Origin of the sequence: Paraburkholderia sp. A1RI-2L (assembly GCF_048957375.1) — a bacterium.
Taxonomy (GTDB): domain Bacteria; phylum Pseudomonadota; class Gammaproteobacteria; order Burkholderiales; family Burkholderiaceae; genus Paraburkholderia.
The window spans coordinates 856175-911423 of sequence record NZ_JARBTA010000004.1 but is presented as its reverse complement, the minus strand read 5'-3'; the positions used below and the strand labels follow the sequence as shown (position 1 = coordinate 911423).

54 protein-coding genes and 1 pseudogene (2 of these 55 cut by a window edge) are annotated in these 55249 nt (G+C 64.1%); 21 read left to right on the top strand and 34 right to left on the bottom strand.

Annotated features, from left to right (window positions below; translation table 11 throughout):
* The 3 genes from PWP93_RS32630 to PWP93_RS32620 all read right to left on the bottom strand — a co-directional run.
* Positions 1 to 1628, bottom strand: the 5' portion of a protein-coding gene (locus PWP93_RS32630) for a chloride channel protein (protein WP_421047677.1). The gene continues 175 nt to the left of window position 1, outside the view; 1628 of the gene's 1803 nt are visible here — the first part of the coding sequence; it begins with the start codon at positions 1626 to 1628; its stop codon lies beyond the left edge, outside the window.
* 5 nt (positions 1629 to 1633) lie between these two features.
* Positions 1634 to 2047: a MarR family winged helix-turn-helix transcriptional regulator gene (locus PWP93_RS32625; protein ID WP_421028245.1), complete on the bottom strand. Its 414-nt coding sequence runs from the start codon at positions 2045 to 2047 to the stop codon at positions 1634 to 1636.
* A gap of 122 nt (positions 2048 to 2169) precedes the next feature.
* Positions 2170 to 3327, bottom strand: a complete 1158-nt coding sequence (locus tag PWP93_RS32620) for an HPP family protein (RefSeq protein ID WP_421047676.1) — start codon at positions 3325 to 3327, stop codon at positions 2170 to 2172.
* 345 nt (positions 3328 to 3672) lie between these two features.
* Here PWP93_RS32620 and PWP93_RS32615 point away from each other — a divergent pair, with 345 nt between their 5' ends.
* The 4 genes from PWP93_RS32615 (at position 3673) to PWP93_RS32600 (ending at position 8080) form a co-directional block, all read left to right on the top strand.
* Positions 3673 to 4314, top strand: coding sequence for an MlaC/ttg2D family ABC transporter substrate-binding protein (locus PWP93_RS32615; protein WP_421047675.1), 642 nt, complete (start codon positions 3673 to 3675; stop codon positions 4312 to 4314).
* Between the two features lie 197 nt (positions 4315 to 4511).
* Positions 4512 to 6512, top strand: coding sequence for an AI-2E family transporter (locus tag PWP93_RS32610; protein ID WP_421047674.1), 2001 nt, complete (start codon positions 4512 to 4514; stop codon positions 6510 to 6512).
* A gap of 80 nt (positions 6513 to 6592) precedes the next feature.
* Entirely contained in the window at positions 6593 to 6835 is a 243-nt protein-coding gene (locus PWP93_RS32605) for a hypothetical protein (RefSeq protein WP_421047673.1), read from the top strand.
* 339 nt (positions 6836 to 7174) lie between these two features.
* On the top strand, positions 7175 to 8080 hold the full coding sequence (locus PWP93_RS32600; protein ID WP_421047672.1) for a lipid A biosynthesis lauroyl acyltransferase: 906 nt from the start codon (positions 7175 to 7177) through the stop codon (positions 8078 to 8080).
* A 66-nt stretch (positions 8081 to 8146) separates the two neighbouring features.
* Here the strand turns inward: PWP93_RS32600 and PWP93_RS32595 are convergent, their stop codons facing one another.
* On the bottom strand, positions 8147 to 8545 hold the full coding sequence (locus PWP93_RS32595) for an FKBP-type peptidyl-prolyl cis-trans isomerase (RefSeq protein ID WP_421028240.1): 399 nt from the start codon (positions 8543 to 8545) through the stop codon (positions 8147 to 8149).
* A 122-nt stretch (positions 8546 to 8667) separates the two neighbouring features.
* Positions 8668 to 9816 carry a branched-chain amino acid ABC transporter substrate-binding protein gene (locus PWP93_RS32590; protein WP_421047671.1) on the bottom strand — a complete coding sequence of 383 codons (1149 nt, stop codon included), beginning with the start codon at positions 9814 to 9816 and terminating at the stop codon, positions 8668 to 8670.
* Positions 9817 to 10132: 316 nt separating this feature from the next.
* On the opposite strand from PWP93_RS32590, the gene gdhA reads away from it, so the two are divergent.
* The gene (gene gdhA / locus PWP93_RS32585; protein WP_421047670.1) at positions 10133 to 11476 is read left to right on the top strand and encodes an NADP-specific glutamate dehydrogenase; all 1344 of its coding nucleotides are present in this window, start codon (positions 10133 to 10135) and stop codon (positions 11474 to 11476) included.
* Positions 11477 to 12348: 872 nt separating this feature from the next.
* Here gdhA and PWP93_RS32580 read toward each other — a convergent pair.
* The 7 genes from PWP93_RS32580 to PWP93_RS32550 all read right to left on the bottom strand — a co-directional run bounded on the left by PWP93_RS32580 (position 12349) and on the right by PWP93_RS32550 (position 16704).
* Positions 12349 to 12801, bottom strand: a complete 453-nt coding sequence (locus PWP93_RS32580) for a hypothetical protein (protein WP_421047669.1) — start codon at positions 12799 to 12801, stop codon at positions 12349 to 12351.
* Entirely contained in the window at positions 12785 to 13351 is a 567-nt protein-coding gene (locus PWP93_RS32575) for a lysozyme (protein WP_421047668.1), read from the bottom strand. Before PWP93_RS32575 ends, PWP93_RS32580 begins: the two co-directional genes overlap by 17 nt.
* The gene (locus PWP93_RS32570; RefSeq protein WP_421047667.1) at positions 13352 to 13891 is read right to left on the bottom strand and encodes a PAAR domain-containing protein; all 540 of its coding nucleotides are present in this window, start codon (positions 13889 to 13891) and stop codon (positions 13352 to 13354) included.
* Positions 13888 to 14244 (bottom strand): hypothetical protein, encoded by a 357-nt coding sequence (locus tag PWP93_RS32565; RefSeq protein WP_421047666.1) that lies wholly within the window; start codon positions 14242 to 14244, stop codon positions 13888 to 13890. Before PWP93_RS32565 ends, PWP93_RS32570 begins: the two co-directional genes overlap by 4 nt.
* A gap of 181 nt (positions 14245 to 14425) precedes the next feature.
* The gene (locus PWP93_RS32560; protein WP_421047665.1) at positions 14426 to 14566 is read right to left on the bottom strand and encodes a hypothetical protein; all 141 of its coding nucleotides are present in this window, start codon (positions 14564 to 14566) and stop codon (positions 14426 to 14428) included.
* A 221-nt stretch (positions 14567 to 14787) separates the two neighbouring features.
* Positions 14788 to 15645, bottom strand: coding sequence for a class I SAM-dependent methyltransferase (locus PWP93_RS32555; RefSeq protein ID WP_421047664.1), 858 nt, complete (start codon positions 15643 to 15645; stop codon positions 14788 to 14790).
* A 42-nt stretch (positions 15646 to 15687) separates the two neighbouring features.
* Positions 15688 to 16704, bottom strand: a complete 1017-nt coding sequence (locus tag PWP93_RS32550; RefSeq protein ID WP_421047663.1) for a LysR substrate-binding domain-containing protein — start codon at positions 16702 to 16704, stop codon at positions 15688 to 15690.
* Positions 16705 to 16842: 138 nt separating this feature from the next.
* Between PWP93_RS32550 and PWP93_RS32545 the strand changes: the two genes are divergently transcribed.
* The 8 genes from PWP93_RS32545 (at position 16843) to araH (ending at position 27307) form a co-directional block, all read left to right on the top strand.
* Positions 16843 to 18594, top strand: coding sequence for an IlvD/Edd family dehydratase (locus PWP93_RS32545; protein ID WP_421047662.1), 1752 nt, complete (start codon positions 16843 to 16845; stop codon positions 18592 to 18594).
* Between the two features lie 28 nt (positions 18595 to 18622).
* Positions 18623 to 20197, top strand: a complete 1575-nt coding sequence (locus PWP93_RS32540; RefSeq protein WP_421047731.1) for an aldehyde dehydrogenase (NADP(+)) — start codon at positions 18623 to 18625, stop codon at positions 20195 to 20197.
* 64 nt (positions 20198 to 20261) lie between these two features.
* Positions 20262 to 21617 (top strand): MFS transporter, encoded by a 1356-nt coding sequence (locus PWP93_RS32535; protein ID WP_421047661.1) that lies wholly within the window; start codon positions 20262 to 20264, stop codon positions 21615 to 21617.
* 54 nt (positions 21618 to 21671) lie between these two features.
* On the top strand, positions 21672 to 22613 hold the full coding sequence (locus tag PWP93_RS32530) for a dihydrodipicolinate synthase family protein (protein ID WP_421047660.1): 942 nt from the start codon (positions 21672 to 21674) through the stop codon (positions 22611 to 22613).
* A gap of 52 nt (positions 22614 to 22665) precedes the next feature.
* On the top strand, positions 22666 to 23595 hold the full coding sequence (locus PWP93_RS32525) for a Gfo/Idh/MocA family protein (protein ID WP_421047730.1): 930 nt from the start codon (positions 22666 to 22668) through the stop codon (positions 23593 to 23595).
* Between the two features lie 65 nt (positions 23596 to 23660).
* Entirely contained in the window at positions 23661 to 24665 is a 1005-nt protein-coding gene (locus tag PWP93_RS32520; RefSeq protein WP_421028233.1) for an arabinose ABC transporter substrate-binding protein, read from the top strand.
* A 48-nt stretch (positions 24666 to 24713) separates the two neighbouring features.
* Positions 24714 to 26273: an L-arabinose ABC transporter ATP-binding protein AraG gene (gene araG / locus PWP93_RS32515; RefSeq protein ID WP_421047659.1), complete on the top strand. Its 1560-nt coding sequence runs from the start codon at positions 24714 to 24716 to the stop codon at positions 26271 to 26273.
* 23 nt (positions 26274 to 26296) lie between these two features.
* Positions 26297 to 27307, top strand: coding sequence for an L-arabinose ABC transporter permease AraH (gene araH / locus PWP93_RS32510; RefSeq protein WP_421047658.1), 1011 nt, complete (start codon positions 26297 to 26299; stop codon positions 27305 to 27307).
* A 53-nt stretch (positions 27308 to 27360) separates the two neighbouring features.
* Here araH and PWP93_RS32505 read toward each other — a convergent pair whose 3' ends face one another.
* From PWP93_RS32505 to PWP93_RS32470, 8 genes are all read right to left on the bottom strand, one after another.
* Positions 27361 to 28086, bottom strand: coding sequence for a FadR/GntR family transcriptional regulator (locus PWP93_RS32505; RefSeq protein ID WP_421028230.1), 726 nt, complete (start codon positions 28084 to 28086; stop codon positions 27361 to 27363).
* Positions 28087 to 28192: 106 nt separating this feature from the next.
* The gene (locus tag PWP93_RS32500; protein ID WP_421047657.1) at positions 28193 to 29005 is read right to left on the bottom strand and encodes an ATP-binding cassette domain-containing protein; all 813 of its coding nucleotides are present in this window, start codon (positions 29003 to 29005) and stop codon (positions 28193 to 28195) included.
* A complete protein-coding gene (locus PWP93_RS32495; RefSeq protein ID WP_421028228.1) occupies positions 29005 to 30015 on the bottom strand; it encodes an ABC transporter permease in 1011 nt (336 codons plus the stop codon). Before PWP93_RS32495 ends, PWP93_RS32500 begins: the two co-directional genes overlap by 1 nt.
* Complete coding sequence (locus tag PWP93_RS32490) at positions 30015 to 31139, bottom strand: sugar ABC transporter substrate-binding protein (protein WP_421047656.1); 1125 nt, start codon at positions 31137 to 31139, stop codon at positions 30015 to 30017. Before PWP93_RS32490 ends, PWP93_RS32495 begins: the two co-directional genes overlap by 1 nt.
* Positions 31140 to 31277: 138 nt before the next feature.
* Positions 31278 to 32420, bottom strand: coding sequence for a galactofuranose ABC transporter, permease protein YjfF (gene yjfF / locus PWP93_RS32485; protein WP_421047655.1), 1143 nt, complete (start codon positions 32418 to 32420; stop codon positions 31278 to 31280).
* Between the two features lie 26 nt (positions 32421 to 32446).
* Positions 32447 to 33505, bottom strand: a complete 1059-nt coding sequence (locus PWP93_RS32480) for an ABC transporter permease (protein ID WP_421047654.1) — start codon at positions 33503 to 33505, stop codon at positions 32447 to 32449.
* Positions 33502 to 35046: a sugar ABC transporter ATP-binding protein gene (locus tag PWP93_RS32475; RefSeq protein WP_421047653.1), complete on the bottom strand. Its 1545-nt coding sequence runs from the start codon at positions 35044 to 35046 to the stop codon at positions 33502 to 33504. The genes PWP93_RS32480 and PWP93_RS32475 overlap by 4 nt, the downstream gene beginning before the upstream one ends.
* Before the next feature lie 21 nt (positions 35047 to 35067).
* Positions 35068 to 36018 (bottom strand): ABC transporter substrate-binding protein, encoded by a 951-nt coding sequence (locus PWP93_RS32470; protein WP_421047729.1) that lies wholly within the window; start codon positions 36016 to 36018, stop codon positions 35068 to 35070.
* 282 nt (positions 36019 to 36300) lie between these two features.
* Here PWP93_RS32470 and PWP93_RS32465 point away from each other — a divergent pair, with 282 nt between their 5' ends.
* Positions 36301 to 38043, top strand: a complete 1743-nt coding sequence (locus PWP93_RS32465; protein WP_421047652.1) for an IlvD/Edd family dehydratase — start codon at positions 36301 to 36303, stop codon at positions 38041 to 38043.
* 43 nt (positions 38044 to 38086) lie between these two features.
* Positions 38087 to 38851, top strand: coding sequence for a class I SAM-dependent methyltransferase (locus PWP93_RS32460; protein WP_421047651.1), 765 nt, complete (start codon positions 38087 to 38089; stop codon positions 38849 to 38851).
* Positions 38852 to 38879: 28 nt separating this feature from the next.
* Here PWP93_RS32460 and fabV read toward each other — a convergent pair whose 3' ends face one another.
* From fabV to PWP93_RS32435, 5 genes are all read right to left on the bottom strand, one after another.
* Positions 38880 to 40076 (bottom strand): enoyl-ACP reductase FabV, encoded by a 1197-nt coding sequence (fabV, locus tag PWP93_RS32455; RefSeq protein WP_421047650.1) that lies wholly within the window; start codon positions 40074 to 40076, stop codon positions 38880 to 38882.
* Positions 40076 to 40660, bottom strand: a complete 585-nt coding sequence (locus PWP93_RS32450; RefSeq protein ID WP_421047649.1) for a hypothetical protein — start codon at positions 40658 to 40660, stop codon at positions 40076 to 40078. Before PWP93_RS32450 ends, fabV begins: the two co-directional genes overlap by 1 nt.
* A gap of 261 nt (positions 40661 to 40921) precedes the next feature.
* Positions 40922 to 41626, bottom strand: coding sequence for a hypothetical protein (locus tag PWP93_RS32445; RefSeq protein ID WP_421047648.1), 705 nt, complete (start codon positions 41624 to 41626; stop codon positions 40922 to 40924).
* A gap of 294 nt (positions 41627 to 41920) precedes the next feature.
* A complete protein-coding gene (locus tag PWP93_RS32440; protein ID WP_421047647.1) occupies positions 41921 to 42691 on the bottom strand; it encodes a contractile injection system protein, VgrG/Pvc8 family in 771 nt (256 codons plus the stop codon).
* A gap of 136 nt (positions 42692 to 42827) precedes the next feature.
* The gene (locus tag PWP93_RS32435; protein WP_421047646.1) at positions 42828 to 43085 is read right to left on the bottom strand and encodes a PAAR domain-containing protein; all 258 of its coding nucleotides are present in this window, start codon (positions 43083 to 43085) and stop codon (positions 42828 to 42830) included.
* A gap of 295 nt (positions 43086 to 43380) precedes the next feature.
* Between PWP93_RS32435 and PWP93_RS32430 the strand changes: the two are divergent.
* Positions 43381 to 43510, top strand: a pseudogene (locus tag PWP93_RS32430) (IS5/IS1182 family transposase); the annotation flags it as partial.
* 91 nt (positions 43511 to 43601) lie between these two features.
* Here PWP93_RS32430 and PWP93_RS32425 read toward each other — a convergent pair.
* Positions 43602 to 44618: an NAD-dependent epimerase/dehydratase family protein gene (locus PWP93_RS32425; protein WP_421047645.1), complete on the bottom strand. Its 1017-nt coding sequence runs from the start codon at positions 44616 to 44618 to the stop codon at positions 43602 to 43604.
* 98 nt (positions 44619 to 44716) lie between these two features.
* On the opposite strand from PWP93_RS32425, the gene PWP93_RS32420 reads away from it, so the two are divergent.
* Positions 44717 to 45616, top strand: coding sequence for a LysR family transcriptional regulator (locus PWP93_RS32420; RefSeq protein WP_421047644.1), 900 nt, complete (start codon positions 44717 to 44719; stop codon positions 45614 to 45616).
* Between the two features lie 13 nt (positions 45617 to 45629).
* Here the strand turns inward: PWP93_RS32420 and PWP93_RS32415 are convergent, their stop codons facing one another.
* The 3 genes from PWP93_RS32415 to PWP93_RS32405 are packed head-to-tail and all read right to left on the bottom strand — an operon-like array spanning position 45630 to position 47521.
* Positions 45630 to 46109 (bottom strand): OsmC family protein, encoded by a 480-nt coding sequence (locus PWP93_RS32415; RefSeq protein ID WP_421028218.1) that lies wholly within the window; start codon positions 46107 to 46109, stop codon positions 45630 to 45632.
* 58 nt (positions 46110 to 46167) lie between these two features.
* Positions 46168 to 47061: a diguanylate cyclase gene (locus PWP93_RS32410; RefSeq protein WP_421047643.1), complete on the bottom strand. Its 894-nt coding sequence runs from the start codon at positions 47059 to 47061 to the stop codon at positions 46168 to 46170.
* Entirely contained in the window at positions 47012 to 47521 is a 510-nt protein-coding gene (locus tag PWP93_RS32405; RefSeq protein ID WP_421047642.1) for a hypothetical protein, read from the bottom strand. Before PWP93_RS32405 ends, PWP93_RS32410 begins: the two co-directional genes overlap by 50 nt.
* A gap of 479 nt (positions 47522 to 48000) precedes the next feature.
* On the opposite strand from PWP93_RS32405, the gene PWP93_RS32400 reads away from it, so the two are divergent.
* Positions 48001 to 49458: an ATP-binding protein gene (locus tag PWP93_RS32400; protein ID WP_421047641.1), complete on the top strand. Its 1458-nt coding sequence runs from the start codon at positions 48001 to 48003 to the stop codon at positions 49456 to 49458.
* Between the two features lie 13 nt (positions 49459 to 49471).
* On the opposite strand, the gene PWP93_RS32395 is transcribed toward PWP93_RS32400, so the two are convergent.
* Positions 49472 to 49969, bottom strand: coding sequence for an acyl-CoA thioesterase (locus PWP93_RS32395; protein ID WP_421028758.1), 498 nt, complete (start codon positions 49967 to 49969; stop codon positions 49472 to 49474).
* A gap of 359 nt (positions 49970 to 50328) precedes the next feature.
* On the opposite strand from PWP93_RS32395, the gene PWP93_RS32390 reads away from it, so the two are divergent.
* Positions 50329 to 51303 carry a response regulator gene (locus PWP93_RS32390; RefSeq protein ID WP_421047640.1) on the top strand — a complete coding sequence of 325 codons (975 nt, stop codon included), beginning with the start codon at positions 50329 to 50331 and terminating at the stop codon, positions 51301 to 51303.
* A gap of 85 nt (positions 51304 to 51388) precedes the next feature.
* Entirely contained in the window at positions 51389 to 52180 is a 792-nt protein-coding gene (locus tag PWP93_RS32385) for an FRG domain-containing protein (RefSeq protein ID WP_421047639.1), read from the top strand.
* A gap of 6 nt (positions 52181 to 52186) precedes the next feature.
* On the opposite strand, the gene PWP93_RS32380 is transcribed toward PWP93_RS32385, so the two are convergent.
* Both PWP93_RS32380 and PWP93_RS32375 read right to left on the bottom strand, forming a co-directional pair.
* Positions 52187 to 52783, bottom strand: a complete 597-nt coding sequence (locus tag PWP93_RS32380) for an AAA family ATPase (protein WP_421047638.1) — start codon at positions 52781 to 52783, stop codon at positions 52187 to 52189.
* Positions 52780 to 53076: a YciI family protein gene (locus tag PWP93_RS32375; RefSeq protein ID WP_421047637.1), complete on the bottom strand. Its 297-nt coding sequence runs from the start codon at positions 53074 to 53076 to the stop codon at positions 52780 to 52782. Before PWP93_RS32375 ends, PWP93_RS32380 begins: the two co-directional genes overlap by 4 nt.
* A 341-nt stretch (positions 53077 to 53417) precedes the next feature.
* Between PWP93_RS32375 and PWP93_RS32370 the strand changes: the two genes are divergently transcribed.
* Positions 53418 to 53843, top strand: coding sequence for a VOC family protein (locus PWP93_RS32370; RefSeq protein ID WP_421047636.1), 426 nt, complete (start codon positions 53418 to 53420; stop codon positions 53841 to 53843).
* Positions 53844 to 54210: 367 nt separating this feature from the next.
* Here PWP93_RS32370 and motB read toward each other — a convergent pair whose 3' ends face one another.
* Positions 54211 to 55173, bottom strand: a complete 963-nt coding sequence (gene motB, locus PWP93_RS32365) for a flagellar motor protein MotB (protein ID WP_421047635.1) — start codon at positions 55171 to 55173, stop codon at positions 54211 to 54213.
* A gap of 19 nt (positions 55174 to 55192) precedes the next feature.
* Positions 55193 to 55249, bottom strand: partial view of a flagellar motor stator protein MotA gene (gene motA / locus PWP93_RS32360; protein ID WP_421028210.1) — the end only. Its footprint extends 810 nt past the window's final position; 57 of the gene's 867 nt are visible here — the last part of the coding sequence; its start codon lies beyond the right edge, outside the window; it ends in the stop codon at positions 55193 to 55195.

Sequence of the window (55249 nt, the reverse complement as noted above, 5' to 3'; positions counted from 1 at the left end):
CGCTCGAGCCCATGCACGGCAAGACGCGCGGCGATCCGGCGGCAAGTCTCCTCGGGCACCGCCACATCGGGCGCGCGCAGCGCAAGCAGCGCGCCGAGCGGCTGATCGAGCGCCTCGCTGGCGCCGCTCGCGCGCACCGTCTCCAGAATCGCGCGGTCCACCATGCCAAGCACGGCGCCGTCACGCACCACAGGCCAGGCGCGGCGCTTCTGGTCGGGGCCGAAGTATTGCGACAGCGCATCGCGCACGCTCACGCCGGCGTCGATGGTTTCGACGTTGCGCGTCATCACTTCGTCCACGTGATGGCGCTCGAGCGGATCGACGCCGTACTCGCGATAGATGTGATAGCCGCGCCGCGCGATCTTCTCGGTCATGATCGAGCGCTTCATGACGACCGCGGCGAAGCCGTGCGCGACCAGCGTGGCCGTGAGCAGCGGCAGCAGCGCGTTGGTGTCGTGGGTGAGGCCGAAGGCGAACACGATGGCCGTGAGCGGCGCGCCGAGCGTGGCGCCAAGCGTGGCCGCCATGCACACGAGCGGCCAGAGCGCGGGGTCGCTGCCGGGCAGCACGTGGCTCAGCACGCAGCCAAGGCCCGCGCCCAGCATGAGCAGCGGGGCGAGCACGCCGCCCGAGGTGCCCGAGCCGAGCGCCACGACCCAGATCACGGCCTTCACCACGAGGATGGCGACGGCCACCTGCAAGATGATGTGCTGATGGAGCAGGTCGCCGATCACGTCGTAGCCCACGCCCAGCGCGCGCGGCTCGATGAAGCCGCCGATGCCCACCACGAGGCCGCCGATCGCGGGCCACCAGGACCAATGCAACGGCAGGTGCGCGAACAGGTCCTCGACCTTGTAGAGCGCCGCCGAAAGCCCGGAAGCGAGCGCACCCGAGAGCAGGCCCGCGATCACGCACGAAAACAGCGCGAGCGCGTGCGGCGTGGGGGTTTGCATCGCGAAAAGCGGCTCGGTGCCGAAGAATGCAGCGCGCGCAAATCCCGCCACGGCGCAGGCGAGCGCGACCGGCAGGAAGCTGCGCGGGCGCCATTCGAACAGCAGCAGCTCGACCGCCAGCAGCACGGCGGCCACCGGCGTGCCGAACACGGCCGTCATGCCCGCGGCGGCGCCGGCGACGAGCAGCGTCTTGCGCTCGGCGGAGGTGAGCCGCACGCACTGCGCGAGCAGCGAGCCGATCGCGCCGCCTGTCATGATGATCGGGCCTTCCGCGCCAAACGGCCCGCCGCTGCCGATCACGATGCCCGAGGAGAGCGGCTTGAGGATGGCCACCTTCGGCGACATCTTGCTCTTGCCGAACAAAATCGCCTCGATGGCTTCCGGAATGCCGTGGCCGCGGATCTTGTCGGAGCCGAAGCGCGCCATCATCCCGACGATCAGCCCCCCGGCCGCCGGCACGAGAATGACCCACGCACCGAGCGTGTTCAGCGCGGGCGAGTGATCCTCGAACGAGAAGCGGCCATAGAAGAACAGGTTCGTGAACCAGTGGATGAGGCTCAGAAGCACGAACGCGGCGAGCGTAGCCAGCGCGCCAATGACGGCGGCCAGCGCGCTGATGCCGGGCAGGCGCGCGTTGGCCGAGAAGTCGCGCTTGTGGGAGTCGTCGAGATGCATGGTCGTCAGAGATCGATTTGCGGAATGGTGAAGGTGCCGTCGAGCGATTGCAGTTCCGCACGATGGAGTTCGGCGAGGCGCGCGAGCAGCTTTTCGCCGCCGTCGAGCAGATGCACTTCCACCTGGCGGCGATCGCGCTCGCTCACGCGCCGCTCGACCAGGTTGAGCGCCTCGCAGCGCGAGACGAGCGCCACCACGCCGTGATGCTGCGCCTGCAGACGCTCGGCAATCTCGCCGATGGTCGCCCACTCGCGGCCCGGATAGCCCTTCACGTGCAGCAGCAGCAAATATTGCAGCGGCGTGATGCCCTCGCCCTGGGCCGCCTGTTCCGAGAAGCGCTCGAAGCGGCGCATCTGGTAGCGGAACTCGGACAATTGCTCGAAATCGGTCTTCGTCAGACCGCGCGTATGGTTTTTCATTGGGAATTCAAATGGGTGCGATTCGAAATGCGAATATATCACAACATGATATGTTTGGCCGAGGCCTTCCCGACGCGGTTGCGCCACGCGCGGCTCGCGATATGTTCAGGAATGCATGAGGTTCAGGCGCTCTGGCCTTGTAGCGGCTGAGCCTGCCGGTACAGGCCCGAAATCAGGTCCGCCTGCGTGACGATGCCTACGAGGCGGCGCTCGCCGTCCACCACGGGCACGTGGTGGTGGCCGCGCCCCGCGAAAATGCCGAGCAGCTGCACGATGGGGGTTTCGCTCGCAATAGTGCGAACGTGCGTGCTCATGATCGTGCTCACGCGCACGCCGTCGGCGGGATGCGCGGCGATGCCGCTTCGGAGCGAATGCAGCAGCGCGCGCAGCGGGTGGCGGCCGAGGCCCTCTTCGGCGAGGTCGGCGCGCGTGACGATGCCCTTTACGTGGCGCTTTTCATCCACTACCGGCAGCGCCTTGATGTCGTGACGCTTGAGCAGCGTGCGCGCTTCGCCTACGGTTGTCGCCGGCGTGATGCTGACGACGTCGCGCGTCATGACATCGGCGCAATTGAGCTCGCCGAAGCTGCGCGCATAGGCGCGAATCTCCGTTTCGCGCAGCAGCGACTCGAGGTCGTCGGTGTCGATGTCGAGCAGCTCGTCGCGGTCGCGCAGTACGGCTTCGAGGTCGGCGCGCGAGAAGCCACCCGGCGCGGTCGCGGGCTGGGCGGTCCTGGCCGGGCGCACCGCGTGGGGATAGCGGTGGCCGGTGGCCGTGTGATAGACGAGCGCGGAAATGAGCAGCGTGAATGATTGCAGCGCCACCGGCTCGAACACGAACTCATAGCCGAGCGCATGCACGGCAGGGCCGCCGAGCACGGCGGTGAGCGCCACGGCGCCCGAAGGCGGGTGCACGCAGCGCAGCGTGAACATCGCGCAGACCGCCGCGGCGATGGCGACTGCGGCGGCCTCCACGGGATCGTGGATGAACATCGCGCAGGTCACGCCCACGGTGGCCGAAACCAGATTGCCCCCGATGATCGACCACGGCTGCGCGAGCGGACTCGCGGGCACGCCGAACAGCAGCACCGCCGAGGCGCCCATCGGAGCGATCAGATACGGAATGGTCGAGGCGTTGCCGAGCAGGTAGTGCGAAACGGCGCCCGTGACGGCAATGCCCACCAGCGCGCCGCCGCTCGAACGCAGGCGCTCGCGCCAGCGCAGGGTAACGGGGGACGGGGCGAAGCGCGTGAGCCAGCGAAGAATTCTGAAGCGTGACACGGTCGAGATAGCGGTAAAGGGGACGAAGCGAAAGGGATAAAGCGGCGTCCCCGCCGGGCCGCCCGCGATTTTTTGAGATCGCGATTGTATCGCAACGTGATATATCCCGCGACGCATTGACGCTGATAGTTGTCATTTGGGGTTTGATCGCCCGTGGGCTGATGGCGGCGCGCATCCGGGAACTCCGGTGTAACAAAACCACTGCATTTGTAACGCTGCGTCGCCGTGGCGGCGCGCTGCGCCGCGTTCGGTTACGCTGGCGGGCCAACCCTTTGCAGGGGCGGTCAAGCCGGCGGCCCGGCACGGCGGCACCGCATTCCACCGATCGACACGGACAACAAACGCATGAAGAAGCTCTCTTTCCTGAGCGCGGGGCTCGCGTGGTTCATGGCGTCGCTGGTAATTGGCGCGAGCGCGTTCGCGCAGGGCGTCGTCGATCAGTCGGACCCGCAGGCGCTCATCAAGACGGCCACGCAGCAGGTGCTGGACGAAGTGCGAACGAAGGCCATCGCGCCGGACGACATTGCGCGCATTCGCGACATCGTCGACCGGGACATCCTTCCCTATGTCGACTTCCATCGCACCACGCAACTCGCGATGGGCCGGCACTGGCGCGCCGCCACGCCCGCGCAGCAGCAACAGGTCGCCCAGCAGTTCCAGCTGCTGCTGATCCATCTTTACGCTGGCGCGCTCGCGCAGCTCAAGCCCGATCAGCAGATCGAATACCCGCCGATGCGCAATGCGCCCGGCGACACGGACGTGGTCGTGCGCACGCTCGCGCAGACAAGCAGCAATCCCGTGGAGATCGACTACCGTTTGTACAAGACGCCCGAGGGCTGGCGACTCTACGACCTGAACGTGCTGGGCGCCTGGCTGATCCAGACCTACCGCGTGCAGTTCAACGAGAAGATCCAGCAATCGGGCGTGGATGGGCTGATCCAGTTTCTCACCTCGCGTAATCAGGAGCTGGAGGCGGCCGGGCACTGAACGCGGCGCGCGCGCTTTCGAACCCTTTTATCCAGGGCGCGCCTGGGTTACGCTTCTCGCCCGTTTGCCGTTTTCAGGCTTATTTCTCGCCTGCGCGCCGCCTGCGCGCCGCCTGACGCACGCTGCACGCACTACCCTGAACTCAGGCGCGCCTGTTGCGCGTCTCACCCGACTCCCCGACCAGCCAACGCTTCGCCATGAATTTCCAGAGCCCGCCCGAGAGGCCTTATTCCGAACCGCTGAATGGACCATCGGGGCCATCGGGACAGCCGCACGGCCACCGCAACCGCGTCTTCGCGTCGAGCACGCCCACGCTGCACACGCTCGCCGCGCTCGTCACGGGCGTGGTGGTGGTGTGCGGTCTCTACTTCGGGCGCGCGATGCTCGTGCCTATCACGCTTTCGGTGCTGCTGAGCTTTCTGCTCGCACCGCTCGTGACCGCGCTGCGCCGGCTGCACATCCCGCAGTTCATCGCGATCCTGATCGCGGTGCTCGCCACGGTGCTGGCGCTGGCGGGCGTGGGCGCGCTGATCGCCACGCAGGTCGTGCAGCTCGCGGCCTCCTTGCCGCAGTACCAGGAAGCCATCATGGAGAAGGCGGAAACGGTGCAGGAAAAGACCATTGGCCGCGCCGACTCGCTGATGACGCGCGCCGCCGCCGAGCTCCAGCGCATCACGCCCACGCCGCCGCCCGCGCCGCCGCAGCCGCGCGGGCGCGCCGCGCGCAACCAGCCGCAGCCGCCGATGCAGGTCGAGGTCCACACGCCCGCGCCCACGCCGATGCAGTTGGTGCGCAAAGCCTTCGCGCCGGCCATCGCGCCGCTCGAGACCGCCTTCATCGTGCTGGTGGTGACGATCTTCATCCTGCTGCAGCGCGAGGACCTGCGCGATCGCTTCATCAGCGTGTTCGGCTCCAACGATCTGCATCGCACCACCACGGCTATCAACGACGCCTCCGAGCGGCTCTCGCGCTACTTCGTCACGCAACTGGGCGTGAACGTGTCGGTGGGCGGCGTGATCGCCATCGGGCTCGCGGGCATCGGCGTGCCGGGCGCGCTGATGTTCGGGGCGCTCTCGGCGCTGCTGCGCTTCGTGCCTTACATCGGCATCTGGATCGCCGCGATCCTTGCGACGCTGCTGGGCGCGGCCATCCAGCCGCAGTGGACCATGGCAGTCTCGACGCTGATCTTCTTCATCGTCGTCGACGTGGTGGCGGGGCAGTTCGCCGAGCCGATGCTCTACGGCCGCCGCGCGGGCCTGTCGCCGCTCGCGGTGGTGGTGGCGGCGATCTTCTGGGCGTGGCTCTGGGGCCCGGTCGGGCTCGTGCTCTCCACGCCGCTCACGCTGTGCATCGTCACGCTGGGCCGCTACGTGGATCGCCTGAACTTCCTGACCATCCTGCTCGGCGACCAGCCCGCGCTCACGCCCGCGCAGACCTGCTACCAGCGCCTGCTCGCCGACGACCCGCACGAGGCGCTGCTGCAGGCCGACCGCCTGCTCACGGAGATGCCGCTCATCGACTATTACGAGCGGGTGGTGTTCGAGGGCCTGCGCTTCGCGCGCAACGACGTGCTGCGCGGTGTGCTGCCCGCCGAGCAGCTTGCGCGCATCAATCAGGCGCTGCTCGACATTGTGGAAGTGCTGGAGTCGGTGAACGATTCGCGCCACGCTTCGGGCAACGAAGACGACGCGCCGCCGGAGATTCCCGCGGACGGCCGCGCGGTGCTGTGCGTGCCGGGGCGCGGCGCCTTCGACGAAGTGGTGGTGGCGATCGTGTGCCAATTGCTCGCGCGCGCGGGGATTCCGTGCCTCGCGACGACATACGACGAAGTGCGCGCCACGCGCACGGGGATGATGGACCTGCAAACCTTGCAGTCGATGCACGCGATGCCATCGACGCAATCCGCGCAAGCGGCGCACTTGATGCAATCGACGCGGGTGGTCTGCGTGGCGTCGCTCGACGCCGCCGAGTCGCCGCCGTACTTGCGCAACCTCGTGCGTCGCGTGCGCGAGCGCGCTCCCGCCTTGCCGATCGTCGTGGGCGTGCGGGCGGTGCGCCGCGAAGAGGGGCCGAGCATCGCCGACGATGCCGCTACGCACCTCACTGCCACGCTGCGCGATCTCGTGGAGGAATGCGGCGCGGCGCTCGCTGCCCAGCCGAAGGAGCTCGCGCACAAGCAGGCGAATGCGGGGGCGTGACAGTCATGGGGGCGTCACATTGGGATGCCAGGATATGCGGCCCTACCCCCTCTGGTTGCGGCATTGCCCGGAGACACCACGTGCTGAGCCCTCACGAGTTTGCAACGCTGATGCTGATCCGCCACGCGCCGGAGCAGATCGACATGAACCGCCACGAACTCGACATCCTGCTCGAACGCCAGCTCGTCGCGCTCGAACAGCGCGCCGAAGGCCACCGGCTGCCTTCGCTCACGATGGCGGGGCACTCGCTGCTCGATGCGCTCGGCCGTGTCGAGCCGACGCATTTCGAATACGAAGACATGGGCGGCTTCGACGCGCATTGAGGGCGCTTGCACCGCTCCCGCTGACTATCATTGATAGCAATCTTTGTTCATCGCGCAGCTAGCCGATCGGCCCGGAAATATGCTGAGTTCTTGCGAACTGAGTTAGCGCTTGTTTGCAGTGATTCCCGCAATGGGACTCACTTGGTAAAAACCCTATACCGTCCATAACACTCGCCTGTCGCAAAGTGGCGCATGCGATACTTGTCGCAAATGGTCGCGACACAAGCGCGATCAACGCGACGGTAGCGCGATTCAGAACGTTCTGCTCCTTGCCTCCCCACGGCATCTCATTCAGAAAACATCGCTTGTCTGGAAATTTCGTTGCCTTTTCGAAAGGTAATGGATGGCTTTCGCAAGCAGGAGACTCACTTGGAGCGACTAGGTTTTTTTGCCATGGTGGCGCTATTGCGCCTCTTTTCAATGCTTCCTTATGGCGTGGTCGCGCGACTTGGCAGCGCGCTCGGCACGCTTTTATACGCACTGCCAAGCTCCCGGAAGCATATTGTTCATGTCAACCTGCGTTTATGCTTTCCGGGCAAGTCCGACGCCGAGTACGACCAACTTGGGAGAAAGCATTTTCGCCACGTGATCCGAAGCTATGTCGAACGAGGCGTTCAATGGTTCGGCAGCGAGGAGGCGATACGGAAGCTGGTTCAAATCGAAAGCCAAATCGATCTGGAGGATAAGGATGCGCCGCCCACGATCTTTTTGGGCTTTCACTTCGTCAGCATTGAAGTCGGCTGCATTCTCTATTCCACGCGATCGCCGGCCGCTTCACTCTATACGCGCATGTCGAATGAGCGTCTGGGGGAACTGGCCAGGCGGCAACGCGGCAGATTCGGCGCCGAGATGGTCGAGCGTTCGACCAGCGCCAAGAAGATCATCGGACTGCTGCGTTCAGGCATTCCGGTCATGCTGGCCGCGGACATGGACCACGGCATCCACAACTCGGTTTTTGTGCCGTTTTTTGGCGTGCCCGCGTGCACGCTCACTTCGGTTTCGCGTCTTGCCCGGATTGCCCGTGCCCGCGTCGTGCCGTTCGTGACCGAAGTGCTGCCCGATTACCGCGGATACAAGCTCACCGTGTTCGAGCCGTTCGCCGATTTTCCTTCGGAGAGCGATACGCTCGATGCGTGTCGAACCAACGAATTTCTTGAAACGCAGATCCGCAAGTTTCCCGAGCAGTATTACTGGGTGCACCGCCGCTTCAAGAATCGTCCGCCGGGCATGCCGGGTGTTTATTGAGTTCGGCGTTTAGCAAAAGCGCGTCATCACGTAAATCGCTCGTGGTGACGCGCTTTCTACATTCCATTACTTGCCGATGCCGATCAGTTCGACTTCGAACGTGAGGTCGCTGTTCGGCGGAATCGGGCCGACGCCGCGATCGCCATAAGCCGTTGCCGCCGGGCAGGTCAGCTTGGCTTTGCCGCCCACCTTCATTTTCTGCAAGCCCTGCGTCCAGCACGGAATCACCCGGCCAAGCGGGAACTCGGCTGGGCCGCCGTGCTTGTCGGAGCTGTCGAATTCGGTGCCGTTGGCGAGCGTGCCGCGGTAGCTCACGCGCACGACGTCGCTGGCGGTCGGCTGCGCGCCGGTGCCTTGCTTGATGTGTTCGACCACGACGCCCGAAGGCAGCTTGTCGATGGCGTTGGCGGCGAACGCCGTCGACGCGATGGTGGCGGTGGCTAGTACGGCAATCAGTGATTTCATGCGATGTCCTCGTTGAATGGCTTGCCAATTATATCGGCAGCCACAGTCGAACCCGGAGCATCGCGGGCAATCGTCCAGGCCCCGCCGGAAAACGGACATTCCCGGCGGGTTCGCGTGAACGATCAGAGGCCGCTAACCGTCTTGACCGTCACCCACTGGCCGTTCTTCACCTGATAGACGGTGGAGGAGCCGGTCTTGAGCGAGCCGTTCGCGTTGAACTCGATCTGGCCGGTGATGCCGTCGAAGTTGATGCTTTGCAGCTTCGCGCGGTAGTCGGCAGGCTTCGTCGAGTTGGCTGCCTGCATCGCCTTGATGGCGGCCCACGCCGCGTCATAGCCGAACGGCGCGTACGAGAGCACTTCCACGCCGAACTTCTGCTTGAAGCGCTCGGCGAATTTCGATCCCACCGGCGTGCTGTCGAGCGGACGGCCGTATTCCCAAGCCATCGCGCCTTCGGACACGTCGCCCGCGAGCTTGATGAAGTCGACGTCCTTCACGCCGCCGCCGCCCACGTACTGCGCCTTGATGCCGAGCTGCGCCATCTGCTTCATGATGCCGGCCGCTTGCGGATTGAGCGCCCCCACAAAAATCAGATCGGGGTTCTTGCTCTTGATGGTCGTGAGCTGGGTCTTGAAGTCGGTTGCCTGATTGGTCGTGTACTCGCGGTCGATGATGTCGCCGCCGTGCGCCTTGACCGCTTTCACGAATTCATCGGCTTCGCCCTGGCCGAATGCCGTGCGGTCGTCGATCACGGCAATGCGCTTGGCTTTCGTCGTCGTGACCGCATAGGCGCCCGCGGTGCCGGCGTTTTGCGCGTCGCTCGAGATCACCATGAAGACGTTCTTGTAGCCACGGCCGCTGATCACCGGGTTGGTGGCGGCCGGATCGATAACGGGCAGGTTCGCCTTTTCGTAGAGATCGGACGCAGGGATGGTCGTGCCCGAGTTGAAGTGGCCGACGACCACGGAAACGCCTTCGTCCACGAGCTTTTGCGCGACTTGCACGCCGACGCGCGGGTCGGCCTGGTCGTCCTCGGCTACCAACTGGAACGAGACGGGCTGGCCATTGATCTTCACGCCTTGTGCCTTGGCGTCGTCGAGCGCCATCTTGACGCCGTTCTCCAGGTCCTTGCCGTAACTGGCGTTAGGTCCGGTGAGCGGCGCCGCAAAGCCGATTTTGACGACGGTATCCGCATGAGAGGCGAGCGGTGCAACAGCGAGAAGTGCTCCAACTGCAACGGCGACAGGGGTGAGAGTCTTCGCAAAACGCATGTTGTTTCCTTTGTAGTATCGATCGAACCGCTGCGAATGGGGAACGCGTGGCGAAATGCCGAAAGCGACTATAGGAAGCCAATATCGCCCCGTCTTGAACTTTCGCGACGCATCCTATGCGCATTTCGGCATAGCCGGGCAAATCCGGGCAATTAGGGCAAATACGCCCGCTCGCGCGCATTTCTAGCAGCCGGACCGATTTCGCGCGATCTGTCGATTGCATTACTGCGTATTTCATTTATATTACATTCCTCCGTGCCAACCGGTGCAAAATGCTTGTCTCGCACAGAATCCGCATCCTCGATGGGCGTTTGAAATGAAATATCAATCACTTGAAGACTTTTTGGGCGCCTCCGCCGAGCGCAATCCGGGTCAACCGGAGTTCCTGCAAGCGGTCACGGAGGTGATGGAAAGTCTGTGGCCATATATCTCGGAGCACCGCCAATATGCCGAGCACGGCTTGCTCGACCGTCTGGTCGAGCCGGAGCGCACGGTGATGTTCCGCGTGTCGTGGGTCGACGATCATGGCGGCGTCCAGGTCAATCGCGGCTATCGCATTCAGCACAGCTCGGCCATTGGTCCTTATAAGGGCGGTCTGCGTTTTCATAACTCGGTCAATCTTTCGATTCTCAAGTTCCTCGCGTTCGAGCAGACCTTCAAGAATGCGCTGACGACCCTGCCCATGGGTGGCGGCAAGGGCGGCTCCGATTTCGATCCGAAGGGCAAGAGCCCCGGCGAAGTCATGCGCTTCTGCCAGGCGTTCGTGAGCGAACTGTTCCGCCATGTCGGCAGCGACACCGACGTGCCGGCTGGCGACATCGGCGTGGGCGGCCGCGAGGTCGGCTTCATGGCGGGCATGATGAAGAAACTGTCCAACCGCGCCGATTGCGTGTTCACGGGCAAGGGACTCTCATTCGGCGGCTCGCTGATTCGCCCCGAAGCGACCGGTTACGGCACCGTGTATTTCGCCGAGGAAATGCTCAAGCGGATTGGCCGCAACTTCGACGGCCTGCGCGTGAGCGTTTCGGGCTCGGGCAACGTGGCGCAATATGCGGTCGAAAAAGCCATGGCGCTGGGCGCGAAGGTAGTGACGGTTTCGGATTCCAGCGGCACGGTGGTCGACGAAGACGGCTTCACCACCGAAAAACTCGCCGAATTGATGGACGTGAAGAACCATCACTACGGTCGCGTGAGCGACTACGCAGAACGTACGGGACTCAAGTTCTTGCCGGGCCAGCGTCCGTGGCATGTCCCCGTCGATGCCGCGCTGCCGTGCGCCACGCAAAACGAACTGGACGCCGACGATGCGGGCATGCTGGTCAAGAACGGTGTGATTTGCGTGGCGGAAGGCGCCAATATGCCGTCGACCAACGCGGCCGCGAAATACTTCGAAAAGAACGGCATTCTGTACGCGCCGGGCAAGGCCAGCAACGCCGGCGGCGTGGCCACGTCGGGCCTGGAAATGAGCCAGAACGCGATGCGCATTTCCTGGCCGCGCGAGGAAGTCGATGCGCGCCTGCACGACATCATGCGCAGCATTCATGAGGTCTGCCTGCAGCATGGCCGCCGCGCCGACGGCTCGGTGAGCTATGTGAATGGCGCGAACGTGGCCGGCTTTGTGAAGGTCGCCGATGCGATGCTGGCGCAGGGCGTGATTTAGGGCGAAGTTGATTGAGTTTTCGAGAATAAAAGGCCCCGCTGAAGTGGGGCCGGTCGATAGCCACTAGTGGCGTTCCAGGGTTTATTGCCAGTTTGCCATCTCAAGCAGGTCACTCAGAAACTTGTGTTGAGTCTTCCGTAATTCATAGACGCAATGCTCATAGATGGCCGGGTACATGGAGCCATCCGGTGACGTTTCCCACTTGGATCCCGCGTTCCGTTGTAGCTCACAGTATTTCACCGAGTGATCCTTAGTTCGCATGTACTCATCAAACAACGCCGCATGAGCGTTTCGCTGCGGAATCTTCGCCCGAAGCTTCTTATATAGTTGTACATTCTCTGATACGAGATCGATACTCAGCCCCGAATAACACTCGGTGTCCGAGTAACCACCTCCAAGGTGTTGAAGACAGGCAGGATCTGTCTTTGAACTAACCGATCGTGAAGAGACTGCGATCAGGATCGACAGAAGTAGCATGTTAGTGCGACGCATCATAGACTCCTGAAGCGAATAAACGTGCCTCTGAACGGATCGATCGGCGGCTTGGTTTGCAAGTAAGCCTCGCCGATGAACATTCAGGCGCACAGAAGATTCGCACCGCCAGGGCGTGCTATTCGATCGCGCGGACATGGCGCAGGAACAACGGTAATTGAGCATCCAGGCGCGTATGTTCGAAGGGTTGATCGTGAAGCATGCCGGGATGCGAAGACTCCGCTAGCAGCGGGCATAGCCGTGTCGGAGTGGAAAGGAACCGGTGTATTTACCGTGAGGCATGCTGGCCGAAGTACCAGACAAGCGGCAGCGAGAAAGCGCCCCGCCGGAGCGGGGCATTTGAAACTTCCACGGAAAGCGGACGATTTTCACCAACCGCTTCAACGCTGATTGTTCAATATCTTCTTCAATGCCGGGCATTTCGGCTTGTCGGAAGTCTCCATATCATCGGGGCACGCGAGCCAACTATAAAATTCCAGCTCCTGGCTAGCTATCTTCGAACGACACGCAGCGATTTGAAAATCCGTATCAGGCGAATAAATATCTGCCCAATCATTGAACGCCTTACCAAATAGGTCGCAGTCTGATTTCATACGGTTGCGCCAAATGCTGAAATTCCGATCCAGTGCGACTTGCTTTTCTCCCTTTGCTAACGGCCTAATCGACCCATAGAGCGCTTTTGCCTTTGCCAAGTTTCGATCGGTGTCCTTGTTGGTACAAGCCAGGAAATCGTCGCGGGTTTTTGCCTTCGCGTCGCAAGCGGAATCAGCGAACGCAGACATTGAGGCGAGCGCAAGAACAAAGGTATTGAGAGTTTTAATGACTCGCATCATAGGTTCCGTCTTTGAACAAGTTTGCTTCGGCGTGTCGGCGTTTCAACAGACTGCGAGGGCGGGCACCGCCTGCACCCGTGTATTCCAGCAACTTAGCCGGTACACGGTCATAATGTCCGGTGTTCACCAGATTCAACAGGCTTTCTTTGCTATGCCCTCTGACGTTATATACGAAATCCACCAATGCGTCGTATTCGTATTGGTAAAGTGGCACGCGTATTCGATTATTGATAATGTGTTCGGCGACTTTGATATCCTCACGGAGCAACGCCAATGCTTGAGACATGGTTAAACCCGCCAACCACGGTGCCTCCAGCGCTGAGCCATTGATCGGCCCCATATGTACCAAATGCCCATAGCCTATGGTTGTATTTCCGCCGTGTCCGCCGCCGTCGTTATCGTAAAGGTGTGCGCGGAAGGCCTCCCATTGCGCTGTAAAATGAATTAGGTTGTCAGTGACAGCCCAAGGTTTACAAAGCCGGTCTGTTTGAAGATTTACGCACGAATTCGGGTTCGTATTCGTTACTGCGCTTCCAAGTGCATCGGGCATTTAAACCTCGTCTCTATGACCAAGATAAAAGCGGATTGATTGCGCGCTTTGCGTCGTATATCGAGCGGTACGGCCTTGCGAATCGGTGACGCCGTGTTCCAGCGCGCCTGATGGAAGACGTACCGTGTAGTACGTGTCGGGCATTAGTGAGCCGTGCGCATCGCAAAGGGTGAATTGCTCGTCGTACATGCTGCCTGGCGGGATGGACGCGAATGCGTTACCTGCGCCGTATCCCGTGCCTGTGAGTTCTTGCGATTCGAACGTATGCCACGCGCTATCCTGCGACGCAATCATGACCGGAGGCGGGTCACCTTGGCACAGGCAGATATCGCCGTCGAGCGCCTGTTGTTTGCCGTGCATTGTCGCGTTCTGGTGCGGTCCCTTCGCGCCAATGAGTCCTTCCGATTTGCAGCATGCGCACCAAACCTTCGCGCCGATGAAAGTGATTGCCCGCCCGTGGTGAGTGCAATTCTCAATGCCTTCCCGAACAACCCCGCCGCTAGTGGATTTGTCCCACTGTCGCAAGAGTGCGCGCTTCATATCGTGCCTCGCGCAGGGTGTTCGTACGTCATCTGTTCTTCGGTAACAACCTCCCATATTTCGGGGCTGGCCTTTCCAGCACGCTCAGGGCTGTCTGTAATCGTGTCGCCGTTGTCAAGCACGCTTCCCACATACGCGAGTTGCACAAACTCCCGATTCGCCTTGATCGCGAGGCCGCTAATGATTCGCGCCATGGTTCCATCCGGGTAATGGACCGTATCGCCAATAACACCGACCTTGACCTGCTCACCATCGACGCTCCACTCGCGGCCCGGCGCGCGCAACACGCCGCCGCGCCGGGTAGTTGAACCGCGTAGCGCGAAGCGCAGGCCCGGCTCAAGCGGCGGCGGCACGTACGAAGAATCGAAAAGCCCGGTGGGGACTTCGCCTTCGGGAATGAAAAGACCGGTTATCCCGTTGTCCCATGGCGTGAAATCGATATGGTCCCCGTTGCTGAGGTGACTGCCGACCAGTGCCGCGCACTTGTCGTGATCGACAAACAGCGGCCCCGAACCGTCAATGATTGTCGCTTCGCTACCATCGCTGTAGGTCGATATGCAGACCGCAAATCGACATGCTGCCTGTTGCGCGCGTCACGTAGCCGCCGCGTGCGGTACGTGCGCCGATGGTTGCGAATGCGTAGGTAATGCTCTCGCCCTTTTCCTGATCCGACATTCCATAGCTCCACGAAGTAGACGAAAACGGCCGGCCCGGTAACGCGACCGGCGATGCAGTGGCGGGCGAAATTCAACCCGCGCGGGCTATCGTCACTGGAGACTGAAACGCTGGGAAATCGGATCGATCTTAAAATTTAGAGCACATATCCAGCACGCATAAAGCATGCAAATTGATTTGTCATTCAACAAACCCAGCCTGATATTGCGAATGGCTTAGCCCTAAACCGTCGCTATCAAAAACGACTCCCCCGTGGAAGGCCGCAAGCCATCGCTACGTCCTGCGAAATATCGCGCGACGATATCGGCGGTGCTCACATGCTCGGCCTTCGAAAACCCGGCCTCTTGCGCGAGCGCGAGCATCTCCTCGGGGCGAAAGAAGCTGAGAAACGGCGTGCCCGCCGCGCGCGCCCGTTCATAAACGGCTTCGTGCTGCGCGCGCTCCGCGGGATCGACGAGATCGAGCGGCAGCGTGAAAGTCATGGCAAGCGTCGATCCCGGCGCAAGCTGCGCGATCTGGCGCAGCGTGGCGAGATTCGCTTCGCGTGTGAGATACATCGACACGCCCGTGGACGCCACCACGGCGCGCGCCTTAGCATCGAACCCCGCGCGTGCGAGCAGCGTCCACCACGACTCACCCGCCTCGAAATCCACCGGCACGAAACGCAGCCACGCCGCTTCGCGGTAGCCGAGCGCGCCGAGTCGCTGCCGCTTCCATGCCTGCGTGCCAGGCTGATCCACTTCGTACACGTGAAGTCGTGACGCAATCTCTGGGCGGCGCTGCGCGAACGTGTCGAGGCCCGCGCCAAGAATCACATACTGCCCGACGCCCGCATCGGCCTGCGCGGCCACGAGATCCTCGATAAAGCGCGCACGGCCGACGATGGACGCGCGATAGCCGCGCGTGCCTTGCGGGTGCATGTCGGGGCGATTGCGCCAGTCCGGGTCCGGCGCGGCGAGCTGCATGCCGATCGCATCGTCGAGCACGTGCGGTTCGGCATCGACTTCCAGGTGCAGCGCGCGCCAGAGCGCGACGCGAATGGCGCTGGAATCGGGGGTAGCCGTTTTCGGGTTTTGCATATCCGTTCTCCAGTTCGATAGGGCGCTGATGCAGGGCCGGCATTACGCCGGGCCGCGCACGCCATAAATGTCCGCGCTCACCTCGCGCAACACGTCGATCATGATCTGCGCGGCGGGCGAGAGCAGGCGGTCGGCGCGCGTGATGATGCCGAAGTCGTCCATCTGGCAATCCATCGGCAGCGGCAGCACCGCGACCATGCCGTGCGCCGCGTAGTAGCGCGCCACGTCCTCGGTGAGCACGGCGATCATGTCGCTTTGCTCGAGCACGCGCGTGATGAAAAGCAGCGCGGGCGTTTCCACCACGTTCGAGGGCGGCGCGAGGCTCGCGCGCTGGAACATCAATTCGAAGCGATGGCGCAATACGCTGCCCACGGGCGGCACGACCCAGGTGGCGCGCGCCACGTCGGCGAGCGTGAGCGGCGCGCGGGTTTTCGTCCGCGCTTGCGCTTCATCCGGCGTTTCCTCATGCAACGGCGAATGCGCCGCCTCCAGCAGCGGATGCCCCGGCCGCACCACGGCGCACACCGGCTCGCCCGTGAGCGGCTCGTAGCGTAGCTGAAGCTTGTCGTGTTCGGCGGAAAGCCGTCCGAGCACGACATCGAGTTTTTCCTGCGCGAGATGTTCGAGCAGCGCGTTGCTTGCGTCGATTTCCACCGAGACGCGCATATTCGCATGCGCGCGCTTGACCGCCGCCACGGCGGCGGGCAGCACGCGCACGCCCGGCGAGGTGATCGCGCCCACGGCGACATGGCCGAGCCGCCCCGCCTTGAGCGCCGAGAGTTCCTCCTGGGCCTGGTCGAGGCTGCCCAGCACCGCGCGCGCATGGCGGATCAGCGCGTCGCCGTAAAGCGTGGGCCGCATGCCGCGCGGCAGGCGCTCGAACAGCACCGCGCCCAGCATCTCCTCCAGTTCGCGCAGCAGCTTCGACGCCGCGGGCTGCGTCATGTTCAGCGCCGCCGCCGCGCGATGGATATTGCCTTCTTCCGCAAGCGCGACGACCAGCAGCAACTGACGCGTCTTGAGCCGCGTGCGCACATACCAGGGGCTCGAATCGAGCATGTTTGCCTGCCGTCCCAAATAGTATTCAGTGTTTATACCAATGCCGAAATCGATATCGAAAGCATCCGATATTTCATTAGAAGGTTATCAGAGTTCTATCTAAGCTATGTCCAATGTTTCATTCACTCGGACCGGACGATGTCGGCAACAAAACCTAAACTGCGCTCGCAACAGTGGTTCGGCACCACTGACAAGAATGGCTTCATGTACCGGAGCTGGATGAAGAACCAGGGTATTCCCGACCACGAATTCGATGGCCGCCCGATCATCGGCATTTGCAATACGTGGTCCGAGCTTACGCCGTGCAACGCGCACTTTCGCAAGCTTGCCGAACACGTGAAGCGCGGCATTTACGAGGCGGGCGGCTTCCCGGTCGAATTCCCGGTGTTCTCGAACGGCGAATCGAACCTGCGCCCCTCGGCGATGCTCACGCGCAATCTCGCGTCGATGGACGTGGAAGAAGCCATTCGCGGCAATCCCATCGATGCGGTCGTGCTGCTGTGCGGCTGCGACAAGACCACGCCCGCGCTGCTGATGGGCGCGGCAAGCTGCGACGTGCCCGCGATCGTCGTGACCGGCGGGCCGATGCTCAACGGCAAGCTCGAAGGCAAGGACATCGGCTCGGGCACGGCGGTCTGGCGCTTGCACGAATCGCTCAAGGCGGGCGAGATCGACCTCCATCATTTCCTTTCTGCCGAGGCGGGCATGTCGCGCTCGGCGGGCACCTGCAACACCATGGGCACGGCCTCGACAATGGCCTGCATGGCCGAGGCGCTGGGCGTCTCGCTGCCGCACAACGCAGCCATTCCCGCCGTGGACGCGCGCCGCTACGTGCTCGCGCACATGTCGGGCATGCGCATCGTGCAGATGGCGCTGGAGGACCTCCGGCTCTCGAAGGTGCTCACGCGCGAGGCGTTCGAGAACGCGATTCGCGCTAACGCGGCGATTGGCGGCTCGACCAATGCCGTGATCCACCTGAAGGCGATTGCGGGACGCATTGGCGTAGCGCTCGAACTCGAAGACTGGATGCGCATTGGCCGCAATACGCCCACCATCGTCGACTTGCAGCCTTCGGGCCGCTTCCTGATGGAAGAGTTCTACTACGCGGGCGGCTTGCCGGCGGTGCTGAGGCGGCTCGGCGAAGCGAATCTGCTGCCGCATCCGGACGCGCTCACGGTCAACGGCAAATCGCTGTGGGACAACGTGCGCGAGGCGCCCAATTTCAACGACGAGGTGATCCGACCGCTCGACAAACCGTTGATCGACGACGGCGGCATCTGCATCCTGCGCGGCAATCTCGCGCCGCGCGGCGCGGTGCTCAAGCCCTCGGCGGCCACGCCCGAATTGCTCAAGCATCGCGGGCGCGCCGTGGTGTTCGAGAACTTCGACCACTACAAGGCCACGATCGCCGACGAGTCGCTCGACGTCGATAAGGATTCCATACTGGTGATGAAGAACTGCGGTCCGCGTGGCTATCCCGGCATGGCCGAGGTCGGCAACATGGGCCTGCCGCCCAAGCTGCTGCGCGAGGGCGTGAAGGACATGGTGCGCATCTCGGACGCGCGCATGAGCGGCACGGCTTACGGCACGGTGGTGCTGCACGTCGCGCCCGAGGCGGCGGCGGGCGGGCCGCTGGCGGCGGTGCGCAACGGCGACTGGATCGAGCTCGATTGCGAAGCGGGCCGCCTGCATCTGGACCTCAGCGACGAGGAACTCGCGCGCCGATTGAGCGATGTCGATCCGGCTGCCGCGCCCGGCGTGGCGGAGCAACTGGGCCGGGGCGGCTATGCGCGCCTGTATGTCGATCATGTTCTGCAGGCCGACGAAGGCTGCGATCTCGACTTCCTGGTGGGCCAGCGCGGCTCGGCCGTGCCGCGCCACTCGCACTGATGCAAGCACGAGGGCGATGATCATGACGATGACTCTTACCGGCGACCTGCTGATCGGCGCGCTCGCGAAGCGCGGCGACGGCGCGGCGTTCCAGGCGACCGACGCCGCGAGCAACACGCCCATCGCACAACCGGTTTTCCACGGCGCGCTGCAAGGCGATGTCGAAAAGGCCTGCGAACTGGCGGACGCGGCGTTCGACACATATCGCACGCTGTCCGCCGGCAAGCGCGCGCAATTCCTCGACGATTGCGCGGCGCGCATCGAAGCGCTTGGCGATCAACTGATCGACCGCGCGATGGCCGAAAGCGGCCTGCCGCGCGCGCGCCTCGAAGGCGAGCGCGCGCGCACGGCCAATCAATTGCGCATGTTCGCCGCGCTTGTGCGCAGCGGCGACGCGCTCGACGTGCGCATCGAACCGGCGCTGCCCGAACGTCAGCCGCCGCGCACCGACTTGCGCTTCTGGCGCATTGGCGTGGGTCCGGTCGCGGTGTTCGGCGCAAGCAATTTCCCACTGGCGTTTTCCGTAGCGGGCGGCGATACGGCGTCGGCACTGGCCGCCGGCTGCCCCGTGGTCGTCAAGTCGCATCCGGCGCATCCGGGCACTTCGGAACTTGTCGGTCGTGCGATCCAGCAGGCAGTTGCGGCGGCGGGCCTGCCCGCTGGCGTGTTCTCGCTGCTGTTCGACGCGGGCCACGAAGTCGGCAGCGCGCTCGTGCAGCATCCGGCGATTCGGGCGGTTGGCTTCACCGGTTCGCGCACCGGCGGCCTCGCGCTCGTCAAGCTGGCTGCGGCGCGTACCGAGCCGATTCCCGTCTACGCTGAAATGAGCAGCGTGAATCCGAACCTGCTGCTGCCCGGCGCACTCGCCGCGCGCGGCGCAATGCTGGCGCGTGACTTCGCGGCATCGGCAACGCTCGGCTGCGGCCAGTTCTGCACCAATCCCGGTTTGATGCTCGGCCTCGCGGGCAAGGACTTCGACGCCTTCGCCGCAAACGCCGCGCGCGAGTTCAGCGCGGCGCCAGCGGGCGTGATGCTCACGCCGGGCATCTTGCGCGCCTACGAGCAAGGCATCGGCCGTCTCGTCGAGCATCCGAAGGTCACGACGCTCGCACGCGGCGCAGCCGCGCCCGGGCGCGCGCAAGCGGCGCTGCTGTGCGTGCGCGCGAGCGATCTGCTGGCCGATGCGGCGCTCGGCGAGGAAGTGTTCGGTCCATGCAGCATGCTGGTCGAATGCGCGGACGAGGCCGAAATGCGCGCGGTGCTGCGCTTCATCGAAGGCCAGTTGACGATCACGCTGCACGCGGACGCCGCCGACGGCGATCTCGTGCGCGCGCTGCTGCCGCTTATCGAGCGCAAGGCGGGCCGTCTGCTGGCCAACGGCTTCCCTACCGGCGTCGAAGTCTGCGATGCGATGGTGCATGGCGGCCCGTTCCCGGCCACCTCGGACGGCCGCAGCACTTCGGTGGGCACGGCGGCGATCGAGCGTTTCCTGCGCCCGGTCTGCTACCAGAATCTCGCCGATGGCTGGTTGCCCGACGCGTTGCGCGACGCGAATCCACTGCACGTGAAGCGGCGTGTCGCGGGCAAGCCCGAAGCCGTCTGACGCGGCGGCCAGCACCGCGACGCAACAAGAACGCACCCCGCAGTAAAAGAACCAAGGAGACACGATGACGACTTTGCAGGCGCCGAATGCCAGCAACACCGGAGCGCAGGCGAGTGCCGGGAACGAGGAAGAAAAGCACATTGTCGGCCATATCGCGCGCCGGCTGGTGCCGTTTCTCGCGCTGATTTACGTGGTGGCCTATGTGGACCGCACGGTGGTGGGCTTCGCGAAGCTGCACATGAATGCCGCCGTGGGCCTGAGCGATGCCGCTTATGGTTTAGGTGCGGGACTCTTCTTCATCGGCTATTTTCTGTGCGAGGTGCCCAGCAATCTCGCGCTCGAGCGCTTCGGAGCACGCGTATGGTTCGCCCGCATCCTGTTCACGTGGGGCGCGATCACGATGGCGATGGCGCTTGTCAGTGGTCCGAAGAGTTTTTACACGCTGCGTTTTTTGCTGGGCGCGGCCGAAGCGGGCCTCTATCCCGGCATTCTGTATTTCCTCACGCAATGGTTCCCGATGCGCCATCGCGCGCGTGTGATTGGCCTGCTGGTGCTCGCGCAGCCCATCGCAGGCATTGTCACCGGGCCGATCGCGGGCGCTTTGCTCGAAACGCACGGCCTGTTCGGCCTTTCGAACTGGCAGATGCTGTTCGTGGTGAGCGGTCTGCCTGCCGTGCTGCTGTGCGTGCCCACGCTGCGTTTGCTGCCCGAGTCGCCGGCCCACGCGCGCTGGCTCGACTACCACGAGCGCCACTGGATCGAACGCGAGCTTGCCGCCGACCGGCGCACGTTCCGACTCGAAGCGCACCGTAACCCGTTCGGCGCGCTCAAGGACCGCCGCGTGCTGCTGCTCGCGTTGCTGTTCCTGCCGTTTCCGCTGTGCATCTATGGTTTGTCGCTCTGGTTGCCTACCATTATCAAAGCGTTCGGCGTAAGCGATGCCACGGCGGGCCTGCTTTCCGCCGTGCCGTATCTGTTCGCGGTGGTGGGGCTGCTGATCGTGCCGCGCCACTCGGACAAGCGTCGCGAGCGTTACGGCCACATCGTGGTGGTGTCGTGCGCGGCGGCGCTCACGATGGCCGCGAGCGCGTGGTTCCGCGCGCCGGCGCTGCAACTGCTGTTCATCTGCCTGACCGCATTCTCGATCTACTCGATCCAGGCCGTGGTGTGGGCGCTGCCCGGCGAGTTCCTGACCGGCGCCAGCGCGGCCGTCGGCATCGCGACGATCAACTCGCTCGCGAATCTCGGCGGCTACTTCGGCCCCTATGGCATCGGCCTCATCAAGGATGCGACGGGCAGCCTCTCGGCCGGCCTGTATTTTCTCGCGGTCACGCTGGTGTTCGCAGCGCTCGTGACGTTCGCGGTGCGCGCGGCATTGCGCCCGGCGCCGCGCAGCGAGGGCGCTGTTTTGAGCGAATAGCGAGCGAGTCGTAAGCACGCGGCTCCATGCACTTTTATTGGCAAGACTGACGATATGAACACGAGTCCGAACACGAAAACCACGCCGCGCTATCGCGGCATTTTCCCGGTGGTGCCCACCACTTTCACCGAGACCGGCGAGCTGGATCTGGACAGCCAGAAGCGCGCGGTCGACTTCATGATCGACGCAGGCTCGGACGGCCTGTGCCTGCTCGCGAACTTCTCCGAGCAGTTCTCGCTTTCCGACGACGAGCGCGAAATCATCACGCGCACCGTGCTCGACCATGTGGCGGGCCGCGTGCCGGTGATCGTCACCACCACGCACTACGGCAGCAACGTGTGCGCGGCGCGCAGCAGGCGCGCGCAGGAGCAGGGCGCGGCAATGGTCATGGTGATGCCGCCGTATCACGGCGCGACCTTCCGTGTGCCCGAGCAGCAGATCTACGAGTTCTACGCGCGCGTGTCGGACGCCATCGACATTCCCATCATGATTCAGGACGCACCCGCGAGCGGCACGGTGCTCTCCGCGGCGTTGCTCGCACGCATGGCGCGCGAGATCGAGCAGGTTGCGTACTTCAAGATCGAGACGCCGGGCGCGGCGAACAAGCTGCGCGAGCTGATCCGCCTCGCGGGCGACGCCGCCGAGGGGCCATGGGACGGCGAAGAAGCCATCACGCTGCTGGCGGACCTCAATGCCGGCGCAACGGGCTCGATGACGGGCGGCGGTTTCCCCGATGGCATCCGTCCCATCATCGAGGCGCATCGAGCCGGCCGTCTCGACGAAGCATTCTCGCTCTATCAGAAGTGGCTGCCGCTCATCAATCACGAGAACCGCCAGGCGGGCTTGCTCGCCTGCAAGGCGCTCATGAAGGAGGGCGGCGTGATCGCCTGCGAGCTGCCGCGTCACCCGCTGCCGGCGATGCATCCGGAAACGCGCGCCGAACTGATCGCCATTGCGCGCCGGCTCGATCCGCTCGTGCTGCGCTGGGGAAAATAATTGATTCGGCATGCAGAGCAATGGCATGAATGATTTCGACAAGAAGGTCTTTATGAACGCGTCGTATACGTTGGCCATCGCGGGCGTGGGAAAGATCGCGCGCGACCAGCATTTGCCCGCCATCGCGGGCAACCCCGGCTTCGAACTCGTGGCGAGCGCGAGCCGTAACGCGCAGGTCGAGAACGTGCGCAACTACACCGATATCGACGCGCTGCTGGCCGCCGAATCCGGGCTCGACGCGGTCTCGCTTTGTGCGCCTCCGCAGGTGCGCTACGCACAGGCGCGCACGGCGCTCGAAGCGGGCAAGCACGTGATGCTCGAAAAGCCGCCCGGCGCGAGCGTGAGCGAAGTGGAAGCGCTGCGCGAACTGGCGCGCCACCACAACCGCACGCTGTTCGCCACGTGGCATTCGCGTTACGCGAGCGCCGTCGAACCGGCGCGCGCGTGGCTCATGAATCGAACGATCCGCGCCGTGCAAGTGCGTTGGAAAGAAGACGTGCGGCGCTGGCATCCAGGCCAGCAATGGATCTGGGAACCGGGCGGCATCGGCGTGTTCGATCCGGGCATCAACGCGCTTTCCATCGTCACGCGCATCCTGCCGCGCGAGGTGCTGCTGCGCGGCGCGACGCTGCATGTGCCCAGCGATTGCGCCACGCCTATCGCCGCCGAACTCGACTGTATCGACACCGACGGCGTGCCGGTGCGCGCCGAATTCGACTGGCGCCACGGTCCCGTCGAGCAATGGGAAATCGACGTGGAAACCACGGACGGCCTGCTCTCCATCGCCGAAGGCGGCAAGCGCCTGGTCATAGCCGGCGAACCGGTCGAACTGGATGCAGAACGCGAGTACGCAGCGCTTTACGAGCGCTTTCACTGGCTCATCGCGCACGGCGCGCAAGACGTGGACGTGCGTCCGCTGCGGCTCGTGGCCGACGCGTTCCTGCTCGGCCGGCACGTCGAAGTCGAAGCGTTCGGGCATTGAGCGCGGACGGTTCTTCACCACTGTTGCAACAACGAAACCAGAGACATACCCGAGGAGACAACAGCATGACCAGCAAGATTCGCCGCTTCACCCTGCGTGCCGTATTCGCGGCCATGTGCATCGCGCCGCTCGGCATGAACGTGGCCGCGCACGCCGACGCGCCCACCAAGATCGGCTTTCTCGTGAAGATGCCTGAGCAGGCATGGTTCATCAACGAGCAGAAGGCCGCGACGGCGCTCGGCCAGAAAGAGCAATTCTCGGTCGTCAATATCGGCACGCCCGACGGCGAGAAGGTGCTGGCCGCCATCGACAACCTGGGCGCGCAGGGCGCGCAAGGTTTCGTGATCTGCGCGCCCGACGTGCGTCTCGGACCGGCCATTCAGGCGCGCGCGAAGCGCTACAACATGAAGTTCGTGACCGTGGATGACCAGTTGGTCGATTCGTCGGGCAAGCCGCTCGCGAACGTGCCGCACCTGGGCATGTCGGCGTTCAAGATCGGCAACCAGGTGGGCCAGGCGATCTCGGACGAGATGAAGCGGCGCGGCTGGAAGCCCGAGGAAGTAGGCGCGCTGCGCATCACAGACTATGAATTGCCCACCGCGAAGCTGCGCACCGATGGCGCGACGCAGACGCTGCTCGCCAACGGCTTCAAGAAGGAAAACATCTTCGACGCGCCGCAGAAAACCACTGACGACGAAGGCGGCTTCAACGCGGCTTCGCCGGTGCTCGCGCAGCATCCGAACATCAAGAAGTGGGTGGTGTTTGCGCTCAACGAGGAAAGCGTGCTGGGCGCCGTGCGCGCGACCGAGCAGCTGCATCTGCCGTCCGCGGACGTGATCGGCGTGGGTATCAACGGCGCGGGCGAAGCGTTCGCCGAGTTCCAGAAAAAGCAGCCTACGGGCTTCTACGGGACCATCGCCGTGAGCTCGACGAACCACGGCAAGGACAGCGCGCAGAACCTCGTCGACTGGATCCGCAACGGCAAGCAGCCGCCCGCCGATACGCAGACCACCGGCAAGCTGATGACGCGCGATAACTGGCAGGCCGTGCGTACCGATCTGGGCATTTAAGGCACGCGCAAGGGCAAGAGCAAGGGCAAGAGCAAGGGCAGGCATGCAATGACTGAAACCATGATTCGAGCGGTTCAACAGGGGCAGCAGGGGCAGCAGGGGCAGCAGGCGCAACAGGAGCCGCGCGCGTATCTGGAACTCGACGGCATCACCGTGAGCTTTCCGGGCGTGCGCGCGCTCGACCGCGTTTCGCTGGCCGTGCGCGCGGGCGAAGTGCACGGCTTGATGGGCGAGAACGGCGCGGGCAAGTCCACGCTGCTCAAGGTGCTCTCGGGCGTGAACCAGCCGCAGGAAGGCACGCTGAGGCTGAATGGCGTGGAGCAGCGCTTCGCGACCACGCGCGCCGCGCTCGACGCGGGCGTCGCCATCATCTATCAGGAACTGCATCTCGTGCCCGAGCTCACCGTGGCCGACAACCTGATGCTCGGGCAATTGCCCAACCGCCTCGGCGTGCTCGACGAGCGCACGCTCGTGCAGCGCGCGATGGCGGAATTGCAGCGCCTCGGCGAACGCATCGACCCGCGCACGCCGGTGAAGAATCTTTCCATCGGCCAGCGCCAGATGATCGAAATCGGCAAGGCGCTCATGCGCGACGCACGCGTGATCGCCTTCGACGAGCCCACGAGTTCGCTCTCGGCGCGCGAAACAGAGAACCTCTTTCGCATCATCAACGCGCTACGCGCGGACGGCCGCGCGATCATCTACGTCACGCACCGCATGGACGAAGTCTATGAGCTGTGCGACCGCGTGACGGTGTTCCGGGACGGCAAGCGCATCGAGACCTTCGAGTCGGTGGCCGATCTCGACCGCAACCGGCTGATTGCCGCGATGGTGGGCCGCTCGATCGCGGACGTCTACGGCTATCGCGCACGCACGGCCGGCGACGTGCTGCTCGAAGCGAAGGCGCTGATGGGACCGGGGCTGGCCGAGCCGGTGTCGTTCACGGCGCGGCGCGGCGAGATCGTCGGCTTCTTCGGGCTCGTGGGCGCGGGCCGCTCCGAACTCATGAAGCTGCTCTACGGCGCCACGCGCGCGAGCACGGGCCACGTCGAACTCGACGGCGAGCGCGTGAACTTCGCTAGCCCGCGCGACGCGGTGCGCGCGGGCATCGCGCTGTGTCCCGAGGATCGCAAGCAGGAAGGCATCGTTGCGATTGCCTCGGTGGCGGACAACCTCAACATCAGCGCGCGGCGTCATTTCAGCCCCGCGCGCTTCCTGCTCGACGCGAAACGCGAGCGCGCGCTCGCGCAGGATTACATCCAGAAACTCGCGATCAAGACGCGCAACGGCGAAACCGCTATCGGCACGCTCTCGGGCGGCAACCAGCAGAAGGTGATTCTGTCGCGCTGGCTTGCGGAGCGCATCGAAGTGTTCCTCATGGACGAACCCACGCGCGGCATCGACGTGGGCGCGCGCGCCGAGATCTACAACCTGCTCTACGAGCTCGCCGAAGCAGGGCGCGCGGTCATCATGGTGTCGAGCGACCTGGCCGAGGTGATCGGCGTGGCCGACCGCATCGTGGTGATGCGCGAAGGGCGCATCGTGGGCAGCGTGCCGAAGGCCGAAGCCACACCCGACGAACTGATCAAGATGGCGCTGCCGCGCTAAACACCCCCGAAGAGAAACCAGAGATGAGTCAAGCCATGCAGTCACAGGGCACGCCAACCGTCAACGAAGCCGCCGCGCCCATCACGCCTTCGCGTGCGCGCGCGTGGGACATGATCAACAAGTCGGGCATCGCGGTGGTGTTCGTGGTGCTGTTCGCGGTGCTTTCCGTCACGGTGCCCGACTTCCTCACGACCCGCAATATTCAGGGTCTGCTGCTTTCCGTGACGCTGATCGGCTCGATCGCCGTCACCATGATGTTCGTGCTCGCATTGGGCGAGGTCGATCTTTCCGTGGCGTCGATCGTGGCGTTCTCGGGCGTGGTGGCCTCCACGGTCATCACGCAATCGCATAGCGTGGTGCTGGGCATCGCGGCGGGCGTGCTCGCGGGCGGCGCAGTGGGCCTCGTGAACGGCGTGCTGATTGCGCGCTTCAAGATCAATTCGCTGATCGCCACGCTAGCGATGATGGAAGCCGTGCGCGGACTCGCCTTCCTCACCTCGAACGGCGACGCCGTGATGATCTCCGAAGAGCGCTTCTTCGATCTGGGCGGCGGCGCGTTCCTCGGCATTTCGTACCCGATCTGGAGCAACATCATCGGCTTCGCGGTGTTCGGCTTTCTGCTGAAGAAAACCGTGTTCGGCAAGAACGTGCTTGCAGTGGGCGGCAATGGCGAAGCGGCGCGGCTCGCGGGCCTGCCGGTCACGCGCATCAAGATCACGGTGTTCGTGCTGCAGGGGCTAGTCACGGGTTTCGCGGGCGTGATGCTGGCCTCGCGCATGAGCCTCGGCGACCCGAAGACTTCGGTGGGGCTGGAGCTGGGCGTGATCTCGGCGTGCGTGCTGGGCGGCGTCTCGCTCACGGGCGGCGTGGCGACGATTTCGGGCGTGCTGGTGGGCGTGCTCATCATGGGCGCCGTGCAGGACGCCATGAGCCTCATGAACGTGCCCACCTTCTATCAGTACCTGATTCGCGGCGGCATCCTGCTGCTGGCCGTGCTGTTCGACCAGTTCCGCCGCAGCAAGCGGGCGGTGTGAGCGCGCGGCGCGTGGGCGGTGCCTGCTGTGCGGCCGGGTCTGCGATGCGGCGCTCAGGTTTCCAGCGCCGCGCCGCCCAGAATGGTGTTGGCGTCCGCGCGCGCGTTGTCGAGCTGCACCACGCTCGCTTGCCTTGCGGCCAGCGCGTCGCGGTTCTCGATTGCCGTGAGTATGGCCTTGTGGCGGGGCAGCGAAAGTGCATGCGTATTCGGATGGCGGCTCGTGAGCTTGATCGACTCGGTGAGCGCGAGCGACAGCATGTTGCCGATATACGCGAGCATGTCGTTGTGCGTGGCCGCCATGATCGCGCGATGAAACTCCAGATCGGGCTCGAGCAGATCGGCCGCCGTTTTGGCCTGCTCCATGCGCGCGTAGGCGGCGGTAATGCGTGCGAGGTCCTGGTCGCTGGCGGAAATGGCGGCGAGCGCGGCGGCCGCGGGCTCGATGATCTGCCGCACCACCATCAGCGAACGGAAGAACTCGCCTTCGGGAATGCTGTTGACGGTCCAGTACAGCACGTCGGGGTCGAGCATGTGCCACTCTTCGCGCTTGCGCACCACGCTGCCCACGCGCGGCTTGGACACCACGAGACCCTTGGCCACCAGCACACGCGTGGCCTCGCGCAGCACGGGACGGCTCACGCCATAGGTCTCGCACAAGGTGGGCTCGGCGGGCAGGCGCTGGCCGGGTGCGAGCTTGCCGCTCACGATCTGCATGCCGAGCTCCTGCACGATGCGCCCATGCATGCTCTTGCGTTTGTCTAGGTTGCGGTAATCCATGTCTGTCCTGCCGGGACGTCCCGAATGTTCGGTCCGGCGGCCCGTTCGGACACTCCCTGTTGTAAACGTCCGGTGCGCTCAGTCGCTGAGTGTGGCTCGGTGTGGCTCAGTGTGCGGAGCCGGCGCGCATGGCCCGATATTCCCTCCGCACGATCTCCATGAGCTCCGTCACCGACGTGAGCGCACTTTGCTGTTCGTAGGTCACGCGGCCCCGCTGCATCAGCATGATGCGATCCGCGATATCGAGCGTCTGCGCGTAATTGTGCATGATCATGATAATGGATAGGCCGCCTTTTTCCTTCAACCGCATGACGAGGTCGATGATGAGCCCGGCCTCGCGTGCGCCCATTGCTGCGAGCGGCTCGTCGAGCAACAGGATCTTCGCGTTCGAATGCACGGCGCGCGCCACCGCAATCGCCTGGCGTTGGCCGCCTGAAAGCCGTTCGACAGGAACATCCACGGAGGGCACGTGCACGCCGATGTCGTCGAGGCATTGCGCCGCGCGCTCGCGCATCTGCTTGTGGTCGAGCAGGCGCAATGGCCCGAGCGGCCCGTGCCGCACGATTTCGCGGTTCAGGAACATGTTGTGGTAAATGCTCAGCGAATTCGCGAGCGCGAGGTCCTGATACACGCATTCGATGCCGAGCGCGCGCGCGTGATCGACCGAGCGCAGCAGCGTCTGCTGGCCGTCGATATGCAGCGTGCCATCTGTTTGCTGATGAAAGCCCGTGAGTATTTTCACCAGCGTGGACTTGCCCGCGCCGTTGTCGCCGAGAATGCCGAGGATCTCGCCCTTGCCGAGCGTGAACGAGACGCCGTCGAGCGCCGTGACCGCGCCAAAGCGCTTCACGAGGCGCTCGCCGCGCAGCGCGAGCGGCGCGGTGTTCGCGCCGGAGGAGGCGGCTTGCGATTCGTCCATCAGCGTGCCCCCTTGCGGCGAATACGTCCTATGTGGATGTTGAAAACCATGGCGGCCAGAATCGCGGCGCCCAGGATGATATTGAACGTGAACGCGTTGATGCCGATGAGCGTGAAGCCGTCGTTGAGAATGCCGAGCACCGCCGCGCCGATGAGCCCGCCCACGATGGTGCCCGAGCCGCCCGTGAGCGGCGTGCCGCCGATCACGGCGGCGGCCACGGCGAGGAACATGATCTGGTTGCCGCCCGCCTGCGGATCGATGGAGGTGATGCGAAACGCTTCGAGCATGCCGGTGAAGCCCGCGAGCACCGCGGCCAGAATGAAATTGCCCAGCCGCAGCCGGTTCACGTGGATGCCCGCCTCGCTCGCGCCCAGCGGGTTCGCGCCCGCCGCCTGCGTATGCAGGCCCCAGCGCGTGTGCCGCAGCAGCACGTGCATCACGAACGCGATGCCCAACGTCCAGAGGATTTCGCTGTAGCCCCACGCGCCCATGAAAGCGGAGAACGCGGGCGAGCCCGGCGTGGCGGCGGGCGTGCCGCGCGAGACCGTGAGCGTGACGCCGTTGATGAGAAAGAGCGTGCCGAGCGTGGTGACGAACGAGGGCAGCCGCAGCCACACCGTCACCGCGCCGTTCGCGAAGCCGATCAGCGCGGCCGCCGCGAGCCCCGCGATCACGGCCAGCCACATGGGCGCCCCCGCATCGCTGGCGAACACCATCATGAACGGTGCGAACGCGAACACCATGCCCGCCGATAGATCGATATCGCCGCCGATCATCAGCATGATCTCGCCGAACGCGATGATCGCCACCGGCGCGATGAATTGCGAGAGATTGACAAGACTGGCGTTGGTGAGCAGGAAATCGTGGTTCGCGAACTCGAAATACGCAGCCAGCAGCACGGCCACGAGCAGAATGCGCAACTCGGGCGCCCATCGCGATGCGAATGAAACGCCCGCGCGCCGCGGCGCGCGGACTGCCTCGATGTTGCCGGATTCGTTCACTGTATCCATTACGACTTGATTGCGCCGTTCATCGGGACGATTTGCGGCTTGGTGGTCTTGCCTTCATAGCGCGTCGAGGTATTCAAATACGGCTCGACCGTCGACTTCGTCACGAACTTCAGGCCCGTGTTGATGTCGGCCGGACCAACCAGCCCGCCCGAAGCGAGGAACACGAACGCCTCCATCACAGTGTAGAACCCCTGCACATAGGGCTGCTGGTCGATGGTGAAGTCGAGGAAGCCCTCGTGGATGAGCTGGACCGTGCTGGGCAGCAGATCGAAGCCGCCGCCGTGTACGCCCTTCGCGGGCAGGTTCGACTCCTTCATCACCTGCGCCACGCCCTGGGTGCTGCCCGCATCCACGGCGAACATGCCCTTCAGGTCCTGATGGCCCAGATAGAACGACTTGATCTTCGAAAGCTCCTCGTTGACGGTCGCGCCCGTGGCCACGGTTTGAATGTCGATCTTCTTGCCGGACTTCTTGATGGCGTCGCTTGCGCCATCGAGACGCGGCTGGATATTGAGCTGCCCCGGCGTTGCAATGAAGAGCGCGACCATGCCGCTGTCTATCAGGCTCACGATGCGCTCGCCCATCTGGTAGCCCGAGAGATACAGGTCCTGGCCGATATAGGCAAGGCGCGGATTGTGCTTGCCGCGCGGAGCATCGGCGTTGTAGGCGAACACTGGAATGCCGGCGTCGAGCGCGGCCTGAACGGGCTTGTCGAAGGCGCTCGGGTCGACGATGGGCACGGCAATGGCGTCGGCCTTCGCCGCGATCGCGGAATTCACCGCACGCACCATTTCGCCCGCGTCGGAGGTGGCCGAGCCGGTCCACTGATAGTCCATGCCGAGCAATGCGCAGGCATCCTGAATGCCGTATTGCGTGGGCACGAAAAACGGGTTCGTGGTCACATGATTGACGAAGACGATCTTCCACTTCTTGTGCGAGGGAAAGGCGGTTTCCGCTGCTTGCGCCTGCGAAATCAGCCTGCCCGCGCCGCCGCCGAGCGCGCTCATGAACGAGAGCGCGGCGCCCAGCCCCGCGCCCTGCATCAGCCCTCGCCGCGCGGCGCTGAAACCGTTGCCGTCACGTTCCTGTTCGTGTTCCTGGTCGTCATCGTGCTGCTGTGCCATGTCGTCCTCCGGCTCTCTTCTTGGTGGGTCGATGTGGTCGACGTTGAGTCGATCGCGTGCAGATGCGGGACAGCTCCGGTAACCGGGCGCTTGCAATGATGCGAATAAAACCGCTGGCGGCGCTTCACGCCTCATGCTTCACGCCTCACGCGGCGGCGGCGCGGCAACCAGCTTCGTCTGTTCGAGCGGCGCGGCAGCCGGCGTGCGGGCGCGCGCTGCACGCGCGAAGCCCTTGCCGCCGCCCGTGGATTTGCGGCGCGCGGCATGGCGCTCGGTGGCGCGCTGCAGCAGGCAGAACGCGCAGAGCAGCGCGCCGATCACAATGCGCGTCCACCACGAGCTGAGCGTGCCGTCGAAGGTGATGAGCGTCTGGATCGTGCCGAGGATGCCCACCCCGAATACCGAACCGATCACATAGCCCACGCCGCCCGTGAGCAGCGTGCCGCCGATCACGGTCGCGGCGATGGCGTCGAGTTCCATGCCCTGCGCCTGGAGGCCATAGCCCGAGAGCACATAAAGCGTGAACACCACGCCGCCGAGCGCGGAGCAAAAGCCCGAAAGCGCATAGACGGCGATCTTTGTGCGCGCGACGGGCAGGCCCATGAGCAACGCTGAGCGCTCATTGCCGCCAATGGCGTAGACGTTGCGGCCGAAGCGCGTGAAATGCGCGATGACGATGCCCGCCGCGAGCATGGCGAGCGCGGTGAGCGAGCCCGTGGTGAGCGAGCCGCTGCCCACGGGAATGCTGAATTCGGAGAGCGCGTGAAAGCCGCGGTCGTTGATCTGGATGGATTCGGTGGTGATGAGAAAGCAGGTGCCGCGCGCGAGGAACATGCCGGCGAGCGTGATGATGAACGGCTGAAGCCGGAAGAAGTGAATCAGCGCGCCCATGGCCGCGCCATACAGCGCGCCGAACAGCAGCACGAGCGGCACGACCACGGCCACCGGCCAGTGCAGCTTCTCGGTGCCCACGGCGCACAGGATCGTGGTGAGCGCGACCACGGCACCCACCGAAAGATCGATGCCGCCCGAGATGATCACGAACGTCATGCCGATGGCTACGATCAGCAGGAATGCATTGTCGACGAGGAGTCCGAACAAGACCTGCAGCGAGAAGAAGCCGGTGTACATCGCCGAGCCGAAGCCGAACAACGCCAGGAACAGCAGCACCGTCACGAAGATGGGCAGCACGCGCGGATCGACAAAGCGCGAGATGCTGCGACGCAATGCGGCGAGCGGGCTCGAAGCGGCGTTGTCATGAGCTTGCGATGGGCGGTTCATGCTCGGATTCCCCGAAGTCTTTATTCTCAGGCCCGCGCGCGCCGCGCGTGCGCGATGCGCCTGAGCTGCTGGGCGGCGAAAGCGCGCGCGGCGGGCGACTGGATCACGCACACGCACAGCACGACCACGGCCTTGACCACGAGCGTGGCCTCGGGCGGCACGCCGATCGAATAGGTGGTGTAGGTGAGCGTCTGGATGATGAGCGCGCCCAGCACCGTGCCGGCGAGGCTGAAGCGCCCGCCCGAGAGCGAGGTGCCGCCGAGCGTCACGGCGAGAATCGCATCGAGTTCGAGCAGCAGGCCCGCGTTGTTGCCGTCGGCGCTGCGCACGTTCGAGCTGATGAGAATGCCGGCGATGGCGGCCATCACGCCGCAGAACGCATAGGTGCCGAACACCACGGCCTGCGACGACAGACCAGCGAGCCGCGCAGCCACGGGATTCACGCCAATCGAGCGGATGAAGAGCCCGAGCGCGGTGCGATTCACGATGAGCGCGGTGAGCACCGTCACCGCAATCGCGATCCACACGGCGCAGGGCACGAGCGCAAAATAGCCGCCGCCCGCGTACAGATAACCTTGCGCGCCGATGGGGATGATCTGGCCGCCGGTGAGCAGTTGCGCGACGCCACGCCCGGCCACCATGAGGATCAGCGTGGCGATGATCGGCTGCATGCCGACGAGGGCCACCAGCAACCCATTCCACATGCCCGCGAGCAGGCCCACGGCAAGCGCCGCGCCGAACGCGGCGCCGACGCGCGAGGGGTCGTCGGCGAGCACGGTGGCGGCCGCCGCGCCGGCGATCGCCACCACGGCGCCCACCGAAATGTCGATGCCGCGCGTGGCGATCACGAGCGTCATGCCGAGCGAGACCACGACGAGCGGCGCGGCGCGCATGAGGATGTCGACGGGTGCGCCGAACAGATGGCCGCCCAGCAGCGTGATGGAGAGAAAGTTGGCGCGATGCGCGACATCCACGGCGAACAGCGCGACGAGCGTGAGCGCGGGCCATACGAGCGGATGCTTGAGCGTCAGCGCAAGCCACGCGGGCAGGCCCGAACCGGGCCCCGAAGTTTGGCGCGCATTCATGTGCGATCTCCGGCAATGAGGCCGTAGACCTCGTGCTCCGAGCGTGCCGCGCCCGCAAGCTCGGCCACCTTGCGCCGGTCGCGCAGCACCGCGATGCGGTCGCTCACGCGCACCACTTCGCTGATTTCCGAGGAGATGAAAAGAATGCCGAGCCCCTTCGCGCAGAGCGCACGCACGCGGTCCATGATTTCGAACTTGGCGGCCACGTCGATGCCGCGCGTGGGTTCGTCGAGGATCAGGAGACGCGGCTCGGTCGCGAGCCAGCGCGCGAGCAGCACCTTCTGCTGATTGCCGCCCGAAAGCAGGCCGATGGGCTGCTCCGCGTCGCGCGCCTTGATGCCGAGCTGCGCGATATACGCATTGGCGAGCTCGCGCTGGCGCGCGCGTCCAATCATGCGCCACCAGCCGCGCCGCGCCTGCAGCGCGAGCACGATGTTCTCGCGGATCGAAAGCTCCGCAACGATGCCTTCCTTCTTGCGGTCTTCGGGGCAATACGCCATGCCGTGGCGGACCGCGTCGCGCGGCGAGGCGAGCTTCACGGTCTCGCCGTTGATGCGCACGGCGCCCGCGTCGGCCCGGTCGGCGCCGAACAAGAGACGCGCCGTTTCCGTGCGCCCCGAGCCCAGCAGGCCGGCAAGGCCGAGAATCTGGCCGGGCCGCACCTCGAGATCGAGCGCGTTGAGCACGCCGCGGCGCGCGATGCCCTGCGCGGCGAGGTAGGGCGCGCCGGTTTGCGCGTCGGCGTGTGCGGAGTTTTCGGGCGCGTGTGCTTGCTGTGCGCCGTGCGCGAGCCGTTCGTCGGCGTGGGTGGCGTGGTTGAGGCCCACCATCTTCGCCACCAGCGTCTGCACCGGCAATTCGGCGGCGAGATATTCGCCCTCGCGCTCGCCATTGCGCATCACGGTGATGCGATCGGAAATCGCATAGGTCTGCTCGAGAAAGTGCGTGACGAACAAAATGGCGATGCCTGACGCCTTCAGCTTGCGCAGCACATCGAACAGGCGCGCGACTTCGCCTTCGTCGAGACTCGAAGTGGGCTCGTCCAGAATGAGAATGCGCGCATCGACCGAAACGGCGCGCGCGATCGCCACCATCTGCTGCATGGCGATGGGGTAGGTGTCGAGCGACTGCGTGACGTCGAGCGATAAATTGAGCGCGGCGAGCGCGTCGGCGGCGCGCCGGTGGATCGTCTTCCAGTCGATCAGGCCGCGCTTGCGCGGCTGGCGGCCCGCGAAAATATTCTCCGCCACCGAGAGATTGGGGCAGAGATTGACTTCCTGATAGAGCGTCTGAATGCCCGCGGCTTCGGCTTCCTGCGGCGTAGCGAAGCGCACGGGCTGGCCGGCGAGTCGGATCTCGCCCGCCTCGGGCTCGTGCACGCCCGTGAGCACATTGATGAGCGTGGACTTGCCCGCGCCGTTCTGGCCCATCAGCGTATGGATCTCGCCGGGAAAGAGGCGGAAGTCGACGCCGTCGAGCGCGCGCACGCCGGGGAACGTGCGCGTCAGGCCGACGGTTTCCAGCAGCGGCGTGAGGTTCATGCGTGCCTGTGCTTACCGCAATTAGTACTTGCGCGACGGCAGCACCTGCGCCGCCACGCTCTCGGGGAACACCGTTTCGTTCGTGACGATGCGCTTGGGCAGTTGCTTGCCCGCCACCACGTCCTTCACGGCAGTCATGAGTTGCGGCCCGAGCAGCGGGCTGCATTCCACGTCCACGTTCATCTTGCCGGCGATCATCGCCTGGAAGCCGCCCTTGGTCGCGTCGAACGACACCACGCTCACGTCCTTGCCTGGCTTCATGCCCGCTTCCTCCATGGCTTGGATCGCGCCGAGCGCCATGTCGTCGTTATGCGCGTAGACCACGTTGATCTTGTTGCCATAGGTCTTCGCGAAGGCTTCCATCACCTGCTTGCCGCCCGCGAGCGTGAAGTCGCCGCTTTGCGACGCAATGATCTTGAATTTCGGATCGTTCTTGATCACCTCGATGAGACCCGCGTGACGATCGTTCGCGGGCGCGGAGCCCACCGTGCCCTGCAATTCGACGATATTGACGGGGCCGGGATTGTTCTTGTAGTGATCCTCGAGCCACTTGCCCGCGCGGCGGCCTTCTTCCATGAAATCCGAGCCGATCATCGTCACGTAGAGCGACTGGTCTTTCACGTCGATATTGCGGTCGGTGAGAATCACGGGAATCTTCGCGCGCTTCGCTTCCTGGAGCACCGGCTCCCAGCCCGATTCCACCACCGGCGAGAAGGCGATCACGTCCACCTTCTGCGCGATATAGGAGCGGATCGCCTTGATCTGGTTTTCCTGCTTTTGCTGGGCGTCCGAGAACTTGAGATTGATGCCGGCTTCCTTGGCGGCGGCCTTGACCGATACGGTATTGGCAGTGCGCCAGGCGCTCTCGGCGCCCACTTGCGCGAAGCCCAGCGTGATCTGCTTGTCCTCGGCGTGCGCGACGCCCGCCGCGAACGAAAAAGCCGCGGCGGCGGCAATGAGGCCGCTTGCCATGCGAGTAGCCAGTTTCATGCGTGTCTCCAACGTAGCTTTCTATTTCTTGAATTCGGCGCTACCTGCACTCGCGTCTCTCATGGCCAGACAGTGTCACGAGTCAATCGCGCCATCCCGGGCCGGTGTCGAGTCGGCGTGACTCAACACCGGCCATTTGCCTTGCAAGCGTCAATAGACAAACTATATTCAACGGATATGATGGTTTAAATCCGCGTTTTCCCGATCTTCCCTGACTATATAGTCATGCTATTTATGGATTTTTCTCACTAAGTGGGTAAAGCCATGAACGCTCGCAAAATCCGGCTCCGCTCCGCCGCGTGGTTCGGCACCACCGACAAGAACGGCTTCATGTACCGGAGCTGGATGAAGAATCAGGGCATCCCCGAGCACGAGTTCGCGGGCAAGCCGGTCATCGGCATCTGCAACACGTGGTCGGAACTCACGCCTTGCAACGCGCACTTTCGCAAGCTCGCCGAGCACGTGAAGCGCGGGGTGTACGAAGCGGGCGGCTTTCCCGTGGAATTCCCGGTGTTTTCCAACGGCGAGTCGAACCTGCGGCCCACCGCAATGTTTACGCGCAATCTCGCGTCGATGGACGTGGAAGAAGCCATCCGCGGCAACCCCGTGGACGCGGTCGTGCTGCTGTGCGGCTGCGACAAGACCACGCCCGCGCTGCTGATGGGCGCGGCAAGCTGCGATGTGCCGGCGATCGTCGTGACCGGCGGGCCGATGCTCAACGGCAAGCACGAAGGGCGCGATATCGGCTCGGGCACGGTGGTATGGCAATTGAGCGAGCAGGTGAAGGCGGGCAAGATTTCGATGCACGAGTTCATGTCGGCGGAAGCGGGCATGTCGCGCTCGGCGGGCACCTGCAACACCATGGGCACGGCCTCCACGATGGCGTGCATGGCCGAGGCGCTGGGCGTGAGCCTGCCGCACAACGCCGCCATTCCCGCCGTGGATGCACGCCGCTACGTGCTCGCGCATTTGTCTGGAATCCGAATTGTCGAGATGGCGCTCGAAGACCTGCGCCTTTCGAAGCTGCTCACGCGCGCGGCGTTCGAGAACGCCATCCGCGTGAATGCCGCGATTGGCGGCTCGACCAACGCGGCGATTCACCTGAAGGCGATCGCGGGGCGCATCGGCGTGAAGCTCGATCTCGACGACTGGACACGCATCGGCCGCCACACGCCCACGATCGTCGATCTGCAGCCCTCGGGCCGCTTCCTGATGGAGGAGTTCTATTACGCGGGCGGTCTGCCGGCGGTGCTGCGGCGGCTTGGCGAAGCGAAGCTGCTGCCGCATCCCGACGCGCTCACCGCTAACGGCCATACGCTATGGGAAAACGTGCGCGACGCGCCGAGCTACAACGACGAGGTGATCCGCCCGCTCGCCAAGCCGCTCGTGCAGGACGGCGGCTTGTGCGTGCTGCGCGGCAATCTCGCGCCGAACGGCGCGGTGCTCAAGCCCTCGGCGGCCACGCAGACGCTGCTCAAGCATCGCGGGCCCGCCGTGGTGTTCGAGAACTTCGACGACTACAAGACGCGCATTGCCGATCCCGCGCTCGACGTCACGCCCGACTCGGTGCTCGTGATGAAGAACTGCGGGCCGCGCGGCTACCCCGGCATGGCCGAGGTGGGCAACATGGGCTTGCCGCCCAAGCTGCTCGCGCAGGGCGTGACCGACATGGTGCGCGTGTCCGACGCGCGCATGAGCGGCACGGCCTATGGCACGGTGGTGCTGCACGTGGCGCCCGAGGCGCGCGCAGGCGGCCCGCTTGCGATCGTGCGCAACGGCGACTGGATCGAGCTCGACTGCGAAAAGGGCACGCTGCGCGTGGATATCAGCGATGAAGAGATCCGCGCGCGGCTCGCTGCGTGGGCGGCGGCGCAAAAACCCGAGCCGGCGGACGGCAGCGGGTATCGCAAGCTTTACGTCGAGCACGTGCTGCATGCCGACGAGGGATGCGATTTCGATTTCCTCGTGGGCTGCCGGGGCGCGGAGGTGCCGCGACATTCGCATTGAAGGTGGCGGGACATTGCGTGCGCCTCGTGAGACACTGGCGCGCATGACCCAGAACATCTACGACGACCCCGCCTTCTTCGAAGGCTACAGCCGCCTGAACCGTTCGGTGCAGGGGCTGGACGGCGCGCCCGAATGGCCCGCGCTGCGCGCATTGCTGCCGGACCTGGGTGGCTTGCGGGTGCTCGATCTCGGCTGCGGCTATGGCTGGTTTTGCCGTTGGGCGGCGCAGCAGGGGGCGGCTGCGGTGGAGGGCGTGGACGTCTCGGTGCGCATGCTGGAGCGTGCGCGAGCGATGACGCAGGCGACGACGCAGGCCCTGGCGCAATCGTCACCGCAACCCGCGTCTATCGCATGGCGTCGCGCCGATCTGGAAACGCTCGAAGTGGCCGAGGCCAGCTTCGATCTGGTCTACAGTTCGCTCGCGTTTCATTACGTGGAGCATCTTGCCGGGTTGCTGCGCACGATTCACCGCGCACTCGTGCCGGGCGGCCGGCTGGTGTTCTCCATCGAGCATCCGATTTACATGGCGCCGCGCGCGCCGGGCTTTTGTCTCGACGACGACAACAACAAGAGCTGGCTGCTCGACAGCTATCAGATGGAAGGCCCGCGCGTGACGAACTGGCTCGCCGAGGGCGTCGTCAAGCAGCATCGCACGCTAGGCACGCTCGTGAATACGCTCATCGATTGCGGATTCACCTTGAGCCGCCTGATCGAATGGGGGCCGACGCAGGCGCAGGTGGACGCCATGCCCGCGCTGGCCGAAGAGCGCGAGCGGCCGATGATGGTGCTGATCGGCGCGCAGCGCTAGCGCCGCCCGGCGCCGCGAAACCCGACGCTTACATCTCGACGATGCCGGGAATCGCTACGTTCGGATCGATGTCGGCGCCATAGTCGACGCCTTCGATGCCGAAGCCGAACAGACGCAGGAATTCCTCCTTGTAGCCCGCGAAATCGGTGGTGGCGTAAAGGTTTTCGTCGGTGACCTGGTCCCACGCGGCTTTCACGCGCGCCTGGATCGCGGGGTCGAGCTCCTTGTAGTCGGCGCGCAGGCGGCCATCGTCGTCGAGCACCGGCGTGGCGCTGTAGAGCGAATCGCGCAGGAGTCCATAGACTTGCTCGATGCAACCCTCGTGCGTGCCGTTTTCCTTCATCGCCTTGAAGAGCAGCGCGAGATAGAGCGGCATGATGGGAATGGCGGAACTGGCCTGCGTGACCACCGCCTTGAGCACGGCAACACGCGCATCGCCGCCGCGTGCCGCGAGCTTCGCGCGGATGCCCAGCACCTTCTGGTCGAGGTCCTTCTTGGCCGCGCCAATGGAGCCGTTCCAGTAGATGTCGTGGGTGATCTCCGCGCCAAGATAGGTGAACGCCGTGGTCTTCGCGCCATCGGCCAGCACGCCCGCTTCGAGCAGCGCATCGATCCACATCTGCCAGTCCTCGCCGCCCATCACGGCCACCGTGGCGTCGATCTCGCTTTGCGCGGCTGCTTCGAGCACGGTTTCCTTGATGCTCTCCTTGTCGGTGTCGATGCCGCGCATGCGCAGCGTCTTGCCCACCGGCTTGAGCGTGGAGGTGTGCACGGCGCCCGTCACCGGATGCGCGCGGCGCGGCGCGGCAAGGCTGTACACCACGAGGTCGACCTGGCCGAGATCGCGCTTGATGGTGTCGATGGTCTCGCGCTTTACGGCGTGAGAGAACGCGTCGCCGTTGATGGTCTTCGCGTAGAGCCCTTTGTGCGTGGCGAACTTCTCGAACGCGGCGGTGTTGTACCAGCCGGCGGTGGCGGGGCGGGTGTCGGTGCCGGCGCGCTCGAAGGCGACGCCGAGCGTGGCCGCGCCCGAGCCGAATGCCGCCGAAATGCGCGCGGCGAGGCCGTAGCCTGTGGACGCACCCAGCACGAGCACGCGCTTCGGACCATGGGCAATGGGGCCGTGCGCGTCGACATATTCGATTTGCTGCGCGACGTTGGCTTCACATCCCATGGGATGGGCCGTCACGCAAATGAAGCCGCGAACACGCGGTTCGATGATCATCAGACTTCTCCGTATTTCGCAGATGCATGCAAGAACGGGCGGCATTTTAGCGCGAGCAAAAAGTCTGGGCCATGGTTGGGGGGCTGTCCGGATGCTTTCAACAGCCTGTCATGAGGAACCTCATGATCAGGATAGCGCGTTTCGCCCGCTGGAATCTCCACGATGCCATCGGGGAAGTCGACGGCATTGAGAAACTCTTGCGCTCCAAGCATCGCAAAAAAATCATAGTCATCGTTATTCAGCAACCCGCCTCCAAATCCGATATTAGAGGATTTCGATATTGGGTTAAATTCACCCTCCCAAGTCGACGGACTTTTGAAAGCGATCTTCTCGAAGAGGCCGCTATTCTTGAATGCGAACACGCACAGCGGTTTGCCTTCCACCACGGAGAACTGGGCAGACACGTCGAGTCTGGCGATAGGCGTACCTGTTTTGTAAAGCTTCTCGATCAGGTCGTGTGTTGGACTGAGCACGGCGCGGCTTACGTCTAATGGAAGTGTAGAGACATCCAGCACGTTGGATAGGCTCCTGCCATCAGAACAGGTCACGCCAGGATAGAAGCGTGCGGGGTTACCGGGCTTCATTGCCGGTAGCTCCTTCATCGAGCATACGGTATCTCGCATGCCGTACATGATTCTTCGATCTGCCTCTGAAGCCTGCTCCTCGAACACGCCGACCCCCGGGCATGGGTTCGTCGCTGCTCATCGTACTTCCACGGAATACGGCAGTTATCCGGTCACCCTTCAATCCGACTGAATCGACGGAAGTGATTCTTGTGTTTCCGGTTATGCCGAATCCCATGGGTTCATTTTTTGCCATTGCGCCCTCACATAAATGATTCATAGTCATGCCTGAATGTGCGGGACTACAATCCAGTCCCACCCGGTTTGGGTCGAGAACCGATGCTTCACGCGGTCGAGATAGTAGGATGGAACTTTCACCCCCGGTGTATAGACGCCTGGCCCCATCAGCGTTGTTCGACCAATGCCCTGCCACTCATCACGATTGGTATTGCCAATGACGGATGCAAATTTGAGTGTCTGCGTCGCGGCATCGATGTAGTTCTTGTGAATAGCCCCTCCCTGATCGAAATATTCATCGGGAAATGAAAAAAGGTGTCCGGCGTCATGTTGCTGGACATGTTCAATTGGTATAGGTATCCATTTTTTGTTCACGCTATCGAATTGCACATTCGTCTCCCCCCAATTTCCCGCGTCTGCGCGCTCGGCGCTAGGATAGAGGTTCACCTGAGCGTAGTGGCGCTCATCAGCCTTTGTGACGAAGTCGACTGCGAATCTGACCGCGACCTGCGTCTGGCATCCACTTGCGTCAGTGAATTTTGGGCAATTCCTGATCGTGAGTTTGTATCGGTTGGCGTTGAAAAACTTCTCGATCGTTGACTTCATCTCCGGCAGATATGTGATTTCCTTCGCAGAGCGTGGTTCCTTGATAAAGGTATCGGAAAAATTGGGATTGGTATCCCTGTCTGATTTATAGGAAACAAATTCAACCGCTTTAGGGTTCGCAGGATCTACCTTGCGTACGCGCATCGGAATCACTGCACAATAACCTTCATGGTGATAGTTTGGGTCGCCCGATCAAACCCGATATCGAACGTCCCACGCGCGCCCGCAAGTTGAACGAATCTTTGCTTGCCAGTTTCATCTAGCCAGGGCCGGCCGTTTTCGAGCAAGCCCCAATAGTTCCCGGACTCCATATCCCATGTTACGGTCGAGACGGGGATATTCTTCAAAGTGTGCTCACACGGTTCGTCACTGGCAGCCTTGACTGGAATGGCTCGCGCAGTACCGGGGGACGATTGCCCAGGTGTGCCAGCAGGCGCACTATCTGACGCAGCAGGCGCATTCCCGGCAGCCTTTGGTTCGCCAGCGGTACGTTGCTGTGCTGGTGCAACTGGCGTCGCTGGCATAGTGTTTTCCCCCGGCCCCGTTCCTGCAGGCATGGCCGCAGCCAGCGCACCGCACGATAGCTGCACGGGATAAGGTGCAATCGGTGCAAGGTGTGACGGGACCAACATGGGGCCATCGGTTGCGCACCCAGATGGACGTATTCCCGTGATGGTTGCCCTCGCGGTCCAACGCGCCCTGGATTAGCACGCGGTTGTACGCATCGATCGCCATCGGAATCTGCTTCCACCCAACAATCACCGCATGTTCGTACCCGTCGATGCGTGGACGCGGTGTGACCTGCGGCATGCGATACGGCTCGCGCGTCGGGTGGAGTTCGAACTGCGTGTCAAATTCATATTCCACTGCTCTGCCGTCGAACTTCGACGACAGCCCTTGCATTCCCCGGATATCGATCCTGCAATTCAGCACGAGATATTTGCCGTTTGCTTCGGCGAACGGGTGGTCCGTCAATTTGAATGTCCTGCCGGGCTCGATGCCGCGCAGCGCGCCGCGGCCCTTCGCACGCATGCGCCCGCAGCGTGCGGCTTCGAGTTTCACGCGGGCGAGATGCTGCGCCTCCCCGCGGCGGTCCAGGACTTTCCACCGGCTCTGTGCGGTAGTGGGTGGTCTCCGGCTGTGCGTACCCGGCCGGCTCGTAGGATTCGATTCGTTCACTGTCGAAGACGTACTCTTGTCCGTCTCCATGCTTGATGCTGTGCTGCTCGATATTCGCTGTGGGCTTCTTCTTCCCGTCTCGACAATTGCAGGATGATTTTCCGTACGGGCAATTCGCGACCTTGCATATGTATGGAGGTCGTGTAACTCCTGGAGAACCACATTCTCATGTCCCCCTCTGCAATGTCGCGCCGCACGTTGTGGTGTCACCGATGAACGCCACCGGTACGCCGCCGTGCGTGCGCTTGCCCTTCGCGACAATTGCAAAGTCGCCACCGCACTTCGGGCAGCGTACAAGGTGGCCGTCGAGCGCGACGGGTATGCCCTGGTGTGTGAGGTTCGATGCGGCCTCAATGACTTCGCCGCCGTGGTCTGTGGTATCGCCCAGGCGCGCGACCTCGCGCCCCGTTGTTGCGTCTCTCATGATTTTCTGCGGCCAGTCCAGGTAAGGGGCGGCAGATGCTGCCCTCACGCTGGATAGCTTGGGCGAGCTAATTTTTCTTCAACATACGAAAATTCCGAAATATCATTCCAAAACAGATGTGCATTGCATATCGCGCCGCAAGCGTTAAATTCGTTTGATAATCGATAAGAGCGGTCTAATATGGCGATTAGTTCGGACGGTTGATCCAGCCTCGAAAACCGGCCCCGCACAACGCGGGCCTTTTGCTTTTTCTGCTCCCAGTAATCTCCCCCATGCGCGATACCTGCACGGGCACCGCACCACGCCTGCGAAGGCCGTCATCCCGCCGCGTTCGATCCGCAAGACCAGGCGTCGCTATAGCCGTGTGTTGTATCGGACCCGGAACATCGTCGAACGCCTTTTTCAGTCGTATCAAACATTTGCGCTGAGTCGCTACTCGCTACGACAAGTTCGCAGGGAACTATCTCGCCTCCCTGTGCCTTTGACTGCTCGTGAGAGTGTGAACAGAGCCGCCCCTCACAGCGCGCTGGCCAGCGCGCCCATGCCATCGCCGAGACAACCGAGCCCGGCCAACGTCGCCTCGACGGCCACGTCGAGCGGCGTATGCGGCTCGCTACCCAGCGTCGCCACCAGCCTCGTGTTATCGAGTTCAAGCGCTTCACGCCACAGATACCGCATCTCCAGCATCTCGCGAGGCGTGGTGGCAAACGGCGCCGCGGCATAAATCAGCAGCCACGGGAATGGCTTGCGCTGCGCGTGCAAGCCATGGCGTTGCGCGACGCGGCAGATGGCGGCGGCCATTTGTGTGCCGTCGGCGTCCCAATGCCCGGCCATGTGAAAGCGCGCGAACGGCGCGAGTCTTGCGCGCATCTCGATCAATTCGACTATCGTGCGGGCCGCATCGGGTACATAGGCCCACGCGTGGCCGACGCCAGGCGCGCCGGGCTCGCGGACCGTGCGCACGGGCTGCCCCATCTTCACGAAACCCTGCGCAAGCCAGCTATTGCCCACGCGCGGGCCGAAGAAGTCGCCGGCGCGCACGATGATCGAGCGCACGCCATGCGCCGCAGCCGTTTCCAGGCGCTGCTCCAGCGCGACGCGAATCGCGCCCTTGCGGGTGCGCGGCCGCTGCGGCGCGTCTTCGCTCACGAGCGGCAGCGCCTCCGGCCCGAAATTGTAGACGGTGCCCGGCAGCACCACGGTCGCGCCCACGGCCTGGGCGGCGGCGATCGTGTTGTCGATCATGGGCAGCACGAGTTCGGCCCAGCGCTTGTAGCCCGGCGGATTGACCGCGTGCACGATCACCTCGCAGTCCTGCGCGGCGCGCATCACGGCTTCGCGGTCCATGGCGTCGCCTTGCACCTGTTCGTTGCCATGGCCGACGCGCGTGGTCGTGGCCGCGCGGGTTCCGCGTTGCAGCGCGCGCACGCGCCAGCCCGCGCCGATCAGTTGCCGCGCGACTTCGCCCCCGATGCCGCCGGTTACGCCCAGCACGAGCGCCGTGCGGCCTGTTTCGAGAGAGTGCGTTGCCATGTCCGTGCTCCGTTTGAGAGGTGTCGATGGCGTGATTCTGCGCGTCTCGGGGCCAATAAAAAATTGCCTGGAATCGCGTATCGGCTATACATTTATGCATGGCATCGAATCTGAACTGGGAACTCTACCGGACTTTTCTCGCGGTGCTCACCGAGGGCTCGCTCTCGGGCGCGGCGCGCGCGCTCGGCATCACGCAGCCCACGGCGGGGCGGCACGTGGCGGCGCTCGAGGCCGCGTTCGGCCAGCCGCTCTTCACGCGCTCGCCCGCGGGCTTCCTGCCCACTGAAGCGGCGCGCACGCTGCGCGGCTACGCCGAATCCATGCGCAGCACGGCGGCGGCGCTCGAACGCGCCGCGTTGGGACAGGGCAATGCCATGCGCGGCGTGGTGCGCGTCTCGGCAAGCGAGATCGTGAGCGTGGAAGTGCTGCCGCCGGTGCTCGCGCAGCTAGGCCGCGCGCATCCGGAACTGGTGGTGGAGTTGGTGCCGTCCAACCGCGTGCAGGATCTGCTGCAGCGTGAAGTGGATATCGCCGTGCGCATGACGCAGCCGCAACAGGAGATGCTGATTGCGCGGCGCATCGGCGAAATTGAGGTCGGAATGCACGCGCGCGACGACTATCTCGCCGGGCGCGGCACGCCGAAAACGCTCGCCGATCTCGCGCAACACACGCTGATCGGGTTCGACACCGTCACGCCGTTCTTGCGCGAGGCCATGCGCAAGCTGCCGTACCTGAAACGCGAGGCGTTTGCGCTGCGCACCGACAGCGACGTTGCGCAGTTGGCGATGATACGCGCGGGCTGCGGCATCGGCATGTGCCAGACCGGCGTCGCGCGGCGCGATGTCCGGTTGCGGCGCGTGCTGCCGCGCGTGTGCGCCCTCAAGCTGCAAACCTGGGTCACGATGCACGAAGACCTGCGCGGCAACCGCCGCTGCAAGGCGGTGTTCGACGCGCTCGCGGGCGGTCTGGAAGCGTATATCGCGAGCGCGCGCGGCTGAGGCCGGGATGGTGTCACGCGGTCGCGACCTCGATAACGGGTTCGCAGCGGACCGGGAAGTTAACCGAGTTCGCGACGTAGCACTTCTCGTGTGCTGTGTGATGGAGTTGCGCGGCAAGGCTCGCATCGTCGCCTGCGCGGATCGTCACGCGCGGGCGCAGCACGACCTCGGTGAAGCGCCCGGGTTCGGGGCCGCCGTCGGTCATGGTGCCTTGCGCCTCGTCCACATAGGCGAGCACGGCGATGCCCGCATCGGCGCACAGGTGCAGATACCAGAGCTTGTGGCACGCGCTCACCGAGGCCACGAGCAGCTCCTCGGGGTTCCAGCGCGTGCGGTCGCCGCGAAACGCGGGGTCCGACGAACCGGGGATGGCGGGCTTGCCCGCCGCTTCGATCGTGTGGTCGCGGCCGTAGTCGCGGTAGCCTGAAGTGCCCGTGCCACGATTGCCGGTCCATTGCACCGTTACCGTGTATTGATGCTCCGTGTGCGCCATTGACGTTCTCCGTGCGGTCGGTCAGCGCGCATTATCCCACTGGCGCGCGAGTCCGGCGTCATGCCTTGACGTCCGGCACAGGCGTGCTGGCCTGCACGACGCGGTTGCGTCCGCCCTGCTTCGCCAGGTAGAGCCGTTCGTCGGCCACGTGCATGAGCGCCTCGTAGTCGATGGGGCCATCCACGGGACTCGCGGCCACGCCGATGGACACCGTGAACGCGATGGCTTCGGGATGTTCGGTGCTGGCGGGCACGGTGACGTCGCGCGTGTGGCCCTCGATCGCGAGGCGCACGCGCTCGGCAACGGCGGTGGCGGCAGCGAGATCGGCATCGGGCAGCAACGCCGCGAATTCCTCGCCGCCCATGCGCGCGGGCAGATCGACGCCGCGCAGGTTGGCGCGCAGGATCGCGGCGAAGATCGTCAGCACGCGGTCGCCGGCCGCGTGGCCGAAGCAGTCGTTGACGCGCTTGAAGAAGTCGATGTCGAGCATGAGCACCGCCATGGGAGCCGGCTGCTGCGGCGCGCGGTTCGCGCGTTCGCGTGCTTCGGCGAAGACTTCCTGAAAGCGGCGGCGGTTCGCGAGCCCCGTTAGCGGGTCGCTGCGGGCGAGCGTTTCGAGCCGCGCGCTCGCCTCCACGTAGTGCCCGAATATATTGGTCACGATGCGCAGCGTGCCGATCAGCAGCAGGCCGAGCACGATCCACGCGGCAATCACCGGGCTGCCCAGCACGCGCCGCGCGGTGGCGATCGTGAGCTCGGCGTTGTCCGTGGCCGCGAGCAGGATCCAGTGCGACTGGCCGATGCGCCGGTAGAGCAGGTACTGGCCGTCGCGTTCGAGATAGCCCGAGCCTTGCCGCATCGACGTATCGACCGATTTCGCCGCCGTTTGCAGCAGGCTGGGGCTAAAGCGTGCCGGACGCTGTGCGATGACCGCGCCGTTGCGGAAGTACACGATGCTCCCATTGGTATTGGCTGATTTCCACGAGCGGGCTGAGCGCCCGAGCGAGCGCGATGTCGCCGGGCAGCGTGGCCTCGTCGCGATGAAAGCCCTCCTGGCCCGCAAGGTTCGCCGCGTTGGTCCCGAACACGGCGGGGCCGCCCAGCAAGCCGGGTACTTGCCAGGCCGGCTGCGACGTTTGTCCGGGTGCCGTTTGCACAGCAGCGCTTTCGACGTCGATGCGTTGCTGCTCCCCCGCGGCGAGCACATGCTCGGCATAGTTGCGCAGCGCCACGAGGTGGCGGCGCTCGGTGTCGAGGAGCGCATCCACGCCCACGGCGCGCACTTCGAGGTCGCGCTGGCGGTTTTGCAGGTCGGAGCGCGCGAGGTTGTAAAGCTGGCGCAACCCCACGAGCGTCACGAGCGCCATGGCGCCGACGAAGCATAGCGTCACCACGAGACGAGGCCGTTTCATGACGATGCTGGAGAAACGGTCGGGCCGGCTTGGGTCTGACGTGCGCTTCGCACTGTGCTGCATGGTGTCACCGACATTACAAAGTGTATGGGTATGTGTCGGCCGGCTGTCCGGTCCATCGTCTGGCGCATTGGCCTGGTCTCATGCGCGAAGCATAGCAGCGTAAAATCATCTTCTCCGATCCAATGCCCCCGATATCCGCCTGTCCAACGGTCTTGCAGCGCGGCGCTGCAATCGAGCCGCAGCGGCAAGCCGCGCATTGACGATTCATCGCGCATTTTTGTGTACAGTTATGTGGCATTTCGCGAAAAAGTCGTCGATTCAAGCGATAATCGCAACGATGGACCTGTTGCGCGTGGCGGCTGGCAGGCAAACGAAAAAAAGCTGCACGGGGACGCTTTTGAACGCCGTATTCAACACTGCCTTACGCGCCTGCGCCACGCGCCGTTCGACGAAAACAAGAATCACGCGACCCATTTATGTATTCGATCTTGCCCGCGTTCGTATCCGCCTTGTTTCTCGGGTTCGGCGTGTACGTATTGCTCACGGAAGGTGTGACGCGCCTCTCGCTGCCGTTTGCGGCGATGTGCGGAACCACCTTCGTCTGGCAAGGCACCTGGGCATTTCTGTTTCAGACTTCGGAGCCTGGCCTGGCGGGCGCGCTCGTCAAGTTCGGCTACCTGTTCATTCTGTTTTTGCCCACCACCTTCTATCACTTCGTGATCGAAGTCGCCGCGCGGCGCAGCGAGCGGCCGCTGCTGTTTGCCTCGTACGGCTTGTGCATCGTGCTCGCCATGGCGCTCGCGGTGAGCGATGAGGTGATCTCGGGTTACGGCAGTTTCTTCTTCGGCAAGTATCCGCGCGCGGGGCTGCTGCATCCGGTGCACGTCGCGCAGACGGTGCTGCTCGCATTGCGCAGCGCGTGGCTGCTGTTCTCCGCGCGACGCCAGAGCCACGCGCACGACCGCCGCAAGCTGCTCGATCTGTGCTTGCTGAGCCTGTGCCTCTATGGGCTCGCTGCTTCCGACTACGCGGTCAATTACGGCCTGGCGTTCTATCCGGTGGGCGCAGTGTTCATCGCCTTGAGCCTCGGCATTCTTGCGGTGACCATCGTGCGCTATGGCCTCATGCGGCCGTATTTGCTCGCGGCGACGGTGGCGCACGAAGTCGCCACGCCGCTGGCGGCCATCGGCATGCACGCCGAGGAAATCGGCAACGTGCTGCCCGAGCTCATGCGCGGCTACCAATTGGCCGTGCAGCACCAGCTATGCGTGGACGGTCTGTATCCGGGGCAGTCGGAGCGTCTTTCGTCGCTGGCTTCTTCGATACAGCGGCAGGTGGACAGCACGAGCACCGTCGTCGAAATGTCGCTGGCATCGTTCACGCTCGACCGGCTCGACCGCCGCAGCTTCGAGGCCTACTCCATCCGTTCCTGCGTGAACGCGGCGCTCGAGCGCTTTCCGTTCCGTCCGGGCGAGCGCGAACTGGTCAAGGTGTTGCCCATCGACCCGCAACTGGAATTTTCGGGCTCCGATTCGCTTATCGTGTTTGTGCTCTTCAACCTGCTCAAGAACGCGCTCTTTGCGATTCACTCGAGCGGCAGCGGCAGTGTGCAAATCTCGGCCTCGAGCGAGGACGGCTATTGCGTGCTGCGCTTTGCCGACAACGGCCCGGGCATTGCCCCCGACGTGCTTCCGCATATTTTCGAGCCGTTCTATTCCACCAAGTCTCACGGCAAGGGAGCGGGCATGGGGCTCGCGTTTTGCTGGCGCGTGGCCCAGGCGCTGGGCGGCGCGATCGCCTGCGAGTCCGAGGCCAACGTGGCGACCACGTTTACGCTGCAACTGCCCGAACCGGGGTCTGCCGCCGACCGCGCGCTTCACGATCCGGGGGGCAAGCCCCGCCGTTGGACGGCGGGGCAGGACTACGTGGGTTGAATCAATTCACGTTTTAATTCGTCCCTGCAGGCAGGACGAGTTCATATTCCTTGACGCGCTCGATGATCCCCGGCGGAAAACGGCGAATCCGCTTGTCGGTGCCGGCAAAGAGAATCTGCTGGTAACCGAGCGAAACGGGGCGCCCGTCCACGCAAAAGCGAAACACCAGATAGGCGGAGCATTGGCGCACCTGGAAGGTGTTCAGATAGCAATCGACGCGTTGAAACGGAAACGTCTCTTGCACATATTCCTGGTGCGCGCGCTTCGTGACGAAGACGCCGCCCGCCGCAAGCAGATTATTGTGGATGCATTCGTGGAACCAGCGCTCGCGGCAAATGCCCTGCCATTCGAAATAGCGGGCGAAATAAGTGTTCATGAAGGCATTCGAGTCCTTGAGGTAAATGTCGATGACATGATGGAAGGTCTTGCTCGGCGTGGCTTCCATGATTTCCGTGCTAAAGCCGTTGGCGCCACGGGAGAGCACGGAAGGGATCGATTCACGGGCATTCATTTCAATACTCCAGTTGGAATTGGCCGCCGGCGGCGGCCACGCATGTCCTCGATGTTTGAAGACATGCGCCAATTCTCTGCGCGTTCCCTTGCCGCCAAAACCGCCTTGATCACATAGTCGCGAGGATCTTTCAGTTGCTTGAGCTTGACAGCTTGCGATAGTCGTATGCAAACGCGCGGGCGAGCGCGGGTGCAAACGATCAGGCGGGTCCGGGCGCACGATGAAGATCGCCTGCGGCGAGCGCAACGGTTGCCGCGTGCGCCCGCAAGGCCGCATAATCTGGCAGCCGGCGGCGCGCCATCCGCAATGAGCAGCATCGATTCGCGCCGTGGGTCTGTTGCGAGCACCGAGGCCATTACATGAGTTCCATCGTCAGACAGCCGGTTTTCTACCCCGTATCCGTGGTTTTTCTCGACGACAGTGCAGACTTTCTCCATGCACTGCGCGGCTTCTTCCCGAATGCCTTCACGCATCATTTCTTCACCTCGCAGTCCGAAGCGCGCGCGTTCATCGAGGCGCAGGGCGCGCGCGGCGCGGGCCACAGCCCGACCTCGGGCGAGCTATGGTCGGAGTTCGAGAAGCGGGGCGGCAATGCGCTGGGCAAGGACGCGCTGGCCGACGCCAGGCGCTTTTTGCAAGTCGCGGCCATCGTGGTGGACTACGACATGCCCGGGCAGGATGGGCTCGAATTTCTCGCCTCGGTGAAAGATGCAATGAAGGACGCCAACTGCACGCGCATCCTGCTTACCGGCACCGCCGACGAATCGCATGCCGTGGATGCGTTCAACGCGGGGCTCATTCACTTCTACCTGAAGAAGTCCGACCCGGGCATGGCGCGCAAGCTCGCGCAGGCGCTTGCCAATGCGCAGCGCAAATTCTGCGCGGGGCACGGGCATATCGGCGTGCACGGAGTGGGCGCGGCCTATACGGACCGGGGCGTGGCCGAGGCACTCGATGCGCTCGTGCTGCGCGAGCGCATCGTCGAATATTATTGGCGGCCCGAGCAGAACGCAGTGCTCACGTTCGATGTAACGGGCCAGGCGGGCGTATTTCTGGCATGGGACGCGCACGATTGGGCGGCGCAATGCGAGGTCTTGACCGACGAGGGCGGGCCCGCCGCGTTGCGCGAGGAAATGGAAGAACGCCGCATCATGCCGGTGTTCTGGCCCAACGAAGCGTACCGGCCCGGCATGGCCAACGTGGAATTCGCGGTGCCGCAGCCGGCGCCGGGCGCGCCGGATACCTGGGTCAGCTGGACCCGTATCGGCAGTGCGGACGTGGTGCCGGAACTCGTGCCCTACGCGAAGTGGTTGCGTATGCAACGGATGCACTGACTTCGCGCTAACTTCGCGATGTAATCGTTGGTGTGGTAGCGTGTCTGGCACGCGCGCAGCCACAGGTTATCCCCCGGACACTCCCATGCAGACCACCGAACTCGCCAACTGGAACCAGTTCATGGAGCTGACGACGCAGCTCGACGGCTGGGCATTTCGCGGGCAGCAGAACGCCCAATGGCGGCTGGAGAGCTCGCTTTCGCGGTACATGCGCGATTTCGTGGGCGACCGCGGCCAATGGCGTGCACGCGAGGAGCGCGCGATTCGCGTATTTCGCCGCAAGGCGCACAACTTTCTCGCGCATCCCGGCATACTCGCCGACGATCTGCGCTGCCTCGCGCTCATGCAGCACCACGGCGCGCCTACGCGGCTGCTGGACTTCACCAAGAGCCCGTTCGTGGCGGCTTTCTTCGCGCTCGAGCGCGCGACTGGCGACGCCGCCGTCTATGCACTGAACACCCCCGCGCTCTGGAACAATCGTGCGCGTCCGAAAGCCGATCCCGTGCTCACGCGCGACGTGATCGACCCACGCGTGCCCGGGCACTTCGAGCGGTATTTTTTCTGCAATACCAATGAAGTGCTGTGGTCGGGCGAGCCCACCGAGATGGACGACCGGCTCGTGGCCCAGTCGGGCACTTTCGTCGTGCCTGGCGTGATCGACAAGCCCTTGCAGAGCATTCTCGACGGCTACGAGAGCAACGAGGAACTGCTGCATCAGATCGTGCTGCCCGCGCGCATCCGCATGGACGCGATGAAGTGGCTCTACCGCATGAACATCACGAACGCTTCGCTGTTTCCGGGGCTGGACGGGCTCGCGCGCTCGATCGGCGTGGAGCTGGAGATCATGTGGTCGGGGATGATGCAGGCGCAGCAGTGAGGGGAGTTACAGGGCGTCTATGCCTTCGCCGCGCGCGTCCAGATCGTCCTGCAACTTGCGCAGCACGAAATCGGCGCGTGCGGCCACATCGGTTTTGGGTACGAGCGTGATTTCGTAGCCGAAGGACGGCCAGGCGGCGAGCAAGCGTTCGTATTCTTGCGTGGCGCTCGCGAAGTCATGACGCCGCGCGTCGTCCTGCACATAGATCTCGGGCCACGGTGGCGTGACAAAGACCCGGTGGTGATAGTGCCGTTGCGTGCCGCTCGCCCCTGCGGTAAGCGGACGTCCTTCGAGATGCGCTCGTGCGGCCAATGCGTCGATCAGGCCGCGATCGAAAAAGATCCAGCCACAGGCGCCATGCGTATCGACGCTTGCCAGATCGGCATGCGCGAGGTCGATAGCGCGCAACAGGAAAGCGCGCAGATCGACCCACGGCAGCGCGTGACCGTTGCTGCGCAATTCAGCTTCGACGATGCGTCTGCCCGGCTCTTCCAACACTGCATGACCGCGCTGCGCGAGTTCGGCGAGCAGCGCGGATTTGCCGCCTCCCGAACAGCCGGAGATGACCACACGGCGATCCCCATGGCCGCGCCGCGCGCTCACGACGCCTCGGCGCGCGGCAGATTCAGGTTCGGCGCAAGACGCGTTGCCTTGAACTCCGTGACGGCATAGGTAGCGAGCCCCAGTCCGGCGAACGGATCGGCGGCGAGGATGGCGTCGAGCCGCGCACGCTCCATGTTCGATGCGAGTATCACGCCGCCGTCGCGCGGCACCTTAGGTCCTGCGGCCACGAAATGACCGGCGGCGAACTGCGCGTTGAGATAGTCCCGGTGGGCCGGCAGGGCGTCGTCGATGCGGTCGAGCGAGGCGGTGTAGGTCAGCGAGACGATGTACATGGGGCGCTCCAGATTGAATTCCTGTAGCGCATTGTAGTGGCTCGGCGTCATCGCGGGAGTCACCGCGTGCGCCGCGCTTTGCGCGGGCGGTCCGCGCGCCCCTTGCCCGCATTCGCGTCGGGGGCGGCATCCCCGTACTCGGGCGGACGCTGGGGCATGCGCATGAGGTCGAGACGCTGCCCGTAGTGCGCTGAGGCATGGTCGGACGCATTCGAAGGCGGAGCCGGACCCACGATTGGACTTCGTTGCGCGGCAAGCGTACGCTGGGCAGCCTGCTGGCTGCATCGGCATCACGCCTTACCGCCTTACGCTTTACGCCTTACCGACAGCGAGCCCATCGCATGAAACCCCGCATCAGCGTCATTACGCCAGGCGTCGACGATCTCGAAGCTTCATTGCGCTTTTACCGCGAGGGTCTGGGCTTACCCACCGAAGGCATCGTGGGCAAGGAGTTCGAGCACGGGGCCGTGGTGTTCATCGACCTGCAACCCGGCTTCCGTCTGGCGCTCTGGCCGCGCGCGAGCATGGCTCACGACATGGGGCTGGCGGTGGGGCCGGCCAGCCCTACCGAGCTAAGCCTCGGTTACAACGTTGCTTCGAAAGCCGAAGTGGATGCCGCCATGGCGCAAGCGGCTTCGGCTGGCGCGCGCGTCGTCAAGCCCGCGCACGACACATTTTGGGGCGGCTACCCAGGCTATTTCCAGGACCCCGATGGGCATCTCTGGGAAGTCACCTGGAATCCGCAGTGGCTTGAATCAACTCCCTGAAGGCGGCGCCTGTGCCGTTCAGCACCACACGACGCGATCGTATGCGACGGTGCGCCGGTAAACGTTCTTGCCGAGCCAGCTCGAGTATTCCATGTACGCGCAGTCGAGCACTACGATCCAGTTGGTCACGTTCATTTTCATCCCCCATCAACCATCGTTGTTTGAATGCAAGACTAGTCTACGGCCGCGATTCGTGGGACGAATTCACAAGCAAAGCGAGGTAAACCGCTCAGTTCTCGCATTTGCGTTGCGTGCCCGCAACTGTGCCGCCCAGCGCATGCCTTGCCGGTCTCCTGCATTTGACGCCGCAACTGCGATGCCTGGGCGAGCTCTATGAGGCGAGGCCCGCGCCGCCGTTGCCGCTTTTCTATGACGCCGATCCCGCCTTCGGTCCCGCGGCCGCATAGCGGCTCGCGTCCTGGAAGAAGGCGCGTTCGGCGGCCTTGTTCATCACGAGAATGCTGATGCGCCGGTTCAGCGGGCTGTCCGCGGCGTCTTTGTCGAGCGGCAGCACGTCGGCCACGCCGCGCACCTGCAGCAGCCGCTCCTCGTGCAGGTGGCCCGCCACCAGTGCGCGCCGCGCGGCGTTGGCGCGCTCGCTCGAAAGCTCCCAGTTCGAATAGCCGGCGAGGCCGCCCGAATACGGTACCGAATCGGTATGGCCGGCGATGGATACACCGCTCTCCACGTCGTTCAGCGCGCTGCCGATCTCTACGAGAATCGCGTGCGCGTAGTCTTCGAGCTTCGCGCTGCCAGTGGCGAACATTGGGCGCTTGAGCGAGTCGACGAGTTCGATGCGCAGGCCTTCGTCGGTGATCGTGACGCGAATCTGGTCCTTGAAGGCGCTGAGCGCGGGTTTCTGCTCAATTAGCGTGGCGAGCCGCGCCTTCAGTTGCGCGAGACGGGTGCGGTCGCTGGCCGAGGCTTCGGCGTTCAGGCTAGGTTTCGCAGATACGGGCACCGCACGCGCCGCCGATGGCTGGGCGTTGGCACCGCCTATGGCGGGCACCCGGTTCGAGAGATCGTGACCGCCGCCCTCGATCACGCTCGGGCTCGGGTTTGCCGAATTGGGCTTGCCGCCCAGCATGCTGGAGAGTGGTGTGTTGAAGTACTTTTCGATGCCGTCGCGGTCGTACTGCGAGGTCGAGCCGAGCAGCCACATCAACAAGAAGAACGCCATCATGGCCGTCACGAAGTCGGCATAGGCAATTTTCCATGCACCGCCGTGGTGGCCCTCGTGGCCGCCTTTTTTCACGCGCCGCACGACGAGCGGGGGCTTGCTGCTCTCGCTATCCCGCGCGCCGCGTGCGCCTGGCTGTCGTTCGGCCATGTTTCGTCTCCCCTGGCGCTCAGGCCTTCACGGTTTTGGTCGCGCGCACGGTCTCGTCGAGTTCCTGGAAGCTCGG

What these genes read in the sequence shown, in the direction of transcription:
- PWP93_RS32470 (WP_421047729.1), bottom strand. Translation starts at nt 36,018, where the DNA reads ATGGCAAGCGGCCTCATTGCCGCCGCCGCGGCTTTTTCGTTCGCGGCG.
- PWP93_RS32475 (WP_421047653.1), bottom strand. Translation starts at nt 35,046, where the DNA reads ATGAACCTCACGCCGCTGCTGGAAACCGTCGGCCTGACGCGCACGTTC.
- PWP93_RS32570 (WP_421047667.1), bottom strand. Translation starts at nt 13,891, where the DNA reads ATGAAGCGCGCACTCTTGCGACAGTGGGACAAATCCACTAGCGGCGGG.
- PWP93_RS32405 (WP_421047642.1), bottom strand. Translation starts at nt 47,521, where the DNA reads ATGAAACGGCCTCGTCTCGTGGTGACGCTATGCTTCGTCGGCGCCATG.
- PWP93_RS32545 (WP_421047662.1), top strand. Translation starts at nt 16,843, where the DNA reads ATGTCGGCAACAAAACCTAAACTGCGCTCGCAACAGTGGTTCGGCACC.
- PWP93_RS32450 (WP_421047649.1), bottom strand. Translation starts at nt 40,660, where the DNA reads ATGAAGCCCGGTAACCCCGCACGCTTCTATCCTGGCGTGACCTGTTCT.
- gdhA (WP_421047670.1), top strand. Translation starts at nt 10,133, where the DNA reads ATGAAATATCAATCACTTGAAGACTTTTTGGGCGCCTCCGCCGAGCGC.
- PWP93_RS32490 (WP_421047656.1), bottom strand. Translation starts at nt 31,139, where the DNA reads ATGGCACAGCAGCACGATGACGACCAGGAACACGAACAGGAACGTGAC.
- PWP93_RS32580 (WP_421047669.1), bottom strand. Translation starts at nt 12,801, where the DNA reads ATGATGCGAGTCATTAAAACTCTCAATACCTTTGTTCTTGCGCTCGCC.
- PWP93_RS32425 (WP_421047645.1), bottom strand. Translation starts at nt 44,618, where the DNA reads ATGGCAACGCACTCTCTCGAAACAGGCCGCACGGCGCTCGTGCTGGGC.
- PWP93_RS32415 (WP_421028218.1), bottom strand. Translation starts at nt 46,109, where the DNA reads ATGGCGCACACGGAGCATCAATACACGGTAACGGTGCAATGGACCGGC.
- PWP93_RS32480 (WP_421047654.1), bottom strand. Translation starts at nt 33,505, where the DNA reads ATGAATGCGCGCCAAACTTCGGGGCCCGGTTCGGGCCTGCCCGCGTGG.
- PWP93_RS32575 (WP_421047668.1), bottom strand. Translation starts at nt 13,351, where the DNA reads ATGCCCGATGCACTTGGAAGCGCAGTAACGAATACGAACCCGAATTCG.
- araG (WP_421047659.1), top strand. Translation starts at nt 24,714, where the DNA reads ATGACTGAAACCATGATTCGAGCGGTTCAACAGGGGCAGCAGGGGCAG.
- PWP93_RS32525 (WP_421047730.1), top strand. Translation starts at nt 22,666, where the DNA reads ATGAACGCGTCGTATACGTTGGCCATCGCGGGCGTGGGAAAGATCGCG.
- PWP93_RS32495 (WP_421028228.1), bottom strand. Translation starts at nt 30,015, where the DNA reads ATGGATACAGTGAACGAATCCGGCAACATCGAGGCAGTCCGCGCGCCG.
- PWP93_RS32395 (WP_421028758.1), bottom strand. Translation starts at nt 49,969, where the DNA reads ATGAATGCCCGTGAATCGATCCCTTCCGTGCTCTCCCGTGGCGCCAAC.
- PWP93_RS32385 (WP_421047639.1), top strand. Translation starts at nt 51,389, where the DNA reads ATGCAGACCACCGAACTCGCCAACTGGAACCAGTTCATGGAGCTGACG.
- PWP93_RS32530 (WP_421047660.1), top strand. Translation starts at nt 21,672, where the DNA reads ATGAACACGAGTCCGAACACGAAAACCACGCCGCGCTATCGCGGCATT.
- PWP93_RS32435 (WP_421047646.1), bottom strand. Translation starts at nt 43,085, where the DNA reads ATGAGAGACGCAACAACGGGGCGCGAGGTCGCGCGCCTGGGCGATACC.
- PWP93_RS32625 (WP_421028245.1), bottom strand. Translation starts at nt 2,047, where the DNA reads ATGAAAAACCATACGCGCGGTCTGACGAAGACCGATTTCGAGCAATTG.
- PWP93_RS32595 (WP_421028240.1), bottom strand. Translation starts at nt 8,545, where the DNA reads ATGAAATCACTGATTGCCGTACTAGCCACCGCCACCATCGCGTCGACG.
- PWP93_RS32445 (WP_421047648.1), bottom strand. Translation starts at nt 41,626, where the DNA reads ATGCGCGTACGCAAGGTAGATCCTGCGAACCCTAAAGCGGTTGAATTT.
- PWP93_RS32500 (WP_421047657.1), bottom strand. Translation starts at nt 29,005, where the DNA reads ATGGACGAATCGCAAGCCGCCTCCTCCGGCGCGAACACCGCGCCGCTC.
- PWP93_RS32560 (WP_421047665.1), bottom strand. Translation starts at nt 14,566, where the DNA reads ATGTCGGATCAGGAAAAGGGCGAGAGCATTACCTACGCATTCGCAACC.
- PWP93_RS32535 (WP_421047661.1), top strand. Translation starts at nt 20,262, where the DNA reads ATGACGACTTTGCAGGCGCCGAATGCCAGCAACACCGGAGCGCAGGCG.
- PWP93_RS32440 (WP_421047647.1), bottom strand. Translation starts at nt 42,691, where the DNA reads ATGGAGACGGACAAGAGTACGTCTTCGACAGTGAACGAATCGAATCCT.
- yjfF (WP_421047655.1), bottom strand. Translation starts at nt 32,420, where the DNA reads ATGAACCGCCCATCGCAAGCTCATGACAACGCCGCTTCGAGCCCGCTC.
- fabV (WP_421047650.1), bottom strand. Translation starts at nt 40,076, where the DNA reads ATGATCATCGAACCGCGTGTTCGCGGCTTCATTTGCGTGACGGCCCAT.
- PWP93_RS32615 (WP_421047675.1), top strand. Translation starts at nt 3,673, where the DNA reads ATGAAGAAGCTCTCTTTCCTGAGCGCGGGGCTCGCGTGGTTCATGGCG.
- PWP93_RS32610 (WP_421047674.1), top strand. Translation starts at nt 4,512, where the DNA reads ATGAATTTCCAGAGCCCGCCCGAGAGGCCTTATTCCGAACCGCTGAAT.
- PWP93_RS32465 (WP_421047652.1), top strand. Translation starts at nt 36,301, where the DNA reads ATGAACGCTCGCAAAATCCGGCTCCGCTCCGCCGCGTGGTTCGGCACC.
- PWP93_RS32375 (WP_421047637.1), bottom strand. Translation starts at nt 53,076, where the DNA reads ATGTACATCGTCTCGCTGACCTACACCGCCTCGCTCGACCGCATCGAC.
- PWP93_RS32460 (WP_421047651.1), top strand. Translation starts at nt 38,087, where the DNA reads ATGACCCAGAACATCTACGACGACCCCGCCTTCTTCGAAGGCTACAGC.
- PWP93_RS32520 (WP_421028233.1), top strand. Translation starts at nt 23,661, where the DNA reads ATGACCAGCAAGATTCGCCGCTTCACCCTGCGTGCCGTATTCGCGGCC.
- PWP93_RS32590 (WP_421047671.1), bottom strand. Translation starts at nt 9,816, where the DNA reads ATGCGTTTTGCGAAGACTCTCACCCCTGTCGCCGTTGCAGTTGGAGCA.
- PWP93_RS32505 (WP_421028230.1), bottom strand. Translation starts at nt 28,086, where the DNA reads ATGGATTACCGCAACCTAGACAAACGCAAGAGCATGCATGGGCGCATC.
- PWP93_RS32400 (WP_421047641.1), top strand. Translation starts at nt 48,001, where the DNA reads ATGTATTCGATCTTGCCCGCGTTCGTATCCGCCTTGTTTCTCGGGTTC.
- motB (WP_421047635.1), bottom strand. Translation starts at nt 55,173, where the DNA reads ATGGCCGAACGACAGCCAGGCGCACGCGGCGCGCGGGATAGCGAGAGC.
- PWP93_RS32600 (WP_421047672.1), top strand. Translation starts at nt 7,175, where the DNA reads ATGGATGGCTTTCGCAAGCAGGAGACTCACTTGGAGCGACTAGGTTTT.
- PWP93_RS32550 (WP_421047663.1), bottom strand. Translation starts at nt 16,704, where the DNA reads ATGCTCGATTCGAGCCCCTGGTATGTGCGCACGCGGCTCAAGACGCGT.
- PWP93_RS32370 (WP_421047636.1), top strand. Translation starts at nt 53,418, where the DNA reads ATGAAACCCCGCATCAGCGTCATTACGCCAGGCGTCGACGATCTCGAA.
- araH (WP_421047658.1), top strand. Translation starts at nt 26,297, where the DNA reads ATGAGTCAAGCCATGCAGTCACAGGGCACGCCAACCGTCAACGAAGCC.
- PWP93_RS32555 (WP_421047664.1), bottom strand. Translation starts at nt 15,645, where the DNA reads ATGCAAAACCCGAAAACGGCTACCCCCGATTCCAGCGCCATTCGCGTC.
- PWP93_RS32420 (WP_421047644.1), top strand. Translation starts at nt 44,717, where the DNA reads ATGGCATCGAATCTGAACTGGGAACTCTACCGGACTTTTCTCGCGGTG.
- PWP93_RS32390 (WP_421047640.1), top strand. Translation starts at nt 50,329, where the DNA reads ATGAGTTCCATCGTCAGACAGCCGGTTTTCTACCCCGTATCCGTGGTT.
- PWP93_RS32540 (WP_421047731.1), top strand. Translation starts at nt 18,623, where the DNA reads ATGACTCTTACCGGCGACCTGCTGATCGGCGCGCTCGCGAAGCGCGGC.